Source organism: Vibrio sp. 1-1(7) (assembly GCF_013048485.1).
GTDB classification, from domain to species: domain Bacteria; phylum Pseudomonadota; class Gammaproteobacteria; order Enterobacterales; family Vibrionaceae; genus Vibrio; species Vibrio fujianensis.
The window spans coordinates 1-57671 of the sequence record NZ_VHSP01000002.1 but is presented as its reverse complement, the minus strand read 5'-3'; the positions used below and the strand labels follow the sequence as shown (position 1 = coordinate 57671).

Genomic DNA, 57671 nt, shown 5'->3' with positions numbered 1-57671 from the left:
TCAGATGGCGCTGTTGATACACCTTGGGTAAACAAAATGGACTTAAAATGAGCACGGCAATAAACCAGCGATAAAAACTCATTGCGCTGGGTTCTATGACGCTCGCGGCCATTTTATTGACAATGGAGTTGCCTCCCCAAATCAGCACCGTAAATAAAGGAAGTAAATAAATCATCGTTTTTATCGCCAGTTAAGTATTGGCGGTAGTGTGACAGGTCTATATAATTATATATATCTTTAAAAAGACACCTTGAGCGATAGGAAGACAAGTTTGATAAAGCCAGCAAGAAACCTTCACCCCTCATTATCAATCGAACACGCACCATCCGATGTATTTATGAACTTTGAAGCCTTTCTTTCTAATACCGAAACACGAGAGCACAGCCATCATTGGGGGCAAGTACAACTCATTTCGGGTGGCATCTTAGAAATGGAAGCGGAAGATACACGTTTTCTCGCACCGCCACATTTAGCAATTTGGGTTCCGGCTGGTATTCGTCATAAAAGTTATAACCGTCGACCATTGGAGTATTGCTCTCTCAATATTGCCACCGATATGACACATGCCTTTCCTAATAAAACCAGCTTAATTAAAGTTACACCGATTGTGTCAGCAATTATTGATGACTTTCGTCAGCGAGAAGTAAGTGTTGCCGATAATGTTAAGGATAAACGTTTGGTGCAAGTGTTATTAGATCAGTTGGCGACTCAAGAAACACAGCACCATTTTTTACCGACCAGTGATCATAAATATTTAGCCCCGATATTGCAGGCGATTGAAGAAAATCCAACCGATGAAACGAACTTATCAGAATGGGCACAGCGGATTCATACCACCGAGCGTACCCTTGCTCGTTATTGTCAAGCCGAATTGGGAATGAGTTTTACCGAGTGGCGATTACGTGTGCGTTACCTTTATTCGATGGAACTACTGCGCCACGGACAGTCAGTCAAAGAGGTGGCATTAACACTAGGCTATAACCAAGCCAGTCCATTTATTGCGATGTTTAAAAAATACTCCGGCCAGACACCGGAGCAATATAAAAATCGTGTATTATCGCTTTGTTGATAGGATTTTAAACGAGTTATTTAACCATCCACTGCACAGCTTCGCCGGCGCGGATTGGGGTGACAATCTCTTTCCCAAATGGCAAAGAGGCCGGCACATCCCACGCTTGTTTAGTGAGTGTGACAGTATCACTATTACGTGGTAACCCATAAAAATCAGGCCCGTTATGGCAAGCAAATGCGACTAAATTTTCCAGCTTTCCTGCCTGTTCAAAGACTTCTGCATAAAGTTCTAAAGCGGCATGTGCGGTGTAAGAGCCTGCGCAACCGCAAGCGGCTTCTTTATTGCCTTTTGCGTGAGGAGCTGAGTCGGTACCTAAGAAAAATTTCTTATTACCGGAGGTGGCGGCGGCAATCAACGCATCTTGGTGAGTGGCACGTTTGAGGATCGGTAAGCAATAAAAATGCGGGCGAATACCCCCAACTAACATGTGGTTACGGTTAAAGAGTAAGTGATGTGCGGTGATGGTCGCTGCGAGATTGTCACCCGCATGTTGGACAAAGTTAACGGCTTCGGCGGTGGTAATGTGTTCTAACACAATCTTTAATTGTGGAAAATCTTGCACGATCGGGGCTAACACGGTTTCTAAAAAGGTTTTTTCTCGGTCAAAGATATCGACATCGTGCGTGGTCACTTCTCCATGGATCAAGAGTAGTAGCCCTTCTTCTTGCATCGCTTGCAAAACCGGGTAAATATTTTTCGGGTCGGTAACACCGGAATCTGAATTGGTGGTTGCACCTGCTGGATAGAGTTTTGCGGCGACAATCGCTCCTGAGGCTTTGGCGTTACGGATTTCGTCAACAGAGGTGTTGTCTGTTAAATAAAGCGTCATTAAGGGTTCAAAATGCGCCTGAGGTTTTGCTGCCATAATCCGCTCACGATAAGCCAGCGCCATTTCTGTGGTGGTGACGGGTGGGACGGTATTAGGCATTATCAAGGCGCGCCCGTTATAACGGCTAATATCGCGTACTGTATCGATTAGAACCTCGCCATCACGTAGATGGACATGCCAATCGTCAGGGCGAGTGATCGTAAGTGTTGTCATAAATTGCTCCCACCATGGATAAGTTGAATGATTGGAGCCTAAACTCAACCGTTTGATATCACGCAAACGCTTCCGTTTAAGCGACCGGATGATAGAGCAAAAGCGGCACAATATCATCTTTTTCTTGAAAGAAAAGTCGGCTGAAAGGGGCTTTGTGAACATTTGAGGACGATTGAATCTTGCTTTATTTGTTTTAGTATAGCCAGTGTAGAGAATAATAATGAATAAGGAATCGTAATGTCGTCAACGCTGCTTGCACAAATTTTGCTCTATCCCGTAAAGTCGATTGGTGGATTGTCTCTTTCCAGTGCTTGGGTTGAAAAACAAGGTTTGATGTTTGATCGTCGCTTTATGTTGGCTTTCTCGGATGGCAGCATGGTGACAGCGAGACAGTACCCCGCCATGGTTAACATTCGCTCGGTATTGACACCGAATGGTCTGATATTTTCAGCTCCCAATAGGCCCTCATTAAAGGTGTGTTACCAGACATTTAAAATGCAACCAGCTCAAGCTCAAGTATGGAAAGACCGTTTTACTGCTTATACCACCACGGATGAAGCCAATGATTGGTTTAGTGATATATTGGGCCGACGCGTTGAGTTGTTGTTCACTGGAGAGCAATCTCATCGCATACGTGAAAAAGTGGGTAGTAATGTCAGTTTTGCTGATGGTTATCCTGTGCTGGTGATTAGCCAAGGCTCATTAGATGAACTGAATCGCCGGAGCGCAGAAACGCACAGTATGGAGCAGTTTCGAACCAATTTAGTCGTTTCTGGAACCGAACCTTTTGCTGAAGATGGTTGGAAGCGTATTCGAATTGGGGAAGTAGAATTTGAAGCGGTAAAACCTTGTGAACGCTGCATTCTAACAACGGTCGATGTGAAGAAAGGCGCGTTTCGGGCATCGAAAGAGCCTTTGCACACATTGGCTCAGTTTCGTGCCAATGAACAGGGTGGAGTGTTTTTCGGTCAAAACTTGATTGCCAAAAATGAAGGCATGATTCATGTTGGCGATGAAATAGAAGTGCTCGAATACAAAAAGAAAGAAATCTATATCGATCACCGATTGACTCGTTATCAAATGACCTGCGTAGAGCGTGAAACAATAGCCAATAATTTTGTTACCTTCTGGTTGGAATCGGATCAGGCCATGCCCGATTATTTACCCGGTCAGCATTTACCGATTGACATCATGTTGGATGGGGAAATGGTTTCTCGCTGTTATACGCTCTCTTCTAGCCCTTCTCGCCCCGGCCGTTTGGCCATTTCAGTTAAAGGTATTGAAGGTGGGCTAGTCTCCAACTGGTTATTGGATAATTTACACCTTGGAGACACACTAGAAACACAATCACCGAATGGGCATTTTTATTTACAGCCTCAGCCGTCGTATCAGCCTCTGTTATTACTTTCAGCTGGCAGCGGGGTGACTCCCATGTTGTCGATGATTCGTTATCTGGCCGATCAAGGCCAATTAAAAGATGTGGTGTTTTATCATCAATGTCGGACAGTGAACGATATTCCTGTACGGGAAGAGTTGGAGCAGTTAAAGCGAACTTACCCAGGCTTCAAAATGATGATTTGTTTAACCCAGCCACCGATAGATTGGTTTGGTTTAAAAGGGCGACTATCCTTATCTCATCTTAAACAAGTGCCTAATCTGATACAGCGTCAGGTTTTTGTCTGTGGCCCAGATGGTTTTATGCAAAAAGCGAAAAATTTATTGCTAAAACAGGGGTTACCAGAAAGTGCCTACCATCAGGAGGTCTTTGGTACCAAGCAGTCGGTGAGTAAATCGTATCAAGCCGTACAAGTTAGTGTTAATGGTCAAACTTTTCAAGGTAATAACCAAAGCAGTTTACTTGAACAGGCCGAAGCAGTAGGGGTTATCATGCCTTATGTTTGCCGAGCTGGGTTTTGTGGAGCATGCAAAGTGACAGTGACGTCTGGCAAGGTCTCTCAGCCAGACGTGTCAGCATTACAAGAAGAAGATCGGCATCAAGGACAAGCGTTGGCCTGTTGCTGCATACCAGAAACGGATATCGACGTGGTCAGCGATTAGGTAGTCAAATAACAGCCTCATTTTGAGGTCATGATCAGCTGAAGCGTCAACGTTCGTCGATGCTTCAGCGAATAGACGGTTACGCCTTATTTTTCACTGGGTTGGCATAGCTATCGAGTAAATAGCGATGCGCACCGTCAGGTAAATGTTGTAATTTATCCGCTAATTGTGCTTGATGTTGTGTTGTTATCCCTTCATGGTCTACTTGTGCGGCAAGATAGTTGATCGGATAAAGACGATAGTGATGGTGAATTTGTCGATCAATTTCAGCCGCTAATGATTCTGGTGTGTTGAAGGGCTCACTAATCACATCACCAAAAGCGACATGCACTCGCCCTTTATCGCCGACAATGCCTCGAATAATGCTCTCTATATCTTCAAACTCTCCCTTTTGATATTGACCGAGGGTCGCTTTTTCATATAACTCACGCGCTTTTGCTATATCACACGGGTCATTTTCATAAGAAATGGACACTGGTACAATTTTTAACGATTGAATATAGTCGGCAAACTCAATTTTTTGTTTACGTCCCTCAACGTGAAACATTTTTAAAATGGCAGGGTCTGTAAAGTCGTTACCATCTTTTGCGCGTCCCTCTTTTTGAGCAATCCAGATCGAGTTGCCCGTATCGAGAGAATATTTGATGTAAGCTGATAAGGTACTGAGTGCCTTCATCATTTCTCGTGGACCTTTCGCGGAACGTTTGACAATAAAACTTTTGTTCAGCCGCATTAATTCGGTCGCACAGGGTTTTTTGAGTAAATTATCGCCAATGGCAATGCGTACCGTTCGGTGACCATATTGATGCAGACCATAATTGACCAGTGCGGGATCCATCGCAATATCACGGTGGTTAGAGATAAACAAATACGAGGTGTTCTTGTCTAGCTTATCTAACCCACTGTAGGTGACTCCTTGAGTCGTGTGCGCTAATGTCTGATCAAGATACTTTTTCACTTCCAGTTGAATCGCTTCCACGGAGGTAAGCTTGGCCCACTTCAATTTAAGATAAATTTTTACGAGTGGCCCTATTAGAGGTTTGAGCCAGGCAGGTTGGCGCGCAAAGCGGTGTTGCAAAATCGCGGCAATAAACTCTTCGTCATTGATCAAACGGTCAATGGCGGCAGGAATTTCCTCGTCATTATAAGGACGAATATCGAAATATGGATCGTTGGTTGAAGTCATAGTTTTGTACATCAAATAATAAATCGGGCTTATTCTACGCATACTAGTAAACTGTCGCAGCTACTGTTCGCACAGAATTTATAAGGTCAGACCAGAATCGGGCTGGTAAGGTTCAGTTCAGTTGGCTTTTTTATCGAGAAGCGTTACTCTTAGCGCCCTCTAATGAGATGAGGCAAACCATGAACTACGCTATTCAGTCAGAAACTTGCACGTTCCCTTATTTGCAAGTGACGGCGCGAAAACGTGCGATTAAACATAGCTTGATACAGGTTAATCAAGGGTTAGTACTCTTTAAGCTGGGTAAGCAAGAATACGCGATTGAAGCCCATCAAGCACTTTGGATTCCTTTAGATTGCTTGTCGGCGCTGACGTTCTTCCCTAACACGCAAATCACTAAGGTTGATTTTTCTGTCCGGTTACCCGATAGCTTCCCTCGTCAAGCGGGAGTGATCAGACATAGTGACCTCAGCTTGGCGGTGATTCATCGCCTGCGAGAAAATTCAAGCACAGATGCAGTGTACCCTCATTTACATCAGGTCTTGAAATATGAAGTGCAGAACTTTGAACCCAAACTAAAAATGAGCGCTTTAAGCCAAGCGTTGAGTTTGTGGTGTCCGATGCAATCGGGTCACGTAAGTAAAGAGCAGCATGTGGTGTTATTGGTGCGAGAAGCGCTAAAGCGTCGTCTTTCTGGTGTGAAGGAAAAAGAGATTGTTGATCAGTTGTTCAGTGGCCAGTTGGATCAATATTATCAGTTATGTCAGCTTACTCTTGGTGGCCCTTTAGGGTAATTCTCTCATAGAAAAACTACCTCGCGACCACGCCGCCTAACGTTAAGTTGGTCGGCCATTGTTGGATTTGATTGCCACCTAAAAAAATATTGCCATTGACGGTCATCGTCTCTGGAAAACGAGTAATCTTAGACCCGCCAATATACAGATCACCCTGTACGATTAGCCCATTTGGTAATGCTTCTAACGGGGTTCGTACCACGCTTAAGTCTCCTTTGACGGTCAGCCTTGGCGGTAAACGTACTAATGGTGTATCGGTGAGGTTTAAGTAACCGCCAACGTTTACTCCTGCTGGCCACTGAGTGATTTGTGTACCGAGTAAATTAGCATATCCCCGAATAAAAGTGCCTTTAGGAATACGTGCCAGTTGGCTATTCGATGCCTCTAAACTACCTTGAATCGTCAACCCTGATGAGAGCGTTCGGATCGCGGTTTGAGCAATATTTAGATTGCCTTTCAGCGTTAAACCTTCTGGAAGTTGAGTATAGGGTTTATTACGTAAATTCAAATTGCCATAGTTATCTAAATGGTTCAGGATTTGGTATTGATCAAGAGGGGCCGCGACCAAAGAAAAAGAGCAGAGTAAGCTTAGTATGTACATTAACCAGCGTGGCATGATCTGTTCTCTCAGTATCCGTTGGGGCCGTGTATGCCCGTCATTGTATTACTCATTTAATGGGGCGTCTTAAGGGAAAAAGTGAGCGTGGGTGCGCTCACTTTCTGATACGGTTTAGCGTGCTAGAGAGCGAGATTTAAGTTCAAAGATCAGTTTTTCTGCGCTGACTTCAAATTTAAACCGAGCATGCAACTCTTTTGCGTCATCAGCCATAGGTAGCACTTGGTGCTCAACATGGCTGCACACTTCCTTAGCTAACTGAATATATTTATCTAATTCCTGTTGCAGAAGTGTTGGGTTATCTGCAATAACAGTGACTTCGGCAACTTCATCACCTTCTTTAATGATAAAGCCCATTTCTCCCGCTACACCACATGCTTCACAGACTTCATTTTCTACGTAGCATCGATCACTCATCTCTTTATCCTCTTTCAAAATATAAGGTTATTTTACCTCTCTTGAACCGAGGATGCCAACTCAATCACCTTACTAAGCCATGAGCTGAAATTAAGCCTAGCGTTAACGGCTAGCTATTTGGTGAGTGAAATAGAGAAGGGTTGTGACTCATATCTAAGAATTTTCACACAATGTGCCAGTATTTTGTCAGAATGACAGGTGTTTCATTGTCTTGCTCAAGGGATTATAAGATGATTCTTTTGATACCTAAAATTATTGCGAATGATGAGTTACCGCCGGTTGAAAGAGATACTAATACTGTTATAGAAGAGTCTAAATCATGCCAAAACGTAGTAAAGAAGACACAGAGATCACTATCCAGATAATTATGGACGCTGTCATCGATCAATTATTAAGATTGGGGTATGACAAAATGTCTTATACAACATTGAGCCAGCAAACCGGCGTCTCTAGGACGGGAATTAGTCATCATTTTCCTAAAAAAACGGATTTCGCATTAGCGCTTGATGGGCCTATTTTTAACTTATTGCTACAAGATTTAGAATTCGAACAAGGAAGCGAGGCTTTTACTCATAGTTGGTTACGCGCCTTACAAGAAAATGAGCGGTTTTTATCCATTCTTCGTTTGATTTTTCACCATGTGGTGGCGGCAGAGCGTGCTGAAACCTTTTCGCAATTAGCGATTGAACGTCTTTATAAGCTCGTGCAAGAGAAATTCGGGGCTGGAAGTGAGCAACAAGTTGAGTGGTTGCTGGGTAAATCGTTAGTGGTGATGAGTCAATAAACCACAGATAAATCAAGTCTGCTCGGATGCTTCGCTTTTGGGCTCGAATGGGGGCGATAGTGGTTTGCATCGCTCTTTTAGTGCACTAAATGTGCGATTGAAATCATTTTTAACAGTACAGCATTTATAAATATTAAGCAGTTAGGCATTATGAACTTTTCTTTTCAAGGATGAGTGATGATATGCCTAGCGATTTGAGTGCATCTAGAGTGACGATCGGTGTTGTGATGCCGATGCTTAGTGGCTTCTATATGGGAGAAATTAGTGCCACATTCCGTCAATTGGCGGAACAACAAGGCGTCAATCTTATTATTATTCGTTCTGGCGATAGCCGTGATTTTTCACTGCCCATTGCATTACATCAAATCGATGCGTTGGTGGTCGTATTGCATGCGGCAGCAAACACGTATGTGGAAGCCGCCACTCGGATGGGTATTCCGGTTATCTCCATGGGGGCAAGCTATGCTCCTTTGCCTGTTGAACAGTTTTCCAGTTTACAAAGTAGTGGCGTTGAGCAGCTATATCAGTGGCTGGTTTCATTAGGCCATCAACACATTGGTTTTTGTGGTGATCTTTCTGTTACGGATATCCGCTCTCGATTTAATGCTTTTAAACAGTGTGTGAAGCGTTATCACCATCGAACCTTTGATACCTCTCAATTATTTAGTGTTGAAAATTGTCAGTTAGCGGGAGGGCGACAAGCGGCGGAAGAGTGGTTAACGCTGTCGGTGAACCGTTGTTCGGCGGTTATTTGCGCTACTGATCAAAATGCGCTGGGCATGATTGAACAACTGAAACGGCATAATATTGATATCCCTGATGATCTTGCCATTGTTGGGATTGATAATATTTTCTCAGGTGGTCGAATTACGCCCTCGCTAACCACGGTTGATCAACAGTTAGAAGTGTTGACGCGTACCGTTTTCCAGCGAGCGTTAGATCGTATCGCTGGAGTCGATCTACGGCGAGAAGTGTTTCATATTGAGCAAAGCTTAGTGATTCGTCAGTCGTGTGGTTCGATATCGCTTGATCAACCGTTAGATCTTGATCCAACATCGATTCGATATGCTTTGCTGTATGAGGCGTTACATTCTCCTTCTGAGCTGTTTGATAACCTTTATTCTTTAGCTAAAGAGGGGTTTCAGTCTATTCTTGATGCCCAAACACTCTATCAGTGCCAATTAAAGAGAGCAGAGCTGCACCGTTACGAACAATATCGATTAATCTCCCAACGCAGTTTAATGAGTAGTCATGAGGTGATGTCTCAAAATGAGATCCTGCAAGATGTGCGAAACCTACCGCAATTAGAGACTTCAGAAGCCTGTGTCATTACTGTCCTTCCGGTTAATCGAGGAGAACAGGGAAATTGGGATGTTGTCACTGTGGTTGAAAAGCAAAATGGTGAGCCAAGCATTGCTCAATCCGCTATGTTTTATAACTATTTAGATATTTTATCACTGTTTATTGAACGTGATGCATTGATTGAAACCAGCCAACAACGGCATAAAAAGTCACAGCAATTATTGCAGCAGCTGAAAGTGGTCTCTAGTAGTTCAAATGATGGTATTTGGGAGTGGGATCTGCTTGAACAAAGGCTCTACTGGAATGGTCGCTTGAGTGTCATGTTGCGTTTTACTCAGTCTAATCAATCCGGTGTGATTGACCCTCAGTTATTTCTGAACCGTATTCATCCTGAAGATATGGTGGCATTTGAACAAATGATTCAAGAACACCTGACCACTATGACGCCATTCAAAATGACACTCCGCTTATCCCGTGATGATGGACACTATATTTGGGTACAGATGAATGGATCGGCGATTCGCAACCATCTTGGTCAGCCAGTTCGAATTGTCGGATCGATGATTGATATTACAGAGCAACAGGAATCAGCCGATAAAATTCATCAAATGGCTTATTACGATGGGCTGACAGGAATTGCTAATCGTCGTAAGGTCATGGAAGTCATCGAACAGCATATCAAACGGCATCCTGGGCAACCTCGAGCGGTGATGATGATGGATCTGAATCGTTTTAAAATGGTTAATGACACATTCGGTCATCAAGTCGGCGATGCGTTACTTTGCCATGTCGCTGAAGCGTTGACAAAATCATTACGCTCTCAGGATCTTATTGGTCGTTTTGGTGGTGATGAATTTGTCTTTTTCTGTGATGTTGTCAACACACATCAAGCCTCTGAGCTGGCGTTACGTTTATTGCGTGCGGTAGAAAAACCGATGTGCTACCAACATATTGAATTGGTCAGTCAAGCCAGTATTGGAGTTGCATTTTATCCAAGCCAAGGATTGAATGCTGATGAACTAATTAAAAATGCCGATATCGCCATGTATCGTGCGAAACAAATGGGTGGCGGCAAGGTGATGCATTATGAGAAAAAAATGCATCAATCTTTTGAAAGTCATTTACAAACCGAACATTTACTTAGTCAAGCGATTGAGCAAGGTGAAATACACGTTCATTACCAGCCGTTATATGATAATCGCAGTAAACAGATCTGTTCTGTCGAAGCTCTGGCAAGATGGTCGTCACCCACCTTAGGTGTGGTTCCGCCGAACCAATTTATCGCGGTCGCAGAGAACAGTTTCTTAATGATGAAACTGGGAGACTGTATTATGGATCGTGTGTGTCAAGATGTTGCTTCATCATCATGGTTACGCAGTTTAGACCATATTTCGGTCAATATTAGTGCGCGTCAGTTAGTGCATAGTCACTTTACCCGTCACTTATTAGAAAAAATTAAAGCTTATCGACTTTCCCCTGCGCTCTTTTGTTTAGAAATCACAGAAACGGCTGCAATTTCAGATAAAGAAAGGAGCTATCGAACATTAAGAGAACTACAAAGCGCCGGCTTTAGTTTATCATTGGATGATTTTGGGACGGGTTTTTCTTCGTTATCTCTCTTGAAAGGGCTACCGATTAAAGAGGTGAAAATTGATCGATCTTTCATTAATGATATCAGTGAAAAACCATCAAACTTAGCGTTTATACAAGGGCTGGTGAGTATGGTACAAAGCCTTGGTTTTCGTGTGGTTGCCGAAGGGGTGGAAACCTTGCCTCAAATGGAAGTATTAAGCCAATTGGATATTGATATTATTCAAGGTTTTTATTTTTCTCAACCGAAAAGTTTGGCGGAATTAGAAGTGGCCGCGAGAGAAGAGTGCGTTTCAGAACGGTAAGTGGAGAGAGCGCTGCACTTACCGTTGATCCGATTGATTTATCCCCTAAGGTTTGTTTATCTTTCGAACAAATTTAACCGCAAAAGATAAACAGACCCTAGTATATTAACGAGTTTTAAGCCATGTTTTAGACTCAACTGGCTGAGGTTTGACAAGGCTCATAATAATAAAACTCAGTAGGCCGAGCAGTAATGTGGGCACTATCGGATGAATGCCCGCAAGATCCGGTTTAAACCACATAAGGCTAAGGTAAGTGGTCAATCCAACAACCATAGAGCTTAATGCACCAATTGGTGAGGCTTTTTGCCAATAGAGCCCCAAAACTAATGGCCACAAGAAGACCGCTTGTAACCCGCCTAAGGCAATGAGGTTTAACCAGACGATCATTTCAGGTGGATTGGTCGCAGCAACAAAGACTAACAGGGCAAAAATCGTTGTGATCCATAACGATAAACGGTTAAATTTTCGTTCAGCATTAGGTTCATTCACTAACTGAGGGTTAATGTAATTGATGTATAAGTCTTTGAGTAAGGTGGCAGAGGACTGAATTAATTGGGAATCAATCGTTGACATAATCGCCGCCATCGGCCCCGCCAAAAAGATACCAGCCACAAAAGGAGGCAATACGGTCACCATCAGTGTTGGCATAATTTGATCTGGGCTTGCCAATTCAGGGATGAGGGCTCGTCCCAGTGCTCCGGTGATATGAGTCCCAAACATCAGCAGAGCAATCATAATGGTGCTAATTACCATTCCCTTATGTAAAGAAGCACTGTCTTTATAAGACATACAACGAACAGCGGCATGAGGAAGGCCAATAACGCCAAAACAGACCAACACCCAAAAGCTGAGCATAAACGGTTGGCTAAGAAAGTGGTCTGGGCCATAGGGCGTGACTAATGCTGGGTCAATACGATGCAGTTCGGTGACTAGGTCTCCCAAGCTCCCGCCAGCATGAATGACGCCAGCCAGCAAGATAATCGTGCCAATTAGCATCATGATGCCTTGGATGGTATCGGTTAATACCACGGCCCGAAAACCACCAATGGTGGTATACAGCCCTACAGTAGCAGCAAAAATGAATAATCCATGCTGATATGAGAGCCCCGTAACCGTTTGTAATAAGCGCGCCCCTCCAACGAATTGAACCACCATGGTGCCAAAGAAAGCTAGCAATAAGGCCAGTGAGGCAAGAATGACGACGGGTCGGCTTTTAAATCGCGCATATAGCATATCATTGAGTGTGACGGCATTATGTCGACGAGCTTCTATGGCAAACTTTTTTCCCAATACACCGAGTGTTAGCCATGTTGCGGGCAACTGAATCATTGCCAGTAATACCCAGCCTAACCCCATTTTATAAGCCGCACCGGGCCCACCAATAAAGCTGCTGGCACTTGCATAGGTAGCAGCTAATGTCATGGCTAAAACAAACCCGCCCATACTACGACTACCTAGAAAATATTCATTAAGAAAATTACCGTTAGCCTGATGACGGCGGGTAAAAAAAGCAATAGCAAATACCCCGATAAGGTAGACCACTAAAGGGATGATCAATACGTTATTCATGGGTATCACGCGCCATCGGGTCGAGTGGAATATCACGGTAAAAGATCTTGACCATGGCAGCACATAAAACCGTAAACAGAATCGGGCCGATAATACAAGAGAGTAAAAACCAAAGCGGTAGCCCCCAGTAAAGCGTTGGCATCGTTGTGTCTTGTTGAGGAGCAGAAAATCCATAAGCAGAGACATACCACCAGAGCAAGTAACAAAGTGCTAAGACAATGGCTGTGAGTGCCTCTCGATGAGCTTGTTGCGTGATACGAGCTTGTGGAGTCATCAATCTCTCCCTGTGTGTAGATATTTTCGGGGAGAGGTATGGTATACAAATGTGCTGCAGGGCACAAAATATTACGTCAATAAATCAGTAAAAGGGTCGTAATTTAAAGCGAATTGGTTGAAAAATGAGCGGATTTAGAGCGGAGGTTAGATGGGGAGCAAAAGCAAGCCAAATCGTGATAGACGCCTTTCAGTATGCTGAATAAAGGATAAACACACTAAAAGGCAGTAAACCATACGTGATTGAGTTACGCACCGTACTGCTTATCGAATTCTCGTTGCTCTAAAATATCTTCAATTCTTTTACGTGTCTGGTGCTGCGTTAAGGGTATTTTTTCACTACTGGTATTTTGTGCTGGTGGATTTTTTACTTTTTTCGGGATTTTAGCCATAAGTCATCATCAATTAAAATTAAACATCATTTATTAGTACACTAATACGATATAAATGCTAGTCAAATAGCGTGTTTATTAGCAGCATCCCACATAATGTGTAAAGCAAAATGTCGTATGACCTCCAATTAAGGCGGTTGAAAGTTTCGGTGTCACTGGATGGGAATTTGTTTGACGGATCAAAAAGAAGGATAGCGCGGAACCAATGAAGGGTTAAACAAGCAGAGACAAAGAAATAGCGCGATAAATTATCGCGCTATTCATGATTCTATTTACAGAACCACAACTTGTTCTGCTTGAGGGCCTTTTTTGCCCTGCTCTACGCTGAAGCTTACTTTTTGGCCTTCAGCAAGAGTTTTGAAACCGTCTGAAACGATAGAATTGAAGTGTACAAACACATCGCTTCCGCCGTTATCTGGAGTTAGAAAGCCGAAACCTTTAGTTTCGTTGAACCATTTTACTGAACCTGTCACTTTAGCTGACATAGTTACCTCTATATTTTAATGACACTAAACAATAAGTGGCCGATAGATAAGCTATTAAACGGTAGATGAAGGTAAACTTGCACAGGCACTAAACGAAAAGGTTCGATGGTTTTCTGAGAAAAAACTTACACTTAATATCGCATTAACAGCTCTTCTTAAGAGCCGAGATTCACTATACACGGAGTGGAACAAATAGCTACACTTATTTCTTGTAGAGACGGTTTTTAGCAACCAAGTTCTCATATTCGACAAGACTTTTCATCAAAAGGAAATCAGCATGGCTAACGAGTATGTACCCCCAAAAGTGTGGACGATAGACCAGGATAATGGTGGTCAATGGGCCAGTATTAATCGCCCAGATTCAGGCGCTCGATTTGAGCAAGTGTTACCTAGAGGAGAGCATCCCATTCAGCTCTATTCGATGGGAACACCAAATGGGCAAAAAGTAACGATCATGCTAGAGGAGTTACTTGCTTTAGACGTAGCTGATGCTGAATATGATGCTTTTTTGATCAAAATTGGAGAGGGTGATCAATTTGGTTCGGGGTTTGTGGAGATTAACCCCAATTCCAAAATTCCTGCGCTGGTCGATCAATCTACACCTGAGCCGATACGCGTGTTTGAATCAGGAAATATTTTACTTTATCTCGCTGAAAAATTTGGTTATTTTCTGCCAAAGGCTTGGGTCGCGAAAACGGAAGTGATGAATTGGCTATTTTGGTTACAAGGTAGTGCGCCTTACCTTGGGGGTGGGTTTGGTCATTTTTATGCGTATGCACCAGAAAAATTTGAGTATCCGATTAATCGTTTTGCAATGGAAGTAAAACGCCAGTTGGATGTATTGGATAAGCAATTGGCCAGACATCGTTACATTGCTGGTGACGAATATACCATTGCTGATATCGCCATTTGGCCTTGGTACGGCAACCTAGTGTTGGGCCACGCCTATGATGCCGCTGAGTTTCTCGACGTACAAAGCTATCAACACGTGCAACGTTGGGCGAATCAGATGGCAAAACGTCACGCAGTACAACGAGGTCGTATCGTAAACCGTGCTTGGGGTGAGCGTTGGGAGCAGCTACCAGAGCGCCATTGTGCGGCGGATATTGATAGGGTGTTGGCCCATCAAAAAACACTCGATGTTTAACAAAGTCATCAAGGCTCTCGGGTGTATTTGAGAGCTTTTTATCAGTTTAGGCAACAGGAGAAGGGGTTTTCTCCGCCTTTTTCCAAGGAAAAACGAGGAGAAGGAAAATGCCTAATGCATAGAGCATCGACCAGCCTAAACAGAGAAATACCGCGCTGCATAAAAATAAGGCAATCGTTGCTAGTAGTTTGGCAAATCCACTTAACAGTTTACAGGCGGCAAACATTGCCAGTAGGTAAACCAAAATAAAAATTCCGTTGGCCAATTTCAGGAAAAACTCAAGATCAATACCTGATAGCTCTCCTAAAATACACGAGATAAGCAAAATAAAGCCCACAACCCAAGTCGCATTGGCTGGAACGCCACGAATGGATAGCCGAGCAATTGCGCTTTTCGGACGGTATTCTCGGGCTTGTGCCCAGACCATACGCGATAAACTCTGGGTATAAAGGTTAATACTGGCAAAGCAAGCTAAGAATCCAATTAGGCTAATGACGGCAGCTAATTGGGAGCCAAATAGTTGATCGCTTAACCATGGAATGGAAGCACTGTCAAACTCAGGGCTCCCGTAGGCTCCAAATTTTAAAATAACGGCAGAACAAGCCCAATAGGTGGCTCCTGCAACAAAACAGCCGACCAAAATGGCAATTGGAAAATCACGCTGCGGGTTTTTAAATTCTTCGCCCATATGAGCAAAAGCTTCTATGCCCACAAAACACCAAAACATGACACCTAAAGCGGCCCCGATTGACCAAAGAGAATCGTGAGTTAATGCTGGCATGATTAAGTCTTGTGTCGTGACTTCGCCTACCCAGAAAAAACTGGCTACGAGAGCGAAAATACTTAATGCGATCCCCGTTTGCAGGCGTCCTGATGATTTTGTGCCGGCAAGATTAACCCCGATTAACAGTGCGATGGTCAGCGCTTGGCAAAAAACGGGGTTGGCTAACGGTGCGGGTAACAATGCTTGCAAAAATCCAGCGGCAAGGGCAACGGCAGCTGGAACGCCAACAGGAATAACACTGACAAATAGCCATGCAACGGCACGCTCTAAGCGAGCATTAAAGGCTTTACGCACAAAGTAGGCTGTGCCCCCTGCGTTAGGGTAGCGTTTGCCTAATGCAGCAAAAGTGAGAGCGATGGGGCAAATCGCGATAAATAAAATAAGCCACGCCCATAAAGAATATTTTCCCGCTATTCCTGCTGCAATCGCGGGGATCATAAATAACCCGGTTCCCATTAGCGTTGTGGAAAGTTGTCCGATACCAGACAATAAAGTGATATCCTTATTCAGTTGTTGCACCGTGTTGTTTCCTATCGTGAAATCATCACCTGTCCTTATAAAGGGCGGTCTTTTCGCTAAGCATACCCCTAAGCTCAGTAATGTGCATTAGGTAAAATACCGGTTGCAATTGGCCGAACATCTAACGTCACCATAAGTGATGGGAAATTTTTATCAGTAAAGGTTATCGAAATGACGTTAACAGTGTGGTTTTCTTTATTAAGTGTTTCTATTTTAGGAGCAATGTCTCCAGGGCCAAGTCTGGCTATGGTGGCAAAACATAGCTTAGCAGGTGGGCGTAAAAATGGGTTAGCAACAGCCTGGGCTCATGCGCTGGGGATTGGAGGATATGCGTTTATTACTCTTGTCGGCCTTGCTGTAGTGCTACAGCGCTCTCCACTACTTTTTAGTTTGATTAGCTACGCAGGTGGGGGATATTTAGCCTACTTAGGTATTAATGCATTACGTTCGAAAGGTGGGGTAGCGGCAAAACTCGAATCCGGTGAGTCGGTGAGCATAATTCAGTCGGCTAAAGAAGGGTTATTGATTTCTCTGCTTAACCCCAAAATTGCCTTATTTTTTATCGCACTTTTTAGTCAGTTTGTTTCGCAAAGCAGTGAGCTAGTCAGTAAAATCATTATCATCGTCACACCATTTATCATTGATGGGCTTTGGTACAGCCTGATTACGTTATTGCTTTCTAGTCCGAAATTGCTGGATAAATTACGAGCGAGGGCCGTAGTGATTGATCGCTTATCTGGATTGGTCCTCATCGCTTTGGCGATCAGAGTGTTGATCTCGGCGTGAGACTTCTTCGAACTCTCCTTCGATCACATCACTGTTTTCATTATTTTTTGCTTGATGGAATGGACGGCGTTTTAATTGTTTTTCTAAGCGTTTACCCGTGATAAGCGCAACGATCATTAGTGGAATCGCCAATAACAAACTGAAAATCAAAGCGAAAAGCCCACATACCAGTGTGAGTGTGGTGACTAAAAATCGATACATAATCCTTACTCCGATACGTTATGAGCCATCATCATAACGTATCGAAGAGGAATAAAAAATCAATACATATATTTAAACTCACTAGGGCTTGTTTACCTTTCAAGCTGATTTTTGCCGCAGTTTGTGGTTTCTTTAGACAAGGCAGAGGCCTTGACATTGTATCGATCTAAAAATCAGGATTAAGAGCATAATAAACACGGTTGCAGTGAATGAATCATTTCATCCTTAAATTGATCAAGCCACAGATATCTTTCTCGATACATTTTTCTTTTAGGGCGTTTGATTTCTTCCATTGCTTTTCTTTTAGATTCAATTGGTAACGCATAGAACCATTGGTCATGTTCAGTACCATCATGTTCTTGCCACAATTGATCGTAATTTAAATTTATTTTCTTGTTGTACCGTTTGGCATTATAGATATGGGCTGAATTTTTTATAGCATAAATATGTTCAATAGCTAGATGTTGAGCAATAATTTGCAATGCTTCTACCATAAATGATTTAGGTCTTAACCCGAACACCGCTTTGGTAAATAGTCGGCTAAAGCCGTTATCATTCGTTGTACCTTGTATACATCCAATCAATATTTTATTGTTTTGAAAAGTAAATCCTAGGGTGTAATATGCATCCCCACTGGCATTTTCAAGTGATAGTGCTAGTTCACCCTCTTTTCGTATTTTTCCATCAAAGCTGAGTGTTAATGGATACCTATCGTCTCCGATAGGTATTTCCGCTAAATATAATTTTTCTGTATGAATTTTCTCAATGGCTAGACGCTGAAATCGATGTTCTAACCAAGAATGGTGGTCATCGAGTAGTTGAATAATCTGATTCTTATTCATGCCAACATGTAAAAAAGGAATCATACATTTCATTAAATAATTAGGTTGGCGAATGAAAAGGTATTTTCTGTCGTGATTGATAAATAATTTCACCATTTGCTGGAAATGGGAAGCATAGATATAAGAGCGGAGTATAAACTTACTAAGCTCTTTTATACGGTGTCTTTTATTATGGCAAGATGCTGCCTTGGCTAATTGTAAACGCAAACTAAAAACCATGAATAATTACTATGATCTAGAATTACTGAATTATACACATATAGATAGAGAGATCTATTTGATTGTTTTTCAAGATTGCAATCTAGTTATTTCAATAAAGGAATAACCATTGTTGTATTCATGAGATTGTTTTTTATTGTGATATCATTTTCTAAGAAAATACATTCAGGCGAATTATATTTATCCTCAAACAACTCTAAGTTGTTTGAGGATAAATATAATGGTGTGACATAGAGATAACCAAACTTTATGAGCACCGATACAGCATACGATGAAGATAGACAACGAAGGCGGCGATAATTTTTGTCGGCTGATGAGGCGTTAATGAATCTTAAAAAAAGCCGCCAATATCAGCAATAATGGCGGCAAATTTGGAGGAATTCCCGTCAGATCTGAGTATAGCGTCACTCAGCCCATGCGGATTTATTTTTATTATGCTGTGCAGTTCATGGTTTCACTGCATCGGGTAAGTTGTATAGCGAACCCCCATCATTTGCTCCATACAATGAATCACTTGGCAGCTATAACCAAATTCGTTGTCATACCATACATAAACAACGCAGCGGTTACCTTGGGCAATGGTAGCGGCTCCATCGACAACTCCAGCATGGCGAGAACCTACCAAATCAGTTGAGACAATTTCGGTTGAATCACTGTAATCAACTTGCGCCGACAAAGGAGAATGAATCGCAATACCGCGTAGATATTCGTTTAATTCCTCTTTGTTGGTTTCTTTTCGCAGATTGAGGTTTGCGACCACCATTGAAACATTCGGTGTTGGAACGCGAATCGAATTTCCGGTTAATTTACCTGAGAGTTCTGGGAGTGCTTTTGCCACCGCTTTTGCCGCTCCCGTTGAAGTTAAGACCATATTGAGTGAAGCTGAACGACCGCGACGCTGCCCCTTGTGGAAGTTATCAATAAGATTTTGATCGTTCGTGTAGGAATGAACGGTCTCAATGTGGCCTGAAACGATACCATACTGGTCATTTATCGCTTTTAAAATCGGCGTAATAGCATTGGTTGTGCAACTGGCGGCTGAAATGATGTTATCACTGGGTTGGATAATCGTTTCATTAACCCCAAACACCACATTTTTAATATCGCCTTTGCCTGGGGCGGTGAGTAAGACTTTACTGGCTCCTGGGGAGGCAAGATGACGGCTTAACCCTTCGCGATCACGCCAAACGCCAGTATTATCAACGATAAGGGCATTTTGAATATCAAATTGGGTATAGTCGACCTCCTGAGGAGAGTTGGCGTAGATCACTTGAATGAAATTACCATTGGCAATTAGGGCATTTCGTTCATGATCAACGATAATGCTACCATTAAATTGACCGTGTACTGAGTCTCGTCTTAATAAACTTGCACGTTTATCAAGATCGCCATCTTTGCCTCCTCGAACCACAATGGCTCCCAAGCGAAGTGGATAGCCGGGACCACTCTTTTCAATCAGTAAGCGAGCCAGTAATCGGCCAATACGGCCAAAACCATATAAAACCACGGTTTTAGGCTGATGGATTGTTTCGCCATTTAATACTTCTCGAAGTGTGGTCTGTAAATAATCTTGTAACGCATGTTGATCATCATGCTGTTGCCAGTATTGATGGGCGAGTTGGCCAAGATCGATTCGGCAAGGCGAAACGGTCATTCTAGCAAGGGATTCTAAAAGTGGCATGCTTTGCTCAAGTGCTAAAGACGCCCCGATATAGCGTCGTGCGACTCGGTGAGTTTTAATAATATCAATGGTTGTCGCATTAACCAGCGTTTTACCAAAGAGTAGAATTTCAACGCCTTGCTGGCGATAGAGTTGGCCAATTAGAGGCGGCATAGATTCAGCAATTGTTTGGCTGACTTGCCAGTCTAAAAGATATTTTTCTGGACTTATTTTCACTTGGGGACCTTTCACGTTTTGTTGAGCACTATGTTCATTGCTATAACGTATGAACATGAGAAACATTTGTTCTCTCTTGCTTGAGTTGCCACGTTGCTGGAGAGATTGCTTTTCACTTGAACCTTGGTGATTTCATATTGAAAATAGCCGGTTTACACCGATCACAACATCAACTCATTTGAACAATTAAGAGAGACAATCTCTATTGTGTTTGATATCGAGTTATTTGTTATTTGTTATTTGTTATTTTTATGTGTCGGCATTGTAATCTCCTATCAGTTATTCTGCTAGGAAAATTAATAACCCTATTTTTCGCTTATTTTTATGTAATATATAGTGGATATGGGGGGAGAATGGCTAATATGACGGGATTGACAACGTTAATAAAAGAGACTTATTTCGTATTAATAACGTGTCATATCTTATGAATAAGTGAAATATGAATGCATTATTTCAACAAAAGTGTGATTTGAATTTGTTTTTAATCTGAAAAGGTAAACAAATAGATGAAAAAAAATACAAGTTTTGACTTGTTGAGAAAGTTACCAGAAATCAAGTTGAAGGAATGACTGAGACTCAAACGGAGGTAAAAAAGAAAGCGACGGAGTAGGAGAACTTCGATAAAATGACTGCACGAGATTAAAAGGTAACCACATTGAGCGTACAAACTCAATGTGGTGTTTAATAATCACATTAAACTTGAGAGGTGTGGATGTCACTAATCGGTTTAAGCTCTTTAATGGGCAACCAATTTACTTTAACCCCCGCTTGCAAAAACATATCTTGGCTGACCTTAATTTTATCTCCCCAACGAGAGAGAAAATCCTCAGATTGCTCCGGGCAATGAACCGCAGAAATACCTGTTTGGATAATTTTAGCGGCACAATTCGGGCATGGAAAATGGGTGACATAGATTTCACAGCCATCTAAATCACGCTTAGCAAATAAAATAGCATTTTCTTCTGCATGTAAGGTTTTTAAATACTTCATATCGCGATCATCGGTATTCGCACTGTCTGAAATGCCGTGTGGATAGCCATTAAAGCCAACAGACACGATACGATTATTTTTAGTTATGACGGCACCGACTTGAGTGGATGGGTCTTTACTCCAAGAGCCGACTAATTCTGCCATTTGGTAAAAGCGTTGTGCCCATTTTGAAATCATGGTGTGGTTTCCTTAACAAAGAGTCAATCGCAATGTGATCGGTAACTGAAGTGCTCATGATCCGTATTTTTATTCATAGAGTCTAGAGAAATTTAGTGTGGCTAATTCGAATACTCTTTTTATTATGATATCCCCTTCCTACCTGCAACTCCAAGTGGTTTGGGTATAGGTGAGGGCATAGAAATGAGATCTCCACCAAGGTTTCTTGTGGATCATAAAAATGACAAAAGGTTATTATAGGATTTATATTGTGCGAGATCTCTTACATATTGTGTAAGAAATTGGTGGTTGATAGCAATGGAAATGAACTGTTTGTTATTTAACTGATTGTTTTAAATGTTATTTTTTTTGGCTTATTTTAAGGTTTCGTCATTTTATTTTTTCGCTAACTTGCAGAAAAATTAGGATAACGTAACGTTTAATTGTCGGCAGGAAGCAGACACGGAACAGGAAAGGCCCAAGGATTGGTCATCTTCAGGAAGAAGATTCGATAATTCAGGATGAATTATCGGCATGGAAAGCGAACAACATTAGCTGGAAGCGACTAACGAGGATGGTTATTACGGAAGGTTAATGCAGATATGGAATAAGGAAAAATGCTGTCAGGACGACAGGAACAGGACACCGCTAGGAAGGCGATGAAAGGGATTGTGCTAAAGGATTTAGCTGACTATCAAGGAATAGATGCAGGGAGCACCTATCAGTAGCCGGATTGCTGCGAGCAAGAATAGAACCCCACTAGGCGTAAGCTTAGTGGGGTTTCTTTATTTTAGGCTTTACACCAGTGATTTCAATGCGGTTTTTGTTGTTGTCCTGAGGTAACCGCTCAATATTAAAAATAAACCCGCTATGAGCGGGTTTATGCAGTTAACGAGTGACATTGACGGTAATTTGCAATTTCAGCGGTAAATTTGATAAACGCTTTTCAAGCGTACGACGCGTGTGTTCAATATCTTCAACAAGAATAACACCGCAGTCCTCTTCTGGATAAAGATCAATATCGACCCATAGTTCGGGGCCTACTTTAGTCAGTCCAGCTAATTCAATATCCTGTTCTGATTCTTTGCCTGCAGCGATGACGCTTTGATCTACGGTTTTACAAAGCTCCTTGCTAGGAGCCATGAGAAAAATTTCTCGTAATGCTGATTTAACCATCCCATATGGTACTTTTAAGAAATAAAAGGACATAGCAAGCATCATTAAAGGATCGGCATAAACAGCATAGTGAGCGAAAGGAGAAATACTTACGCCTAACGCAACAATGAAACCAGCTGTAACCGCAACACTTAGTAGTGTATCCATTTGCCATTGTTTGACTTCTGCGGAGATTAAGCCAGAAGCGTACCGTTTGCTTAGCTTGGCCATATACCACCAAGCGAAGCCACAACCGATGACATTAATCGCACCAAATAAGGTCGCAATCGATGGATCAACTTCTCGTCCACCAGTGAGCAAGGAGCTGACCGCCGAATATAAGGAATAGGATACAAGCATTAAGATCACGATTCCCTTTATAGCTATCACCGCCGGTTCAAATAATGCTCGTCCAAATGGAAATTGATGGTCTGAGGGTTTTCGAATAGAGCGAGCTGCGATGAGCGACAATAATGTTAACAGTAAACTGATTAAAGAATAGACACCATCAAAAACAATAACTAATGAACCTACAAGTAAACCAACAATAAGGCCGCCACCTGCAAATATAGAGGCAATAAGGGCTGAGAAAGTCAATACACGATTTTCATTTAAACTTGTTCGGGCACACATAACACACTATTCCAATAAAAAACTATAGCTATTGTGGCCCAAACTAGGGTTAATACAATGGTTATTTACTACTCACTGAGGCTGAGAGAGGGAAGGTTTATCAAATATCATTATATAACAATAGATTAGATGAACTTTCTAGCGTCATTTATTTTGTCGCTGGCTGCTATTACCGATTTAAAAATCAAATAAATAATCGCTGAGCTTATCAGCAAGCCAAAGCATGGCTGGGTTCTCCGCTCCACCTGTGGTCGTAAACATGCAATAATCTTCTTGAGTTAGTCCATAAGTATGACGGATGACAGTTAATCGTTGTTCGCGTAAATGATGGCGAATCAGTGGTTCAGGTAATACACCCCAGGCACTTTCTGTCAAAATGGTGCCTAGCATATATTCAAAACTTGAAAAACCGATATAACGACGAGAAAACGGTTCTAAATTAGAGTTATCTTGCTCATTAAGATAGACCATCACGGCTTGCATTGATTTTCGTAAATCTTCATCAGTAACAGGCTTTAGTTTTGTCAATGGGTGGTGGACACTACACACTGACATCATCCGAATTTTTCCTAATGGTTGATAACGAATTCGGGGATCATCTAAACGTTCATAATCAACCCCACATGCGAAATCAACTTGCTGCGTCGCGACTAAGTTGGCTAAGTCACCGCTGGATGCAAGTACAATATTAAATGAGGTATTAGGAAATAATTTATTTAAAGAGTGAGCAAGATCTTGCCAAAGTATCTCCGGTAATGAGTCATCTCGAGCAATCCACATTTCTGCGGCAAATTCATCGGAAACCTGGGAGCAGGTATGTTTAATCCGAGTCGCGGTGATGAGTAAACTTTGGCAGTCCTTATAAATCGCTTTTCCGGCTTCCGATAAAGAAACTTGGTTTCCGCTGCGTATAAATAACTCAACCTTTAGTTCATTTTCCAGAGCCTTAATGGCCATGCTGAGTTTAGTTCGGTTGCATTCCAACTGACGAGCGGCTTCGGATACTGAACCTGTATCCGCGATAGTACAAAATGCTTCTATTTGTGACAGATTCATTGCATTCTCAATAAATGAAAAGTGACGATTAGGGTTAGGCCGAAGATTTTGACACTATCTTCGTTAAAATCCTATTTTCTTGATGAAAATTGTACTTAAACGCTATGAAATTTACGCTATTTTGGTTTAATCTTGGCACATTGCCCAACTACAAGAAGTAATACGGAGACCATGATGGTACACGACTGGGACAACTACGCAGCAAATTGGGAAAATGATCCAATCAACCTTGATTTTTCTTATCATGTTTTTCAGCAGCTACAAACAATAACCGTATTGGATGGTAAGCATATACTTGATTTCGGTTGTGGTACTGGGTTACTCAGCCAATATCTCTCCCCTTTGTGTAAAGATATTGTGGCGTTGGATAAATCTGAAGCCATGATCGAAGAGCTGGATAAAAAAGAACTCGTTAATGTTGAACCTGTGGTTGATCACTTAAGTCGTGGGCTGGTTGCCCAACATCCGGCTTTTCGTAAACAATTTGACCTGGTGCTTGCCGCTGCTGTTTGCGGCTACATCTCTAACTTTCAAGAAGCTGCCGATATCGCCTACACCCTGTTAGATGAAGGTGGCCAGTTTATAGTGTGGGATTGGTTATCTGATCATGGCAATTTAGCATATGGGCTCAGTGAAACAGAGATAGTTAATGTTTTAACTCAATCTGGTTTTGCTCGCATCGATGTGTCTCATGCTTTTGATATTCAGACACCTCAAGGCCTTAAAAGCGTGCTGATGGGGCTTGGCCAAAAATAACGGTATTTCTTACATCATACTCAGCAGGCTAAATTTTTCTGGCTGAGTACGGTGATCTGTTTTTCCTCTCTTTTTACGGATTCATAATGACGATACCTAAGCGACTTGCAGTGGTAGATAAGCGGTAAGTGAGTTTATTCCATGGACATAGATCGCCTATGTGATTGGGGTAAACGAACGTAGCCAATACCAATACCGCTACATCTTCAAGTCAGATCTTCAAGTAAGAAAGGGATATACAGGTCTCTGCTTGTTAGGGTCAACAGACTCTAGCAAAGCCTGATCTTTGTTACATCATAAATTTGTCATTTCTCATTCATATAATTGTCATTACATTTACACATCTAATCATTTCTCTTCTCTGATTTATTTTTTTTCATATTTTTTTGTTTAATAAAAACAGATTCTTACATGTTATCTTTCGGTTTTCGTGATCAATAAAGGGTTGAAATTATCCTTTCAGCTGTTAGTTTATAAAAGGAATTTGTTTAGAGTTCTAATTGAATATGTGGCAAACAATGATGACAGCATCACCTTGGGTTGCATACCCAGAAATTATGCAAAACACTCAGGACGAGTGGACGTTTCGTACTCCAAACCGAACAGATGGAAAGCGTGTGCATGATCTTATCGCGCAGTGTTCGCCGCTGGATGAGAACTCCGCTTACTGCAACTTTTTGCAATCGATACACTTTCACAATACGTGTGTGGTTGCTGAACGTAACGAAGAGATGGTGGGTTTTGTATCAGCCTATCGCAAGCCGGATAAGTCGAATGAACTCTTCATTTGGCAAGTCGCCGTGAGTCAAACCGCTCGTGGTATGGGTCTGGCTTTCCATATGCTGAACGAACTACTAACTCGTGATGATCTACGTGACATTACTGTGTTGGAAACCACCATTACCCGTGACAATCAAGGTTCTTGGAGCCTATTTAAGAAACTTGACCGAGCACATGGCGAACGCGGTGAAGTATCAACGTTTCTTGATGAAACCCGCCATTTTCATGGTGAGCATGATACTGAATATTTATATCGCATTCCGCTACATTCACGAACTAACCAACAAGGATAAATCCCATCGCTATGGATATCTTTAAAAAGAAAGAATCAAACGTTCAATCTTACGCCAATAATTTTCCAGTCGTATTTTCTACGGCAAAAGGAAGCTGGCTATATACCAAAGATGGTGATGCCTATTTAGATTTTCTAGCGGGAGCAGGCTCGCTGAACTATGGCCACAATAACGCCATCTTTAAACAGGCATTGCTTGATTATATTGATAAAGACGGTATTACGCATGGCTTAGATATGCACTCAGAGGCGAAAGCAGGCTTTTTACAAGCACTGCAAAACCTGATTTTCTCGCCACGAGGCTTGGACTATAAAGTTCAGTTTACTGGGCCAACCGGAACTAACGCGGTCGAAGCTGCCATGAAGCTGGCCCGTAAGGTCACTGGACGTACTAACATTGTTGCATTCACCAATGGCTTCCATGGTTGTACCTATGGTGCATTAGCGGCGACAGGCAATCAACATCACCGTGGTGGTGCCAGTTTGGGGTTATCAGGTGTGACGCGCTTACCTTATGATGGCTATGCCGATATTGATGGCTTAGCTTTGTTTGAAACAATGCTAAATGATCACTCTTCGGGATTAGATAAACCAGCCGCTGTGTTGCTAGAAACCGTACAAGGTGAAGGTGGACTGAATGCCGCCTCCAAGAGTTGGTTACAAAAATTAGCCAAAATATGTAAGACACATGGCATTTTAATGATTGTCGATGACATTCAGGCTGGGTGTGGCCGTACCGGAACCTTCTTTAGTTTTGAACCGGCAGGCATTAAGCCAGACATTGTCACTCTGTCAAAGTCAATCGGCGGATATGGCTTACCGATGGCAATTGTTCTATTTAAACCCGAGCTAGATGCGTGGAAACCGGGTGAGCATAACGGCACCTTCCGTGGCAATAATCATGCATTTGTGACAGCGACTAAAGCGCTGGAAACCTATTGGGCGAATGATGAGTTCGAGCACCATATCAAAGCGCGTGCTGAACAAGTGACAAATGTGATTCAACAATCGCTTCGTCGCTTCCCAAGCCTATTTACTCGTTTAAAAGGACGAGGCTTGATGCAAGGCATTGAGTGTCAAAATGGCGAGATTTCCAACAAAGTGGCTCGTGAGTGTTTTCGTCTTGGTATGGTGATTGAAACAGCAGGCCCTGATGATGAAGTGGTGAAATTTTTCTGCCCACTAACAATCAGTGAAGATGAGCTAGAACAAGGTCTAAATATTTTCCAACAAGCGGTTGAAAATGTGGCCCCAAATTTTATTCAAAAAGCGTCTTAAGGAAAAATCATGATTGTTAGAACATTAGAAGAGTGTCGTCAAAGTGAACGTCGTGTGGTGGCAAAAACGTGGGAAAGCGTTCGTATGTTACTCAAAGACGACAAGATGGGTTTTTCATTCCATATTACAAATATTTACCAAGGCACCGAGACACATATTCACTATAAAAATCACTTAGAATCCGTGTATTGCGTTTCTGGGGAAGGGGAAATTGAAGTGGTTGGCGGAGAAACGTATCCGATCAAACCAGGTACGTTATATATTCTTGATAAGCATGATGAACATTACTTACGTGCTTATAAAGGGGCGGATATGGTGATGGCGTGTGTCTTCAACCCACCGTTGACTGGTGCTGAAGTCCATGATGAAGATGGCGTCTATCCCATCGTCGAATAACATCAATCCGTATTTAATACAAGGAGACCTCATGTCTTACACCGTAGAAAAAATCGGTGGTACTTCGATGTCTGCATTTGATGCAGTCCTCGATAATATTTTACTGAAACCGAACAATCCTTATGGTCGAGTATTTGTGGTTTCAGCTTATTCAGGGATGACCGATGCCTTACTCGAATGTAAACGTACGGGTAAACCAGGCATTTATCAGATGATTGCTAAGCGTGATGAAGGCTGGCAAGAAACCATGTATGAGCTTGAACAGCGCATGCTGATGATCAATGAAAATTTATTTGCCGATCCAATGAGCCGGATGCGGGCCGATAAGTTTATCCGTTCACGTATCTCAGAAGCGGTCAATTGTGTAAATAATATTTTGCAAACTTGCCAGTATGGACAGTTTTCTCTACGCCATTATTTACCGCAGATTAGAGAATTCCTCTCTTCGATTGGGGAAGCGCACAGCGCCTATAATACGGCTCTAAAATTAAAAGCGCTGGGTATTAATGCCCGATTTGTGGATTTGTCAGGATGGAATGAAGAGACGCGAGGCAAGCTTGATGAAGTCATTGAGCGTGCTTTTGCCGATATTGATGTCACGACAGAGCTGCCTATTGTGACAGGTTATGCTTATTGTGACGAAGGGCTGATGAAAACCTATGATCGTGGTTACAGTGAAATGACCTTTAGCCGGATTGCGGTATTGACCGAGGCCGATCAAGCCATTATTCACAAAGAGTATCACTTAAGTTCTGCTGACCCTCGTGTCGTTGGGCCGGAAAAAGTAAGTCCGATGGGGCAGACTAACTTTGATGTCGCCGATCAACTGGCTAACTTAGGCATGGAAGCGATTCACCCCAATGCTGCTGCTGGATTGAGAAATAAAGGCATTGAACTTCGCGTCAAAAATACCTTTGAGCCAGAGCATGCAGGAACGTTGATTGCTAACCACTATCAACCAGAAGCAAATAAAGTTGAGATCATTGCTGGACGTAATAAAGTCTTTGCCTTACATATGTTTGACCAAAGCATGGTTGGCAGTGTCGATAATGCCAGTTACGAATTGATGGAAATCATTGCTGAGGCGAAAGTTCATTTGGTGGGTAAGGAAATGAATGCAAACTCAATGACTTACTACCTCAGTGGCACGAGCGATAACCTTAACCATGTGCTGTATAAAGCGGAAAAACGTTATCCTAATGCTACCATTTCTGGAAAAATGGTAGCGTTAATCTCTGCGATTGGCGCATCAATCAATACCAATTTTGCATTAGGCAAAGGGATGCAAGCTTTAATCGAAGCTGGTGTAAATCCTATGGCAGCTCACTCTTCAATGCGAAACGTCAACGTTCAGTTTGTCGTTGAAGACAGTGATTATAACAGCGCTATTTGTTCGTTACACCAAGCGTTGATCGTTGATCAAAACGGCGGTAAACGAAACAATAAAAAAGTAAAAGCGGCCTAGTTGAATAGCAACCCCCCATGGATTTTGATCTGTGGGGGTTTTGTTTTTTCTTTCAGTCCGTGTGGCTTGAATGAGTATTAATGGATGGTTGGCGCTAACCATTGTGCTAATTTTCTTAAGTCCACTTGGATGACCCAGCGCACGGGTTGGGTCACTGCCAGGGGAGACTGAGGCAAGGAAAAAATCACATCTTGACAGCGCTGTGGAAAAGCCATAGCTGCTGGCCATTGAGTACTCTTGTTGTTGGTGGCTGATTCAGTAATTTGTAAATGCATTGTCGGGTATTGATTCATCTTCACCTCTCCTGATTGAGGAGAACTCGGGATCTTCTCTATCTATCATCAAAGCAAAGCTGGTGTATCCTATCTATTTTTCACCGCTTGCGCTTATCATTATAAATAAGGGGCTAAGAATAGAAGTTCAAGGTGAAAGTGGCTGAAATCATGAAAAAACGCGGGCGATGCTATTGCTAGAACTATCGTCATCGTTTTTATCGTTTATTCCTTCAGTGAAGTTGTGATTGGTCCAGTGATCGCTGAAACGCTGCCTTGTCCGTCTAACTGAGTACGAAACATCATACTGTTAGCGATGCAAGCTGTTAATGGTGCTACTATCACCAGTGATAAGCTTCCTATCAATGTTCTTGCGACTTCACTGGCGATTAACTTCATATTGAAAATCTGCATTAAGCTGGTTTCTCGGCTAATAAACAACATTAATAATGTCAAAAAACCACCCGAGTATGCCAGTAATAGGGTGGTTGTCATAGTACCAATTACTGCATTTCCAACTCTAAAGCCTGAGCGAAGGAGCTGTTTTTTATTCATGTCTGGATTGGTGAGTTTGAGCTCTTCCATCGTTGCGGCCATTTCCATCGCTACATCCATGGCCGCGCCGCTAGCACCGATTAAAACGGCCGCATAAAGCACATCAAGCATATTGAGATGCATACCCGTTTCGAATAGTAAAAGTTGTGCCATGGGTTGTGCCATTCCATCAAGTCTGAGTAATTGCCCGCATACTAGGCAAAGTAATGCGGTGATCATCAAACCAATAAGGGTTCCTGCAAATGCTGCTTTTCCTTTATTGGTCCAACCTGCGATAGAAAAGATAATCAGTGCACTCAACGCGATAAGTGTTGCGGTCGTGATAAGTATTGGAGGATAACCCGCAACCAATCCCGGAATTAATAGTTGCCAAATAATCAAGACTGACCCCACAAAAGAAAGCAGTGCTCGTAACCCAATATGACGGGCATAAGCGAGCAGCGCAATTGCAAAAAATGCAAATAACATCATCAAATAAGGTAGCCGATAATGAGAGAGCGCTTTGATATGGTGAACTTGCCCATTTTGATTGTGCTGTATGGCGACTAAAATCGTATCTCCCGACTGATAAAATTCATCGTATTCCAATGTCCCCGTAAGTAAATTGAAGGCAGAATAAGATTTTCCAGGATACTTTTTCAGCTCCACGGTTAAGATTTGTGTTCCAATACGGTTACTGCCAATGACCGAGAGTTGGCTATTATCACAGGCAAGCACGGTGGCAACGTGTTCGGGTTGTGTGTTTTTATTAGCGTAGCTACCCTCGTAGACTACAAAGCAGAGCAAGACCGTAACGGCCAGATAGATGCCTCGCATGAATTTCTCCTTATAAGAAAACGGAAGCGCTGTTGGCTTCCGCATTCAATCGGGTGTTGCTCATTAGCCTTGATAGCCAATATTGACTTGCATGATCTCTGCGATGGTTTGTGCCACTTGGGTATTGTCTTTAAAGCCTCCTAGTTTATCTGCCTGAACCCCGATAGCAGAGAGAGGCAGTTGTGTTGCGGTATGGGCATAAGATGTCCAATAAACCCCAGCACGTTTGGAAGTAATATGAGCCACCGCAATAGCCACGGGATCATAACCGCCATAAAGATTTTTGAGGTTAGGCGCTTTTTTATCAACGGCGTTCATTGCGGTTTCAATCAATGACTTTTCTTCATCGCTGAGTGTGCTTAAGTCAAATTGCGCGGCAATATGTTGGTAGAAAGCGGAGCGATTACCCTGATAGACGCCTTGTAGTTTGTCTTCGATAGACTCTTTCGCGTGGGTAACATTATCGAGAGTCATGAAATAATTTTTGCCGAACCCCATACCCATACCACCCGTTTCGTGATCGCCGGTCACAATCACTAACGTGTCATCTGGATTTTTGTGATAAAAATCGAGCGCTTTTTGTACTGCTTGATCAAAGGCAAGGGTATCGAAAATCGTGCCGGCAATATCATTGGCGTGTGAAGCATGGTCAATACGCCCTCCCTCGATCATAAGGAAAAAACCGTCTTTATTCTTTGCGAGGAGATCAATCCCTTTCTCTGTCATCTCCGCGAGTGATGGGAGGTGATTCGTTTTAATTCGATCAATTTCATAAGGCACATGTGAGGCGCTAAACGCGGCAAATACTTTATCGCCCGTTTTGGGGTGATAGCCGCGGAAACTCGCGACCGATTCACTACCGACAAAAGTTCGGTAATCATTTTTCTTCATCGTCGCAACCAGATCTTTACCATCTGTACGTTTAGAATTTTTACCTGCTACAAAGTGTCGATAACCGCCGCCAGCGAAATAAGTAATGCCGGAATTGGTATAGTCTTGCGCAATCTCATTTTCATTATCTCGACTGATATTTTTGGCAATAAACGCGGCAGGAGTGGCATGCGTAAGACGAGTGGTGGTAATTAGACCTGTGGCCATGCCTTTTTTTTGCGCGCCTTCGAGCAGGGAGGTAACTTTGGTGCCATTGGGTAACATGCCAATCATACCATTATCGGTTTTCATACCCGTGGCTAAAGCCGTTGCCGATGCCGCTGAGTCTGTGACTAGGGAATCGGCTGAGTGGGTTGTGTTTATTCCGGTAATCGGCAGGCTATTCATGGCTAACCGCGCATGTTTATTGCTTGTTTTCTCTTGCAGATAATACTCTGCGACTTGGCGTTGGGCTGTTGCCATGCCATCTCCAATCAGATAAATGACATGTTTGGGTGCATCGGCTAATACAGAGTTACTTAATAAGGTTAGTGCCGTGAGAGTGGCATAGTTAAACTTTGACATTGCGTTTATTTCCATGTTGTTAGTGTGGTTTCTGAAATAATACGCTAAGCGATAAAGATGACTGATTTCTTACAAAATAGTGTCATGGAAAATAGTCATGCCTAATGATTGATTAAGATCAATATCCAATCACTTCAACAGGTTTAGATGGCAACATTTAGTGAATAAGATCACGGGTAAAGTCAATTATGCTCAATTAAAAGAAAAGCGCTTCTTGAGAAGTTTGTAACATTACAGAGGTAGGTATGCGTGAATAAAACAGGTTATTGCTCAATTTAATCAAATACATATGTATCACCTATGTGTGTTAGGTGACATTTGACGGTCTTAAAACGAGAAAAGCCCTTGAAAAATCAAGGGCTTGAATGTGGCGGAGAGATAGGGATTTGAACCCTAGGATAGCTATTAACCATCGCCGGTTTTCAAGACCGGTGCTTTCAACCACTCAGCCATCCCTCCATTAGGTTTGCATCATATTGATTAGTATAAAGTTTGTAAAGTATTAATTGCAGTAGAGCGTTGTTTTGCTTGAAATTTGCACATTTCATTCGAGAATAGGTTGGTGTGGATTGTATTCAAATTTGTGATTTTATATAAATCTTGGTAGTCATTACTCTAAAGCGCGAGTGTCTAATAAAATAATGTTTTATTTATAACAATTTGATTTTTAAATTAAATTCTTGTTTTAGGATACACTTGTAAGCCATAAAGTGTTTGCGAATTATTGTGAAGTGTTTCAAAATTAGTCCATTAGCAGTGCTTCTTTGTTAAGAATGAGGTTTTGATGAAAGTTACCGATCTTTTAAAGCATCGAGCTGAGAATTTGGTTAAAAACACGGAATTTAAGCAATGGATGTCGCCAACGGTACGTGAGTATTGGGATGGTTTTTTAGATAGGGCTAACAGTCGTCAGCTTTTTTCATGGGTGAAAGAATTTCATCAACCCGCAAATGAAGAAGTTAATTTAGTTCCTGAAATTGAATTAAAACCAGAAGCACAAGCGCTTTACGATCAATTAACGAGTAAACTTGGTGAGGTGATTCACACGGGTGATTGGCTTATGGTTGATCAGCAGCGTATTAACCAATTTGGTGAGGTGACCGAGGATTTACAGTGGATTCATACTGATCCAGAGCGTGCTGCAGTAGAGTCTCCGTTTAAAACGACTATTGCTCATGGCTTTTTAACTCTAGCTCTATTACCCAAATTAACAGACAGCGTTGATGCAGATAAACCCTTATTTCCTACTGCTAAAATGGTGGTTAATATCGGGTTAAATTCAGTACGTTTTCCTTATCCGGTTAAGGCAGGTAATCGCCTACGTGCAGTGAGTACCCTGTCAAAAGTAACACCAGTCAGAAAAGGCTTAGAAATTGAGCGTGAAATAAAAGTGGAGATTGAAGGGGTTAGGCGGCCAGCTTGTATTGTGGTTTCTGTGATCCAACTACATTTTTAATCTGAATTGGGTAATTAGAAGGGGAGCTTTAGCTCCCCTTTATCGTATCAATTAGACAATCGCATACGGATCATAGACTCTTTTGTTTATTCGGGTAATACTCAGTGAAACGTAACGGCATCAGAGGAAATTATGGCGGTCATTAATCTACTACAACGTCAGATAGAAAAAAGGGCGGAATGGCTATGCCAAAGTCGGAATCAAAGCTTGCCAGTGGACTTAGGTAAATCGAGTTACGAACCTGTTGATAATGGTGTGCAGTTTATTTGGCATCATTATAAGCTTGATTCAAACCAATGTGATTACACAAGTGTTGTTGCCAGAGTGATTTGGGAAGAAGAACATAGTTTGTGGGCTTTGTATGTGCCGGCTGAACCGATTGGATCTGAGTACCAATGGATCCCTTACCCCTATTTATCAAAAAGTATTGATTTAACCGCACTGATCAGAGAAATTGAAAAAGATCCGAAATCGTATTTTTGGTCTTAAAGATTTCTATTTATTTCAAGTGTTGTGAATGGTATTGATGAACATAAAAACGGGTACCTTACTGTGCCCGTTTTTATGTTGGGAAACGTCGTTTTTTAATTAAGCTGCTGGAAAGGCGGCATCTCCTTCTTGTACAGATGGTGTATCAGCAAATACTTGAGTGGGTTTGGCTACAATACTGCGGGTGTCTTGATTGACTTCAGTCAGAACGACTTCTAGTGTGTCGCCTAAGCGGTAAATTAAGGCATTATCAATCATTACTGTTCCGTCTTCTCCATTGCAGACAATTCGCTGTTTATTATCAAGAATAAGCGCACCAGGAATAAAAGCCATCGCCCCATTTTCTAATAAACGAACACGCATACCTGAGCGATTAATATCAAAGATCTCGGCGAGAAAGCTGGTTTTTTTATTGGGTTCATCAGCCAATGTTCGGGCGTATAACCAGTCGGCTACATTTCTTTCAGCGATTTTGTGATGTTTACGATGGATTGCCAACTCTTCTCCCAAATTTTCATCAGGAAGTTGCTCTGGTGATTTTGCCAAAATGTGGGCTTTTAACATACGATGATTAACCATGTCACCATATTTACGGATCGGAGAGGTCCAAGTTGCATAAATTTCTAATCCCATCGCAAAGTGAGGTAATGGTTGATTGCCGATTTCACTATAGCTTTGGAATTTTCGCATTCGGTTATCAAGGTATGATGTCGGTTGTTTTGCTAACCAGCGACGTAAAGCCGCAAAACCTTCGAGAGTCGTTAGTGACGCTTCGTCAAAATCTGCGCCATGATTCTGAACTAAGGTGACCACATCAGCTATTTTATCGGTTTTAAAACCAGCGTGAGTATTAAATACGCCACAGCCAAATGTTGACTGCAATACTTGGCCTGCACAGATATTCGCGGTGATCATTGCTTCTTCTACGAGGCGATTAGCACTACGTCTTAGATCGGCATGAATAGCAATCACGTCGTTATCTTCGCTTAATTCAAAGCGGTAGTCTGGGCGGTCTGGGAAAACAACAGCTTGGGTTTCACGCCAAGCGGATCGTCGCTGAGAAAACTCATAAAGATCCCGCACAACTTGCGCGATTGTTTCATCGGGTTGCCAACAGGAATGGCCCGTCTCTAACCAATCAGACACTTGGTCGTAAATCAGGCGAGCCCGTGAACGAATATTTGCGGCAAAAAAGCGTATATCATCCTTGATGGTTCCGTCTTTATTGACAGTTAAAGTACAACAAAGTGCTGGGCGAATTTCATTTTCGATCAGAGAGCATAGGTTATCGGCTAACTCGCGGGGGAGCATCGGGATATTTCTTCCCGGTAAATAAATGGTGAAACCGCGCTCACGAGCAATTTTATCCATCGGATCATCTGCAGTAATATACGCAGTAGGATCGGCAATTGCGATGGTAACTTCAAACCCTCCGTCCTCGCATTTTTTGGCATACAAGGCATCATCCATATCTTTGGTTGACTCACCATCAATGGTGACAAATGGCAGAGATATCAGATCTATTCGTTGTAAATCACAATCGTCATTGAGTTGCCACTGTCTATTTCCAGTGGGCGCTGAATTTGGTAAATTATTTTCAGCTAACGTGACCCACCAAGGGGCAATTTTATCTTCAGCATCAGTGATTTTTTCGGTGATTTCGACAAAGAAACCATTATCACCTTTCAGTGGGTGGTGAATAAGGGTACCGACAACCCAGTCGCCTTCACCGATCTCTTCAGGATTGAGCCCTTTTTTTGTTTTCGCTTTTAAGGTGTGTTTTTTCAATTGTGGTTGATCTGGCGTAACATGGAGCTTCCCTTTTTGTCGCTTGGTTCGTCCAATAAATCGAGCAATAGCAGGTTCTAACAATTCTTGGGGCTCTGCGACTTCACGCTCATTTTCAGTGCGAATAATCGCAACCACTTTATCGCCATGTAGGCACTTTTTCATATAAGGTGGCGGTATGAAAAAGCTAGTTTTACTATCAACTTCGAGAAAACCATAACCTTTATCAGTCGCTTTAATCTGCCCTTCTTTTTTAGGGAGATTTTCTTGAATTTGTTGTTTAAGTTGAGCAAGCAGTGGATTGTCTTGAAACATATTTGATTGTAACCCTTATGATTCATAAAGTTGGATTAGGTTGTCTGGTACTTCCTAAACGCGATTCTGATCATGTTGAATAGGTGGCCTAGATTGGGGACGTTTTTGTGAAGCTATCATAGAATACATGGTACTTGGCAATGGGCGAAAAGTATAGCGCGCGTGACACTTCCCATGGTCGTGATGTCAGTTGGAGGCAGATAAGAGTCTAATAGACTGATGTTGTGATTCTTATCGTATGACGACGAACATTTCCTGCAATAGAGAAGAGGCATGAACTTTATTGATTTATCGGTAATTTGAACGGAATGTTCGATCGCTAGATTGCTTTTAAAGACGTGAACAACGATAGAAGTATGATTTCGTCATCAAGAGCGCAGTTTGTTATGTAGAAGGTATCTTTTGCCGACTTTAGGAAAAAATATGTGATGAAATTCAATTTTTTCTGGCTTTTTTTGTGCATTTAAGGAATAATCCGCGTCCCTTAGATGTCCCTAGTGGCTTGATGCTTTTTAATACTCATCCGCATCTGAACGGAATCAGCTCTTCTTTAGGATTGGTTGGAAAATGGTATAGCACGTGGGACCTTAGTTATTTTTTATTTTAGTGGGAACCCCATGCAAGAAACTGTCATTCAATTTAGTGACTTAGCACTAAACAGTGCCATCCTTTCCGCCCTAAACGAAATGGGCTTTGTTTCACCAACTCCAATCCAAGCTGCTGCCATTCCTTTTCTACTTGAAGGCCGAGATGCGTTAGGTAAAGCTCAAACCGGTACTGGTAAAACCGCCGCTTTCTCTTTGCCAGTATTAAACAAATTGGATCTTAATCAGTATAAACCTCAGGCTATTGTTATGGCTCCAACTCGTGAGTTGGCCATTCAAGTTGCTGCTGAAGTTAAAACACTGGGTCAAAATATCAAAGGCCTAAAGGTATTAGAAATTTACGGTGGCGCTTCCATCGTTGATCAAATGCGCGCTTTAAAAACCGGAGCTCATATCGTTGTGGGTACTCCTGGCCGAGTGAAAGACCTGATTACCCGTGAGCGTTTGCATCTTGATGAATGCCATACTTTCGTCTTGGATGAAGCCGATGAAATGCTCAAAATGGGTTTTGTCGACGACGTTACTTGGATCATGGAGCAATCGCCAGATACCGCTCAACGAGTACTTTTCTCGGCTACAATGCCACCAATGGTGAAAGACATTGTTGACCGCTTTTTGCGCAATCCAGCACGCGTTGACGTTGCAGGTTCAAACCAGACTGTTGCGAAAGTTGAGCAACAGTACTGGGTAGTAAAAGGTGTTGAAAAAGATGAAGCGATGGCGCGTCTACTGGAAACGGAAGAAACAGATGCATCTATCGTTTTTGTTCGTACGCGTCAAGATACTGAACGTCTAGCCGATTGGTTAAGTGCTCGAGGATTTAAAGCCGCTGCGTTACACGGTGATATTCCTCAATCTTTACGTGAGCGCACGGTTGATCATATCAAGCAAGGCGTGATTGATATTTTAGTCGCAACTGATGTTGTTGCACGTGGTCTTGATGTACCACGTATTACTCACGTGTTTAACTACGATATCCCATTTGATGTAGAATCTTATATCCACCGAATTGGTCGTACAGGACGTGCTGGACGTAAAGGTAAAGCGATTTTGTTAGTGCGTACTAACCAGATCCGTATGCTACGTACGATTGAACGTGTGACTCGCTCTTCAATGGAAGAAATTCAGCTTCCTCATCGTGATAAAGTCGCCGAATCTCGTTTAACAAAACTTGCGGTGGAACTTGAAGCTGATAAAGGTCAGGTTGCACTAGAAAAATTTGCAGAACTAGTCGAAAAACTGCAGAGCTCTTTAGAGATCGATGCGACAACGCTCGCTGCTATCTTACTGAAACGTCAACAAGGTAAGCGCCCGCTGTTCTATACCGGTGAAGACCCAATGATAGAAGCAATTGAGCGTGATAAATTACGTCGTCGTGAACGCCGTGATGGTGACCGTCGTGATGGTGCTGGTCGTCGTGAATTTGGTGGGCGTGACGGTGCTCGTAACGTTGATTGGGATACTTATCAATTACAAGTGGGGCGTGATCAAGGCGTTCAAGTAAAAGATATTGTTGGTGCATTGGCCAATGAATTGGGCTTAACCAAAGGTTCAATTGGTGCAATAAAATTGGCGCAAGGTCATACTTTTGTCCAGTTACCAAAAAGCATGTCAGCGGATGTGACTGGTAAACTTCGTAAATTACGTATTCGTCAAAAAGAAGTGGGTGCGGTTGTCTGTGATTTTGATGACTTCCGTGAATCTCGTGGTCGTCGCCCTGAAGGCAACCGAGATGGTGGTTACCGTGGCGGTCGTGGACGAGGTGATTCTTCTCGCCCTGCTCGTGATGGTGAACGTCGCTTTGACCGTAACCGTGGTGGTGACAATCGTGGAAACTTCCGTGGTGAACGTACAGGCGAACGTAGCCACAGCTCTCGTCGTCGTAGTGAAGCTTAACCGATAACGATCCAACAAAGCCCGTAGTTAAAACTACGGGCTTTGTTGTTTGAATAAGATTCTTTCTTTACATTACTCATGTGACCTAGGTACAATTCACGCCTGTTGATGATCCGGTATTCGTATTACCGAGTGAGCATCAATGGTTATTTTCCACATACTGAACACGTGTTGCTTGGTATGCAACACCACTGTAAGGATTTATCATGCCTATTATTACTCTTCCTGATGGTAGTCAACGTCAGTTTGATCACTCCATTTCTACTATGGATGTCGCTCTATCGATCGGCCCGGGTCTTGCAAAAGCAACTATTGCTGGTCGTGTTGATGGCGTTCGTGTTGATGCATGCGATTTAATTGAACATGACGCAAGCCTTGAAATCATCACCACAAAAGATGACATTGATGGATTAGAAATTGTTCGTCACTCTTGTGCCCATTTGCTAGGTCATGCTCTTAAGCAATTGTATCCAGAAGCAAAAATGGCAATTGGCCCAACGATTGATAACGGTTTTTACTACGACATTGATCTTGAACACTCTCTGTCACAAGATGATCTAGATATCATTGAAGCGCGGATGAAAGAGCTGGCGAAAACAAAATATCAAGTCGTTAAAAAGAAAGTCAGTTGGCAGGAAGCACGAGATACCTTTGAATCTCGAGGTGAACCTTATAAGATGGAAATCTTGGACGAAAATGTAGCCCGTGATGATCGTCCAGGGCTTTACCACCATGAAGAATATATTGATATGTGTCGTGGCCCTCACGTTCCAAATATGGGCTTTTGTCAGCACTTTAAATTGCTCAATGTCGCCGGTGCTTATTGGCGTGGCAACAGCGATAACAAAATGCTACAGCGTGTTTATGGCACCGCTTTTCACGACAAAAAAGCATTGCAAGCACACCTTACTCGATTAGAAGAAGCCGCTAAGCGCGATCATCGCAAAATTGGTAAACAACTTGATTTGTTTCATATGCAACAAGAAGCGCCCGGTATGGTGTTTTGGCATCATAATGGCTGGTCAATTTTCCGTGATCTAGAAGTTTTTATTCGTCATAAATTGAATGAATATGGCTACCAAGAAGTAAAAGGTCCTTTGATGATGGATCGCGTTTTATGGGAGCGTTCTGGACATTGGGATAAATATGCAGATGCCATGTTTACCACATCATCTGAAAATCGGGAATACGCGATTAAGCCGATGAACTGCCCCGGTCACGTACAAATTTTTAATCAGGGTTTGAAATCCTACCGTGATTTACCCTTACGCATGGCTGAATTTGGTTCGTGTCATCGTAACGAACCTTCTGGTTCATTACACGGTATTATGCGTGTACGTGGTTTCACTCAAGATGATGCACATATTTTTTGTACTGAAGATCAAATACAGCAAGAAGTCACTTCGTGTATCAAAATGGTGTATGATACCTATAATACTTTTGGTTTTGAGAATATCGCGGTGAAATTATCTACTCGACCTGAAAAACGGGTCGGTAGTGATGAAATTTGGGATAAATCAGAAGAAGCATTGAAACAATCACTCGAAGCCATGGGCATTGCTTATGAAATTCAAGGCGGTGAGGGGGCATTCTATGGCCCTAAAATTGAATTTACCTTATATGATTGCTTAGATCGTGCATGGCAATGTGGTACAGTTCAACTCGACTTTAACTTACCTTCTCGTCTTGGTGCTACTTACGTCGGCGAAAATAATGAACGTTTAGTGCCAGTTATGATTCACCGTGCTATTTTAGGCTCTCTTGAACGGTTTATCGGTATCCTCATTGAAGAATATGCAGGCTTTTTCCCAACATGGTTGGCTCCTGAGCAAGCTGTAGTTGTGAATATTACTGATAAACAAGCAGGATACGCTCAAGAAGTCGTACAAAAGCTACAAAAATGTGGTATTCGTGCGAAAGCGGACTTGAGAAATGAGAAGATAGGCTTTAAAATCCGCGAACACACTTTAAAACGTGTACCGTACATGCTGGTTTGTGGTGACCAAGAAATGGAAGCCGGTGAAATCGCAGTACGTACTCGAAAGGGCAAGGACTTAGGTAAATTTAAATTGGATGACTTTATTACACACATCCAAGCCGAAGTTTCTAGCCGTAAGCTTAATCTGGAGGAATAAACTATTAAAGGCGGAAGACGTGGCCAACAGCCGGCCAAACAAAACCAGCACCGTTTAAACGGTGAAATTCGTGGCGTTCGTGAAGTGCGTTTAACTGGCGCAGATGGTGAGTCCGTTGGTGTTGTATCGATCAGCGAAGCACTAGAAGCGGCCGTAGAAGCTGGTATGGATCTTGTAGAGATCAGCCCTAACGCCGAGCCACCAGTTTGTCGTGTGATGGACTATGGCAAGTTCCTCTTTGAAAAGAGTAAAGCTGCTAAAGAGCAGAAAAAGAAGCAAAAACAGATTCAGATTAAGGAAGTTAAATTCCGACCTGGAACTGATATTGGAGACTATCAGGTAAAACTACGCAACCTGACCCGTTTCCTAGAAGAAGGCAACAAAGTGAAAGTAACAATTCGCTTCCGTGGCCGAGAAATGGCACACCAAGATATCGGTGTCGATGTTCTTAATCGCTTGAAAGAAGACACAGCAGAACTTGCTGTTGTAGAATCTTTCCCTACGCGAATTGAAGGTCGTCAAATGATCATGGTGTTAGCCCCTAAGAAGAAGTAATTAGAGGCCTAGCAAGTGATAAACCTAGCTTTATATTGTAACAGCTAGGTTTTCCGCCTTAATTACATTGTTTATTAAACTACTACAATGCGGAGTTATTCATCATGCCTAAGATGAAAACCAACAGAGGTGCTGCTAAGCGTTTTAAGAAAACAGCTGGTGGTCTAAAGTTCAAGCACGCTACTAAACGTCACATTCTGACTAAGCGTACTACTAAGAACAAGCGTCAACTACGCCCTAACTCAATCCTTCCGAAATGTGAAGTGGCTGGTGTTATGCGCATGTTGCCATACGCTTAATTCTTTTTAGTTTAATTATCGTTTAGTTTAGGAGAGACATAATGCCTCGCGTAAAACGTGGTGTACAAGCTCGTGCACGTCATAAAAAAGTTCTAAAACAAGCTAAAGGTTACTATGGTGCACGTTCACGTGTTTACCGCGTAGCTTTCCAAGCTGTTACCAAAGCAGGTCAATACGCTTATCGTGACCGTCGCACTAAAAAGCGTCAGTTCCGTCAGCTGTGGATTGCGCGTATTAACGCTGCATCTCGTCAAAATGGTCTATCTTACAGCCGTTTCATTAACGGTCTTAAGAAAGCATCTATCGAGATCGATCGTAAGATCCTAGCCGACATCGCCGTATTTGACAAAGCAGCGTTTGCTGTGCTTGTTGAAAAAGCAAAAGCTGCTCTATAAATCCGAGCTGCTTAGTTTGAAGAAGGAGAGCTGATGCTCTCCTTTTTTATAGCCGTGATAAAGGGCTTAATACGCCGTTAGCACCTCGATCAATGACATGGGTATATATTTGTGTCGTGGTTACATCAGAATGACCGAGTTGCTCTTGAACTGTTCTGATATCTGCTCCTGACTCCAGAAGGTGAGTTGCAAATGAATGCCTGAGTGTATGACAAGATATTGTTTTTCCAATCTCAGCCGCTCGCACTGCTTTTTTTACTGCTCTTTGTAATGAAGATACATTGATATGCTGCCTTCTTAATAAGTTGCTTTCTCCATCTATCGATTGGCTATGTGATGGAAATAGGTAGTGCCAATGAAACTCAAATGGTGCAGTGGGGTATTTTTCTGCGAGCGAATGTGGCAACCAAACGCCGCCATAGCCTTTGGTTTGCATATCTTTATCATAATATCTTTTTGCTAATGCGATTTGTTCATGAAGTAAAGGGTAGAGTTCTTTTGCTAAAGTGACAGTTCTATTTTTACCGCCTTTACCATGCCAAACTCTTAATGCGCCATAGTCGAAATCGATATCTTGAATACGTAAGCGAATACATTCCATTAATCTGAGTCCAGATCCATACAGCAATTTGATCGGAAGTTGATATTTAGGATCGACGTGGTTGAAGAAACGTTTCACTTCATCTTTCGTCATAACAACAGGAAGCTTCCGGTCTAATTGAGATTTTTGAAATTTCATATCAATGGTTAATGGTTCTTTAATAATCTCGCGGTACAAGAAACTAAGTGCATTTAAAGCAAGGGCTTGGGTTTTAGTTGCTACTTTTTTATCTACGGCCAAATGGCTGAGGAAAAGCTCAACTTCACTTGACCCCATTTGGTTAGGATGGATTTTATTATGAAAAATAATGTACTTTGTGATCCAATGCAGATAAGCCTCAATGGTTTTATTGGCGTAATGTCTAGTTTGCATATATTCCTTTATGCTTAAAAGAAATTGTGATTTCATTCAAAATTCCATTTAACTGTTTTTATATACAGTAGTATTGGTTTGTTGTATCGTCAATAACTAAATGGCACTTTGCTATTTAATGAGAACTACCCCTCAGTTATTTTTTATAACTTTATGAATTTGTTGTGTATAGTGCTATTTTTATCACTGGCTTTTTGTAAAAAGATGGCGGTAGCGTGGAATAAATTAGGGCAATTTGCTGTATAAAAAGCGTTAGCCGACTTCTACCACCTTACTCATCAGTAAGTGTATACTTAGCCAAGTTTTACTTACATTGAAGAAGATCACCATGACAGCATTGACAGATAACATGTGGAATATGAAACCAAATATACCGTTGGCTAAACAACTTGCCAAAAGAGATGTACCAGCTTTGGTTTATGACGCTGTTAACCTCGAGGGTGTTGCAATGACTTTACCTGAGGTGCAAACCATTCTTGATGGGATCACCGTAGGTGGTCATCGAATTAGTGATCAAAATATGGCAATGAACCAAGCTCGAGCATGGGAGTTTATTTTTGGCTTAGTTGATCAAGGTGAGTTCCAATTTAATAAAGAAACCGCCTTAAAAATCCACAATATCGCAGGCAAAGAAGAAGCGTTGGAGTGGGGTAAATTTCGCTCTGGTTACGTTTCTATTACGGGTTCAGAGTATGAGCCTCCGGCTCCAGATGAGTTGGATGAAAAATGGCTTGAAGTTGAGAGTCAGGTGAATAGCGAATCTGATGTTTACGATCAAGCAATTACTGCATTTTTACAAATGGCACGCGCTCAATTTTTTTGGGATGTTAACAAACGTACGGGGCGGTTCATGATGAACGGTATTTTGTTAGCTAATGGTTTCCCTATCATTAATGTGCAAGCCAAGCGTCAACAAGAGTTTAATACGCTCATGCTTGACTTCTATTCTTCTAATGACATGAGAGCAATGAATAAGTTTTTACGCAGCTGTTTGGATGAAAAAATCATTCGTAATTTCAAGCTAGATCTGAAAATCGGCTAACAAACGCTTCAAGAGGGACTTCCAACGCGTGGCATTTTTATTATGCGTTGACTTTGGTGGTTTCAGTGTTATGCGGAAACTTGGTAGTAGCGTTGTCAGCCCCTTAAGCGGGCGTTATGTGCTTTTTTGTTAAACACACCTTCTCTTCTTATTTATCCCAAGAAATTCAGGTTGTTACATTCTCTCTGTCATGAATTTTATCGAATGTCGTTTGGCATAATATGCCCCCAAGACGCTGACTCTTAATCTAGACAGACCTGCATTTCTCGTAAGCAAAATCGTTGGGCTATTCAGTCTATCACCCTTACTTAAAGGGTTTGAGGATCCCGAAACTCTTACTGATGACCATTGTAAGAAACTCCGAATTAGGAACGTAAAGCGGTGTCAGCTCTCAATCGTAAGTTTCTAGAATTGAAAATATACCATAAAAGGTATTATTGTCAGGCACATAACAAACGCTTCAAGCGGGACTGTCAACGCGTAGCGTTTCCAGTCCCATTGAACCGAAGTGGTTACGGCTGTTGGTTTAAGCTGTGCGGTAGCGTTGCCAGCCCCTTAAGCGGGCGTTATATTAATGAAGGAGTATGTGAGACTTGAAAATCTTAGATTATGTCGACAGTTGGTTCGTCCATATGACTATTGCCGTTGTTTTTTCCTATGTCGCTTTGGCTTCTTCTGCTGATCCACTCATTAACCTAATTGACTCAGACTTCTATATCTATGCATTCTCAGATTTGTTGCCTGTAAACTCCGTAATCTTCAATATATCAATCGGCATATTGATTAGTTACATCTTCTACTTTTTAGTTGTGTTCCTTCCAAGCTTTAGGGCTAAGAGATTAGTAATGCCAGTACTAGTTAAAAGAATTAGCAAGATAGATGGCGCAGTTAGTAGAATGCTTAGTGATATTGGTAATTCAAGTGGAGTCATTCTTTCACCAGACTCTCTAAATTTTAATGACTTGGACTCTGCACTTTCGTCTGTTAACTCATATACAGTCCACTCAAGTTTTAAATACTATGTCCCAAAAGTTGTTAATGAACAATATTTATTTGGAGCAGATGGTAAAGTGGTTTTTACAGAATGCTGTGATACATTGGGTCATAGATTGGCACACGAGTGGTCAATCATAAAGTCTAGCAAAAATGAATTAATAAGCTTATACGGAGTGCTTCCAATTAAGTCTATAGCTGTTCTTGACTTAATTGATGATATAGGGTTCGATTTTGTTTTTCAAAATCACCATACGTTACACTCCTATAGTTCACAAAATATTTTTCAGCTTTATGAGTTTGTATCTAGGCTTAAACAGTCAATCACGAAATATTAATATAACAAAGCGTTCAAGAAGGACAGCCAACGCGTGGCATTTTCATTATGCGATGGTTTTTGTGCTTACAGTGTTGTGCGTTAAGTTGGTAGCTGCGTTGGCTGCCCCTTAACGCGGCGTTATGCTTAATCCATAAAAATCAGTAGTTTGTGGTTGTCGATTCCTTTGGCATTTCGTTCATGTTTTGTCGGCAATTCAATATTGTTTTTCGCTGCCTAATGAAGTGGCAATGTATCTGGCGCTGAAAAATCGCAGTGATTGCCTCATTGTGTTGTTGAGTCTGCGTGAGGTTAGTATTGTTGGCTCAAGTCGCTTTGAGCAGTTTGGTGCCTTTACTTACAGGCTTAAAGTCTGTCGGCAATTGAATATTGTTTTGCGCTGCCTAATGAAACGGCAATGTGTCTGTCGCTGTAAATTTCAGTGTTATTGCCTCATTGAGTTGTCGTGCCAATGCGTGGTGAGTGAGTTTGTCGGAGAGGGTTTCCACATTGGCCTAGTTGCTAAATGAAAGCCTGCATTGGTCAGTTCATAGGTAAAAAATGAGCCAGTTCTAATTCAAGATAATTCGAATTTTGGTCAATGATTTCAGTGAGTTATTCTTGGTTTGGTTAAAATGTAAAGTGTTGAAGCTTAAGCATAACAAACGCCTCAAGAGGGACTGTCAACGCGTGGCGTTTCCAGTCCCAATGAGCCGCGGTGGTTGCAGTTGTTGTGTTTGAGTTTAGTGGTAATGCGTTGTCAGCCCCTTAGGCGGGCGTTATGCTTAATCACCAAAAATCAGTGGTTTATGATTGTTCTTTGTTCCCTTGGCTTGTGAGTTTCGTGCTCGTCGGCAAATTGGCTTCAGCGGGCGCTGTTTTCTGGACATCCATTCTTGGTCGCTAAAAATGCTGAGAGTTGCCTCAGTCAATTTTCGGGCAAGCACGAGATTAGGCCAGTTGGCTCTATCAGCAACTTGATCTTAGGTTTTTTTCGTTTTAGCTGCCAAAGTTCAAAGTTTGATTTTCAAAATCATGAGTAATTTCAGTTTTTGGGTTTTGTTTGTGCAACAAAGCTGAGTTAATCTTGGTTCAGGTAAAGCGTAAGTCATTGAAGTTTAAGCATAACAAACGGTTCAAGAGGGACAGCCAACGCGTGGCATTTTTATCATGCGTTGGTTTTTGTGGTTACGGTGTTATGCGGAAGCTTGGTAATGGCGTTGGCTGCCCCTTAACCGGGCGTTATACGTTCCGATTAATTCAGAGAAAAATATGCATATTGAAATACCGACAACAAAATCTTTATATATTGAAATGTATTTCGGAGAAACTAAGTTGAGCTCTGGTACTGCGACATTAATATCTAAAGATAGAAGCTCTCACCTGACTCTTGTGACTAATCGTCACAATGTAACTGGTCGGCATCAAGAAACAGGCGATTGTTTGAGCAAATATGCTGCTGTTCCAGATGCAATCGTTATTCATTTTCACAAAAATGTTGATAATGAAGAAATTGGTCACAACTGGCTTAAGGTTCGACTGCCACTATATCGTGATGATGGCTCTCCATTTTGGATTGAACACCCTAGGTTAGGAGAAAAGGCTGATATTGTTGCACTGAATTTGAATTGGGGAAATGATGTTCACAAGTACCCATATTATCTTGAAACAGAATTGGATAGTGCCAACATGGTTTTGTCCCCGGCAGAGACAGTTAGCGTTATTGGCTTTCCTTTCGGGTTAACTTCATATGGTAAACTGCCCATATGGGCAACAGGATTTCTAGCGCAAGAACTCAGTCTAATTGATAAAGATAACCCTGTATTCCTAATTGACTGTAGAACACGTCAAGGACAATCTGGTTCACCTGTTATTGCATTTAGAACTTCAACTTATCGTACGAAAAATAGTGAAGGTCAAGAGGTTGCAAAGTTGTCAGGTACAAAAGCGTGGGAGTTTCTTGGAATCTACTCTGGTCGTGTTAACCCACAATCAGACCTAGGTATAGTTTGGCATGTATCAGCACTTCATGAATTGCTACAAGCCGCTGAAGATGATTATGTATCAAGGAAAAAAGCAGCAAATAGTTCGGAGAAAGAGAACGTATAACAAACAATTTAAGAGGGATTCCCAACGCTTGGCATTTTTGGTTCTACTTCAAATTAAGTGTTTATGGCACAATGCTTTAGGTTTGGGTGGTAGCGTTGCTCACCCCTTAATTGGGCGTTATGTGAATAGGAGATTCCAATGGACAAGGTAGTCAAAGATCGGTTTGATGAGTATCCGGAAAATGCTCGTGTTAGGTTAGAAGAGCTGCGAAATTTAGTCTTTCAAGTCGCATCTGAGTTGGAACTGGGTGAAGTCGATGAAACTCTAAAATGGGGTGAGCCAAGCTACAGTGTAAAAACGGGCAGTCCGTTAAGAATGGACTGGAAGCTTAAGTCTCCTAATAATTATTACCTATTCTTTAATTGCCAAACTAAGCTAGTCGATACATTTCGGGAGTTGTATGGTGACGAGTTGGTGTTTCAGGGAAATAGAGCAATAGTCCTGACCTTATCTAAACCGCTACCAGAAACGGTCATCAAGTCCTGTCTAGAGTTAGCTTTAACCTATCATCAGCGTAAAAACCTGCCTCTTTTGGGCGTGTGAAAAATTCACATAACAAACGCTTCAAGAGGGACAGCCAACGCGTGGCATTTTTACTATGCATTGGTTTTTGTGGTTACGGTGTTATGCAGAAGTTGGTAGTAGCGTTGTCTGCCCCTTAAGCGGGCGTTATGCCTCAGTTATACATAGGAAAGAAATATGGCAAATGAAGAGATACTCCGTAATGTACACGGAGAGGATGAAAAGCGTAAGAATAGAGAATATTACTTGGCATATGAAGAGTTAAATGAAAGGCAACATATGCTTCAGCAGCAAATTGCTCAGCAACAGGCTCTATTGCATGCACAAGAAAAAGAATTAAACGACAATCGGCAACGTTTGAAGCAAGAGCAAATGAGACACGAGAAGGAGCTCATGATTGAAGCTCGTGAGCGGGAAAGCATTTATGAGGAACGTGAAAGGGAGTTACTTTTACGGAGACAGAATTTAGAGGCTCAATTACGAGACCAGAAAAATGAATTAAATGCATTCATGGAGCATAAAGAAAAAGAAATTGCTGAAAAAGAGAATCGTCTAGAAATAGCGTATATTGAACTACAGCAGGAAAAAGAAAAATATACAGAAGAAAATAGAAAACAAATTGAGATTAAATCTCAAGATTATGTAATTACTGCTTTAACTGGTTTGGAATCAAAAGAAAATAGTTTTCACTGGCTAGCTAAGATGTGGTCTTTTATTGGTGCTATATCTATTGTATGTGGTGTCCTATTTATGGTTGTTTCGACATTTTATGGGCTGGAAAACTTTCATAATGTACAGATATTTAGTTGGACATACTTCCTTTATATTTTATTTAGAGGGTTAGTTGTCATTACAATGTTTATTGCACTTGCTCGCTATGCCTTTATTTTTAGCAATTCTTATATGCATGAATCGTTGAAAAATTCTGAGCGTAGGCATGCTATTAACTTTGGGAAGTTTTATTTAGAGGCATATGGTGCAAATGCTAGTTGGGATCAAGTAAAAGAAGCGTTTCAACATTGGAATATTAGTACAGATAGCGCATTTACAAAAAAGAACACTTCAGATTTCGATCCTAAAATGATGGAAAATATTATGGAATTAAGTAAAGCGTTATCAAAGAATGTGAATGGTAAAAAAGTCGATTTTGAGGCTGGGTCTAAGGCATAACAAACGCTTCAAGAGGGACTGCCAACGCGCGGCATTTTTACTATGCGTTGGTTTTGGTGATTACGGTGTTATGCGGTAAGTTGGTAGTAGCGTTGTCTGCCCCTTAAGCGGGCGTTATGCTTAATCACCAAAAATCAGTGGTTTATGATTGTTCTTTGTTCCCTTGGCTTGTGAGTTTTGTGTTTCTCGGCAAGTTGGCTTCAGTGGACGCGGTTTTCCGGACAATTATTCTTTGGCGCTGGAAATTCAGCGAATTGCCTCATTCAATTTTCGGGCAAGCACGAGGTTAGGGCGGTTGGCGCAATCAGTATTTTGAACACAGGTTGTGGGGCTTGAATTGCCGAAATTCAAAGTCAGTTTTTCAAATCTATGAGTCGTTTCAGTTTTTTAGGTCTTGGCTTTTGGTTGTGAATCAAAGCTGAGTTAATCTTGGTTTTGGTAAAACGTAAGTCATTGAAGCTTAAGCATAACAAACGCTTCAAGAGGGACAGCCAACGCGTGGCATTTTTATCATGCGTTGGTTTTTGTGATTACGATGTTATGCGGCAAGTTGGTAATGGCGTTGGCTGCCCCTTAAGCGGGCGTTATGTAACCGTAGAGAAAAGGCCGCAATGTATTGAAAATTAAAGTATTTTTATGATTTCTTCATTTTGAGTTTAGCTTCTGCTTTGCATGTTTTATTCTTTTAACTGATTGTTTTAATGAGTTATTTTTAAAGTTGTAAATCCAGTTTTATTCATATTAACTTAGTTTCCGTCTTCTTGTTCTTCGAGTTTTCAGTCTTTTCTCAATGGTTAAGTGAGTTTGCGATAAGTTTGGTGGCAGTCATTTTTTTTCTTTGAACTAGGGCTCGCAGTTTCGCCGTTGCCACGCAAATTCTACTGGGTTACAGCTAAATTTTCATGTGAATTAAATGGTATTTGGCAATGCTGTTCTTTGTAATGCTTTGAAATGGTTAGTAAAGTTACATAACAAAGCATTCAAGAGGGACAGTCAACGCTTGGCAGTTTTGGTTTGGTTTAGCATTTGAGGTTACGGCTGGCTAGTTTGAGTTTAGTTGTTTGCGTTGCCTGCCCCTTAATGCGGCGTTATGTGCTAGGGAAACAAATCAGGTTTGGTGATGAAAAGAATTAATGTAATAGGTACAAGTGGTAGTGGTAAAAGTACTTTCAGTCGTCAACTTGCTAATAAGCTCAAATACCCATACTTGGAAATGGATGCGATATTTTGGAAGCCAAATTGGCAAGAGTCTACAGATGACGAGTTCTTCGCAAATCTAACTGAGAGTCTAGGTGGCGAACAATGGGTGCTTGATGGCAACTATAACCGGACAGCCGAAATCAAATGGGCTAGGGCTGACACCATCATTTGGGTGGACTATTCCTTTTCTAGGACGCTATTCCAAGCTGTGAAACGAGCGTTAACTCGTATTGTGACTAAACAGGAACTTTGGGGTAAAGCAGGTAATGTCGAGTCATTCAAAAAGTCGTTTCTTAGCAAAGATTCGATTATTCTCTGGACGTTGAAAACGTATAAAACAAATCGTATTCGTTACAAAGAGTTACTGAATGACCCGAGGTACAGCCACATAAAATTCGTTAGGGTAACTAGCCCGAAAAAGGCTAGGGCGTTCATCGATGGGCTGCGCACATAACAAACGCTTCAAGAGGGACAGCCAACGCGTGGCATTTTTACTATGCGTTGGTTTTGGTGATTACAGTATTATGCGGAAAGTTGGTGGTGGCGTTGTCTGCCCCTTAAGCGGGCGTTATGTAACCGTAAAGAAAAAAGACCACAATGCATTGAAAAGTAAATATTTTTTATGATTGATCTAATTTCAATGTTGACTTTGTCTGAGCGAGTTTCATGCATGTTGATTTAACTTTCGGCTTCTTGTTCTTCGAGTTTTTTACTCTGGCTTCAATGGTAAAGCGAGTTTGCGATAAGCTTGGTGGCAGTCACTTTTTTCTTTGAACTAGGGCTCGCAGTTTCGTCGTTGCCACGCAAATTCTACTGGGTTACTGCTAACTTTTCATGTAAGTTAAACGATATTTGGCAATGTTGTTCTTTGTAATGCTTTGAAATGGTTAGCAAAGTTACATAACAAAGCATTCAAGAGGGACAGTCAACGCTTGGCAGTTTTGGTTTGGTTGAGCATTTAAGGTTACGGTTGGTTAATTTGAGCGCAGTTGTTTGCGTTGGCTGCCCCTTAATGCGGCGTTAGGTGAACAAATCGTTATCATCAGTATTTTTCGTTTAAAAGGAAATCAATTTTGTTTCTTAACTGATTATTTTCAGCTTCCAAGTTCTCTAGTTTTAATGTCGCTTTTGCTAACTCATTTTCCAGTGGTTTGAACGAGTTTCTAGTGTATATATTCGCGATTATTAACAGCCCAAAAACTACCCAGCCGTTGGAATAATACCAAATCAGCCCAAGCGCAGAAATCATCAGAATAGCGTCTATAATAGTTTGGAAATTTTCTTTTTTCATATGTCACCTGTTTGTAGTGCATTGATTATATGGGTAAATTAATACATTTGTGTGATAATGGTCACGCGTTGATGTTTCACCTAACAAAGTATTTAAGAAGGATTCGCAACGCTTGGCGAATTTCGTTTAAATTTAGCTTTAGTGTTTAAGGTAGTTTGTCGAAGCTGTGATGTATGGCGTCGCTCACCTCTTAATACGGCGTTATGTGATTGGAGGAAATATTATGAAAAATGCAGAAGAATTAGGATTTGAAACAGCGATTACATATTCAGTAATAAGTAATCATACTCCAGGGAAACCGATCGAGTATTCCGGTATCAATACAGGCGACTCTGTAACTCTTCAATATGATTCTGAGAGAATTACAGTAACATCTGTTAAAGAGATAGCTGCGAAAACATACCAAGGTAAAATTAGTGGGTTTGACCCAAGTATTAGCGTCGCGTTCAAGAGCTTGAAGCTGGGTGATGAAATTGAGTTTAATGAGCATCACGTGTTCAGTTGTACAAGAGTGTAGCGATAACTGTCAGTAATCACATAACAATCTGTTTAAGAATGATTCGCAACGCGTGGCATTTTTACTATGCGTTGCGTTTAGTGTTTAAGGTGGTATGCGGTGGCTTTTGGTATTGCGTTGCTCACACCTTAACAGGGCGTTAAGCGCTTTGGTGAAAATGAATAATAAGGTGGAAAATTGAAGTTAAAATTAACAAAACAGTGGCATCAAAAAAAAGAGTTGGCTAACTTGTTTTTTTTCGCTCAAAGATTAGACGAACTATTTTTTGATTATACACTCGATACGTATAAGCCACCGGCATTAAATTCCATCTTTTTATGTCGAGAAGCTATCAAGTTAATCAGTGACATCGAAGATGACCTAATTGATGAAGCAAATTTAACTCATGTGCTTGAAGAGTTAGCTTGGTCTATGGCGCAAGACCCTGTAGTAAAAGTGATGCTAACTGCTCCAGCCGAAAGTTTCATACTTCATGGAGATAGTGTGAAATTGTCGGACACTAAAGTAAGACTTGAGGTTTTAGAGCGTACATTAAACCCAGTTTATTACTTAGATATTTGTGAACTATTGCTTAAAGAGTCGATTGAAGAAGGTTCAAAGAAAAAAATAGATCGTGTAGCAAGATGCTATGCATCAACACTTATAAATATGGGTGTATCAAAACAACACTTATATGAGCAAACACAGAAGTTCTTCTTTTTCGGGGATGAAATAGAAGAATTAATAGAGATAGAAAATTTTTTCTATTCGGTATCTGTAACTTCCCATCACTACGAAATCTACTTCATTGTCTCTGATCTTATTAAACAAGTGGAAGAATCAATTCCTGTTTTTGGTCTTCAGGTGCTAGATGAGCTCCCTGATGATGTTGTAGAAGTTGCAAAAAATAATGGATTGCATCCTAGTGATAATGAAGTCTGGGTCGAAGTAAAAGGAATAGAAACTTATGATAGACATGCTGCCAGAATAAAAGCTGAAAAAAGCCTAGATATGGTCAGAGACCTGTTCTTACTTTTCTCGCATAAAAATAGAATTGTCTGGAGAGATGAAAGTATCATAACGCAATGTTGTGACGAAACCCCTATGTTGATCCGAAAGCCCAAAAATTCAATGGAAAAATGCTTTGACCTACGTGCTAAAGATGCCTCAGCCCGAATGAATGCAATGATTAAAAATATGGGGTTAGAAGGAAATTCTTTTATTAAATTCCATGGAGTTGTGGACCTACATGCAATTGGAACGACAAATGACTTACCTGAAAATCAACTATTGAATGTATGGATAGCACTTGAGACCCTCGTTCCATCGCAAGTGCACGGTGGAGGTAAAATTGTTAAAGTCAGTAATGGGATTATGCCTATACTTTTGAGGAACTATATTCCTAGGTTAGTTGAAAGACTTGCAGCAGACTTGCTTCGTTGGGATAGAAAGAAAACGAGTAGAATCCTTAGAAATATTAATAGCCCTGAAGACAAGGGGCTCTATCAGAAAGTACTTGAACTCATAGCATTTCCTGAAAACAATAGTGTTCTAACATCACTCTATGCTGAGTTAGGAGATTTTCACTTGCTACGTAACCGAACGTTCGAGTTAGCAGATATGTTTAAAAAACCAGAAAATTTAGTTAAGCGAATTTCTTTACACGAAAAGAAAGTTGCGTGGCAATTACGAAGAATCTACCGAACAAGAAACTTAATTGTTCATTCTGGTAGTTCCATATCATACATTGAAACACTAATTGAAAATGCTCACGATTACTTAGACCAAACAATGAGTTCAATTCTCGATTATACGTGTGGAATGCTTGATGCAAGTACTTTGGAGCAAGCCTTTGACATGGCAAAAATTGATTACGAAGTTTATCTTAAGGAACTAAAATCTTCGGATAAATTTAGCGCTGATAATATATGGCTTGGGTTGTCTTAAGACGCGCTTAACAAAGCATTTAAGATTGATTCCCAACGCTTGGCATTTTTCATTCCATCGTTGGGTTTTGTGTTTACGGTGGTAAGGTGAAGTTTTGTGGTAGCGTTGCTCACACCTTAATGCGGCGTTATGTTTACTTGTATTTCAGTGGCTTAAAGTTTCTTCTATCTCTGTTCTTTGTCCCTTTGGCAGTTCGTCCGAGTTACTTCAGCAAATCGGCATTGTCGGCCCAAGTTCATGAATTACTCAGCCCGTAAAACATGCCAATATTCGTGGGTTGCTTCATTTTCAGGTCGTGGTGGCTGTGTTTTGTGTCACTGGCTCTAAGTCGCTTTGAGTGTATTTGCTAATTGGCATATCGGCTTGGCAGTTGCCTCGGCAATTTGCCATTGTTTTGCGCTGTGGTTGGAAAGAGAGGGCGCTTGTTGAGGCGAAGTCGGGTTGCCTCATTGGGCAGGGAAGTGGACTTACGCGTTTTATGTTCCGTTCATCTGGCGGCCAAGTGAGTTTTGTCGTGTGATTAGGCCCAGAAAATCCGGTTAAGAATGCAGTTCTTTGCCAAATAAATCAGTCATTTGTGGTAAAACATAACAAACAATTCAAGCTGATTCGCAACGCTCGGCGCTTTCGGTTTCAATTTGTTTAGTGATTACGGTGAAGTGTTTGAGTAAGGTGGCAGCGTTGCTCACAACTTAATTGGGCGTTATGTAACCGTAGAGAAAAAGACGCAATGTATTGAAATTTAAAGTGTATTTATTTTTAAGTGTGTTTTTAATTTGCATGTTGTATTGCTTTAACTGGTTGTTTTAATTGGTTATTTTTTGTAGTTTATAAATCCAGTTTTATTCATATTGGTTTAGTTTTCGTCTTCTTGTTCTTCGAGTTTTTACTCTGGCTTCAATGGTAAAGCGAGTTTGCGATAAGTTTGGTGGCAGTCATTTTTTTCTTTGAACTAGGGCTCGCAGTTTCGTCGTTGCCACGCAAATTCTACTGGGTTACTGCTAATTTTTCATGTAAGTTAAACGGTATTTGGTAATATTGTTCTTTGTAATGCTTTGAAATAGTTAGCAAAGTTACATAACAAAGCATTCAAGAGGGACAGTCAACGCTTGGCAGTTTTGGTTTGGTTGGCATTTGAGGTTACGGCTGGCTAGTTTGAGTTTAGTTGTTTACGTTGCCTGCCCCTTAATGCGGCGTTATGTAACCGTAAAGAAAAAAGACCACAATGCATTGAAAAGTAGATGTTTTTTATGATTTATCTAATTTCAATGTCGATTTTCTCTGAGTGGGTTTTGTGCATGTTGATTTAGCTTTTGGCTTCTTTGTTCTTCGAGTTTTCCGTTTTTTCTTAATGGTAAAGTGGGTTTGCGATAAGTTTAGTGGTAGTCATTTTTTCTTTGAACTAGGGCTCGCAGTTTCGTCGTTGTCACGCAAATTCTACTGGGTTACTGCTAACTTTTCATGTAAGTTAAACGATATTTGGCAATGTTTTTCTTTGTAATGCTTTGAAATTGTTAGTAAAGTTACATAACAAAGCATTCAAGAGGGACAGTCAACGCTTGGCAGTTTTGGTTTGGTTGAACATTTGAGGTTACGGCTGGCTAGTTTGAGCGCCGTTGTTTGCGTTGCCTGCCCCTTAATGCGGCGTTATAACCTTAGAGGGCGAAATGGAACTTAGAGCATTTGAAAAAGAAGACCATGACTTGCTTATCGGGTGGATTGACTCGGATAAATTGAATTATCAATGGGGTGGCCCAAACTTTGAGTTCCCATTGGATTCAGTGCAAATTTCTAAACATTGCTCTCAAGCGCAAGTGTTTCCCTTTATCTTCGTTGTTGCAGGTCAGAGTGCTGGTTATGTTGAACTATTCAAAGTTTCAGCTTCACACTTTAGAATTTGCCGCGTATTTGTTTCGGAAAGCTTTCGTGGAAAGGGCATTTCAAAGCTCATGCTTGGTCAGTTAGTCGAGCTAGCAAAAGGAAAATACAGCGCTAGCTTACTATCATTAGCCGTATTTGAACGAAACATAGTTGCGATAAATTGCTATGAGTCTCTTGGTTTTACCGTGACGTCGCATGAAAATGGCTCTCGTTCTTTCGACGGTGAGGTTTGGGGTCTTTTACGCATGGAAAAACGGTTATAACAAAGCGTTTAAGGCAGATTCGCAACGCGTGGCATTTTTGGTTTTTTTCAGCTTAAGTGTTTATGGCACAATAGTTTAGGTTTCGTGGTGGCGTTGCTCACTACTTAACGCGGCGTTAGGCTACTCAGGAGATTTGAACTTGAAAACGGTTTTTGTTTGTCTAACCATGCTGTTTGTTTCTTTGTTTGTATATGCAGCAAATGTTCCTAGTTTGCAAGGACATTATGAGCGATATTATAATGGTCAATTAGATACTAACGCTGCCTTTATTGATTTAACTAGGGTGGATTCGAGCGAATACAAACTCTCAGGGACATCGGTTTGGGTTGGTGATTCTTCCTCTGGCTTTATAAATATTGGAGAAATCGATGGTGTCGTAACCTTTAATGGAAATCAAATAAATTATGATGTCGACGGTTGTACTCTTAAAATTTTATTAAACCAGAATATACTCGTAGTCAGCAACGATAATGGATGTGGTGGGTTAAATGTTTCCTTCAATGGTACATACGTGAAAGAACAGTAGAATCAATAGCCTAACAAAGCATTCAAGAGGGACAGTCAACGCTTGGCAGTTTTGGTTTGGTTGAGCATTTAAGGTTACGGTTGGTTAATTTGAGCGCAGTTGTTTGCGTTGCCTGCCCCTTAATGCGGCGTTATGTAACCGTAGAGAAAAAGACCGCAATGTATTGAAAAATAAATGTTTTTTATGATTGATCTAATTTCAATTTCGACTTTCTTTAAGTTAGTTTCGTGCATGTTGATTTAACTTTCGGCTTCTTGTTCTTCGAGTTTTTACTCTGGCTTCAATGGTAAAGCGAGTTTGCGATAAGCTTGGTGGAAGTCACTTTTTTCTTTGAACTAGGGCTCGCAGTTTCGTTGTTGCCACGTAAATTCTACTGGGTTACTGCTAACTTTTCATGTAAGTTAAACGATATTTGGCAATGTTGTTCTTTGTAATGTTTTGAAATGGTTAGGAAAGTTACATAACAAAGCATTCAAGAGGGACAGTCAACGCTTGGCAGTTTTGGTTTGTTTGGCATTTGAGGTTACGGTTGGTTAGTTTGAGCGCAGTTGTTTGCGTTGCCTGCCCCTTAATGCGGCGTTATGATGACTTTAAATTTACCTTATGAGGTTTTTAAATGGGCTGCTTTCGGCATTTTCAAGAACCAGCGATCTGTATATGTAAAAATTGCGGTGTAT

Annotated in this window: 52 protein-coding genes and 1 tRNA gene (1 of these 53 running past the window's edge); 30 read left to right on the top strand and 23 right to left on the bottom strand. The window is 41.5% G+C overall.

Translation table 11 applies throughout. The features are described 5' to 3' along the window. Nucleotides 1–175, bottom strand: the start of a protein-coding gene (locus tag FKN05_RS08350; RefSeq protein ID WP_161428240.1) for a DMT family transporter. It extends 728 nt beyond the left edge of the window; 175 of the gene's 903 nt are visible here — the first part of the coding sequence; its start codon is at nt 173–175; its stop codon lies beyond the left edge, outside the window. Between the two features lie 96 nt (nt 176–271). On the opposite strand from FKN05_RS08350, the gene FKN05_RS08345 reads away from it, so the two are divergent. Continuing rightward, the gene (locus tag FKN05_RS08345; RefSeq protein ID WP_170887279.1) at nt 272–1069 is read left to right on the top strand and encodes an AraC family transcriptional regulator; all 798 of its coding nucleotides are present in this window, start codon (nt 272–274) and stop codon (nt 1067–1069) included. 16 nt (nt 1070–1085) lie between these two features. On the opposite strand, the gene pyrC is transcribed toward FKN05_RS08345, so the two are convergent. Then, nucleotides 1086–2114: a dihydroorotase gene (gene pyrC / locus FKN05_RS08340; protein ID WP_099610885.1), complete on the bottom strand. Its 1029-nt coding sequence runs from the start codon at nt 2112–2114 to the stop codon at nt 1086–1088. A 237-nt stretch (nt 2115–2351) separates the two neighbouring features. On the opposite strand from pyrC, the gene FKN05_RS08335 reads away from it, so the two are divergent. After that, nucleotides 2352–4172, top strand: coding sequence for a hybrid-cluster NAD(P)-dependent oxidoreductase (locus FKN05_RS08335; protein ID WP_170887278.1), 1821 nt, complete (start codon nt 2352–2354; stop codon nt 4170–4172). A gap of 79 nt (nt 4173–4251) precedes the next feature. Here the strand turns inward: FKN05_RS08335 and FKN05_RS08330 are convergent, their stop codons facing one another. Beyond that, nucleotides 4252–5358: a 1-acyl-sn-glycerol-3-phosphate acyltransferase gene (locus FKN05_RS08330; RefSeq protein WP_170887277.1), complete on the bottom strand. Its 1107-nt coding sequence runs from the start codon at nt 5356–5358 to the stop codon at nt 4252–4254. A gap of 179 nt (nt 5359–5537) precedes the next feature. Here FKN05_RS08330 and FKN05_RS08325 point away from each other — a divergent pair, with 179 nt between their 5' ends. Next, nucleotides 5538–6149, top strand: a complete 612-nt coding sequence (locus FKN05_RS08325; protein WP_099610882.1) for an AraC family transcriptional regulator — start codon at nt 5538–5540, stop codon at nt 6147–6149. A 16-nt stretch (nt 6150–6165) separates the two neighbouring features. Here FKN05_RS08325 and FKN05_RS08320 read toward each other — a convergent pair whose 3' ends face one another. Continuing rightward, the gene (locus FKN05_RS08320) at nt 6166–6765 is read right to left on the bottom strand and encodes a hypothetical protein (protein ID WP_099610881.1); all 600 of its coding nucleotides are present in this window, start codon (nt 6763–6765) and stop codon (nt 6166–6168) included. A gap of 114 nt (nt 6766–6879) precedes the next feature. After that, nucleotides 6880–7182, bottom strand: a complete 303-nt coding sequence (locus tag FKN05_RS08315; RefSeq protein ID WP_099610880.1) for a YfcZ/YiiS family protein — start codon at nt 7180–7182, stop codon at nt 6880–6882. Between the two features lie 319 nt (nt 7183–7501). Here FKN05_RS08315 and FKN05_RS08310 point away from each other — a divergent pair, with 319 nt between their 5' ends. Together FKN05_RS08310 and FKN05_RS08305 are read left to right on the top strand one after the other, a co-directional pair. Continuing rightward, nucleotides 7502–7966: a TetR family transcriptional regulator gene (locus tag FKN05_RS08310; RefSeq protein ID WP_170887276.1), complete on the top strand. Its 465-nt coding sequence runs from the start codon at nt 7502–7504 to the stop codon at nt 7964–7966. Between the two features lie 182 nt (nt 7967–8148). After that, nucleotides 8149–11163, top strand: coding sequence for an EAL domain-containing protein (locus tag FKN05_RS08305; RefSeq protein WP_272870136.1), 3015 nt, complete (start codon nt 8149–8151; stop codon nt 11161–11163). 105 nt (nt 11164–11268) lie between these two features. Here FKN05_RS08305 and panF read toward each other — a convergent pair whose 3' ends face one another. The 4 genes from panF to cspE form a co-directional block, all read right to left on the bottom strand. After that, nucleotides 11269–12732 carry a sodium/pantothenate symporter gene (gene panF, locus FKN05_RS08300; RefSeq protein ID WP_170887275.1) on the bottom strand — a complete coding sequence of 488 codons (1464 nt, stop codon included), beginning with the start codon at nt 12730–12732 and terminating at the stop codon, nt 11269–11271. Next, complete coding sequence (locus FKN05_RS08295) at nt 12725–13006, bottom strand: YhdT family protein (protein ID WP_099610878.1); 282 nt, start codon at nt 13004–13006, stop codon at nt 12725–12727. The genes panF and FKN05_RS08295 overlap by 8 nt, the downstream gene beginning before the upstream one ends. Nucleotides 13007–13253: 247 nt before the next feature. After that, a complete protein-coding gene (locus FKN05_RS08290; protein ID WP_170887274.1) occupies nt 13254–13397 on the bottom strand; it encodes a hypothetical protein in 144 nt (47 codons plus the stop codon). Nucleotides 13398–13669: 272 nt separating this feature from the next. Next, nucleotides 13670–13882: a transcription antiterminator/RNA stability regulator CspE gene (gene cspE / locus FKN05_RS08285; RefSeq protein WP_078925922.1), complete on the bottom strand. Its 213-nt coding sequence runs from the start codon at nt 13880–13882 to the stop codon at nt 13670–13672. 277 nt (nt 13883–14159) lie between these two features. Here cspE and yghU point away from each other — a divergent pair, with 277 nt between their 5' ends. Further along, nucleotides 14160–15029: a glutathione-dependent disulfide-bond oxidoreductase gene (gene yghU, locus FKN05_RS08280; RefSeq protein WP_099610877.1), complete on the top strand. Its 870-nt coding sequence runs from the start codon at nt 14160–14162 to the stop codon at nt 15027–15029. Between the two features lie 46 nt (nt 15030–15075). On the opposite strand, the gene yjeH is transcribed toward yghU, so the two are convergent. Next, nucleotides 15076–16332, bottom strand: coding sequence for an L-methionine/branched-chain amino acid transporter (yjeH, locus tag FKN05_RS08275; RefSeq protein ID WP_099610876.1), 1257 nt, complete (start codon nt 16330–16332; stop codon nt 15076–15078). A gap of 171 nt (nt 16333–16503) precedes the next feature. On the opposite strand from yjeH, the gene FKN05_RS08270 reads away from it, so the two are divergent. Then, the gene (locus FKN05_RS08270) at nt 16504–17118 is read left to right on the top strand and encodes a LysE family translocator (protein WP_170887273.1); all 615 of its coding nucleotides are present in this window, start codon (nt 16504–16506) and stop codon (nt 17116–17118) included. On the opposite strand, the gene FKN05_RS08265 is transcribed toward FKN05_RS08270, so the two are convergent. The 6 genes from FKN05_RS08265 to FKN05_RS08240 all read right to left on the bottom strand — a co-directional run bounded on the left by FKN05_RS08265 (nt 17065) and on the right by FKN05_RS08240 (nt 24267). Continuing rightward, nucleotides 17065–17319, bottom strand: coding sequence for a hypothetical protein (locus tag FKN05_RS08265; RefSeq protein WP_099610874.1), 255 nt, complete (start codon nt 17317–17319; stop codon nt 17065–17067). The genes FKN05_RS08270 and FKN05_RS08265 overlap by 54 nt on opposite strands. A 179-nt stretch (nt 17320–17498) precedes the next feature. Continuing rightward, entirely contained in the window at nt 17499–18368 is an 870-nt protein-coding gene (locus FKN05_RS08260; protein WP_099611080.1) for a VirK/YbjX family protein, read from the bottom strand. Nucleotides 18369–18834: 466 nt separating this feature from the next. Further along, nucleotides 18835–20271, bottom strand: coding sequence for a glyceraldehyde-3-phosphate dehydrogenase (locus FKN05_RS08255; RefSeq protein ID WP_170887541.1), 1437 nt, complete (start codon nt 20269–20271; stop codon nt 18835–18837). 699 nt (nt 20272–20970) lie between these two features. Then, nucleotides 20971–21444: a dCMP deaminase family protein gene (locus FKN05_RS08250; protein ID WP_099610873.1), complete on the bottom strand. Its 474-nt coding sequence runs from the start codon at nt 21442–21444 to the stop codon at nt 20971–20973. Nucleotides 21445–22311: 867 nt separating this feature from the next. Continuing rightward, nucleotides 22312–23211: a cation diffusion facilitator family transporter gene (locus FKN05_RS08245; RefSeq protein WP_099610872.1), complete on the bottom strand. Its 900-nt coding sequence runs from the start codon at nt 23209–23211 to the stop codon at nt 22312–22314. 177 nt (nt 23212–23388) lie between these two features. Further along, nucleotides 23389–24267 carry a LysR family transcriptional regulator gene (locus FKN05_RS08240; protein WP_099610871.1) on the bottom strand — a complete coding sequence of 293 codons (879 nt, stop codon included), beginning with the start codon at nt 24265–24267 and terminating at the stop codon, nt 23389–23391. 174 nt (nt 24268–24441) lie between these two features. Here FKN05_RS08240 and FKN05_RS08235 point away from each other — a divergent pair, with 174 nt between their 5' ends. From FKN05_RS08235 to FKN05_RS08215, 5 genes are all read left to right on the top strand, one after another. Further along, nucleotides 24442–25023: a class I SAM-dependent DNA methyltransferase gene (locus FKN05_RS08235; RefSeq protein WP_170887540.1), complete on the top strand. Its 582-nt coding sequence runs from the start codon at nt 24442–24444 to the stop codon at nt 25021–25023. Between the two features lie 518 nt (nt 25024–25541). Then, nucleotides 25542–26096 carry a diaminobutyrate acetyltransferase gene (gene ectA / locus FKN05_RS08230; protein WP_170887272.1) on the top strand — a complete coding sequence of 185 codons (555 nt, stop codon included), beginning with the start codon at nt 25542–25544 and terminating at the stop codon, nt 26094–26096. Between the two features lie 11 nt (nt 26097–26107). Further along, complete coding sequence (gene ectB / locus FKN05_RS08225; protein WP_161427377.1) at nt 26108–27373, top strand: diaminobutyrate--2-oxoglutarate transaminase; 1266 nt, start codon at nt 26108–26110, stop codon at nt 27371–27373. Nucleotides 27374–27382: 9 nt separating this feature from the next. Next, nucleotides 27383–27769 (top strand): ectoine synthase, encoded by a 387-nt coding sequence (locus tag FKN05_RS08220; protein ID WP_161430420.1) that lies wholly within the window; start codon nt 27383–27385, stop codon nt 27767–27769. Nucleotides 27770–27800: 31 nt separating this feature from the next. Further along, nucleotides 27801–29234 carry an aspartate kinase gene (locus FKN05_RS08215; RefSeq protein ID WP_099610866.1) on the top strand — a complete coding sequence of 478 codons (1434 nt, stop codon included), beginning with the start codon at nt 27801–27803 and terminating at the stop codon, nt 29232–29234. 77 nt (nt 29235–29311) lie between these two features. On the opposite strand, the gene FKN05_RS08210 is transcribed toward FKN05_RS08215, so the two are convergent. From FKN05_RS08210 to FKN05_RS08195, 4 genes are all read right to left on the bottom strand, one after another. Further along, nucleotides 29312–29527, bottom strand: a complete 216-nt coding sequence (locus FKN05_RS08210; RefSeq protein ID WP_170887271.1) for a hypothetical protein — start codon at nt 29525–29527, stop codon at nt 29312–29314. A gap of 204 nt (nt 29528–29731) precedes the next feature. After that, complete coding sequence (locus FKN05_RS08205; RefSeq protein ID WP_170887270.1) at nt 29732–30877, bottom strand: YibE/F family protein; 1146 nt, start codon at nt 30875–30877, stop codon at nt 29732–29734. A 63-nt stretch (nt 30878–30940) separates the two neighbouring features. Further along, entirely contained in the window at nt 30941–32332 is a 1392-nt protein-coding gene (locus FKN05_RS08200) for an alkaline phosphatase (RefSeq protein ID WP_170887269.1), read from the bottom strand. A 368-nt stretch (nt 32333–32700) separates the two neighbouring features. Further along, a tRNA-Ser gene (locus FKN05_RS08195) sits at nt 32701–32791 on the bottom strand. A 325-nt stretch (nt 32792–33116) separates the two neighbouring features. Here FKN05_RS08195 and FKN05_RS08190 point away from each other — a divergent pair. Further along, on the top strand, nt 33117–33788 hold the full coding sequence (locus FKN05_RS08190; protein WP_099610050.1) for a MaoC family dehydratase: 672 nt from the start codon (nt 33117–33119) through the stop codon (nt 33786–33788). Nucleotides 33789–33920: 132 nt separating this feature from the next. Next, complete coding sequence (locus tag FKN05_RS08185) at nt 33921–34277, top strand: DUF3024 domain-containing protein (protein ID WP_099610049.1); 357 nt, start codon at nt 33921–33923, stop codon at nt 34275–34277. Between the two features lie 99 nt (nt 34278–34376). On the opposite strand, the gene rnb is transcribed toward FKN05_RS08185, so the two are convergent. Next, nucleotides 34377–36380 carry an exoribonuclease II gene (gene rnb, locus FKN05_RS08180; protein WP_170887268.1) on the bottom strand — a complete coding sequence of 668 codons (2004 nt, stop codon included), beginning with the start codon at nt 36378–36380 and terminating at the stop codon, nt 34377–34379. 617 nt (nt 36381–36997) lie between these two features. Between rnb and FKN05_RS08175 the strand changes: the two genes are divergently transcribed. The 5 genes from FKN05_RS08175 to rplT all read left to right on the top strand — a co-directional run bounded on the left by FKN05_RS08175 (nt 36998) and on the right by rplT (nt 42265). Further along, complete coding sequence (locus FKN05_RS08175; RefSeq protein ID WP_099610047.1) at nt 36998–38881, top strand: DEAD/DEAH box helicase; 1884 nt, start codon at nt 36998–37000, stop codon at nt 38879–38881. 206 nt (nt 38882–39087) lie between these two features. Then, on the top strand, nt 39088–41016 hold the full coding sequence (gene thrS / locus FKN05_RS08170) for a threonine--tRNA ligase (RefSeq protein ID WP_170887267.1): 1929 nt from the start codon (nt 39088–39090) through the stop codon (nt 41014–41016). Between the two features lie 3 nt (nt 41017–41019). Beyond that, the gene (infC, locus tag FKN05_RS08165; protein ID WP_099610045.1) at nt 41020–41571 is read left to right on the top strand and encodes a translation initiation factor IF-3; all 552 of its coding nucleotides are present in this window, start codon (nt 41020–41022) and stop codon (nt 41569–41571) included. Between the two features lie 104 nt (nt 41572–41675). Then, nucleotides 41676–41870: a 50S ribosomal protein L35 gene (rpmI, locus tag FKN05_RS08160; protein ID WP_099610044.1), complete on the top strand. Its 195-nt coding sequence runs from the start codon at nt 41676–41678 to the stop codon at nt 41868–41870. A 41-nt stretch (nt 41871–41911) separates the two neighbouring features. Next, nucleotides 41912–42265 carry a 50S ribosomal protein L20 gene (gene rplT, locus FKN05_RS08155; RefSeq protein WP_040992521.1) on the top strand — a complete coding sequence of 118 codons (354 nt, stop codon included), beginning with the start codon at nt 41912–41914 and terminating at the stop codon, nt 42263–42265. 46 nt (nt 42266–42311) lie between these two features. On the opposite strand, the gene FKN05_RS08150 is transcribed toward rplT, so the two are convergent. Then, nucleotides 42312–43274: an integron integrase gene (locus FKN05_RS08150; RefSeq protein WP_099610043.1), complete on the bottom strand. Its 963-nt coding sequence runs from the start codon at nt 43272–43274 to the stop codon at nt 42312–42314. Nucleotides 43275–43566: 292 nt separating this feature from the next. Between FKN05_RS08150 and FKN05_RS08145 the strand changes: the two genes are divergently transcribed. The 7 genes from FKN05_RS08145 (at nt 43567) to FKN05_RS08095 (ending at nt 51044) form a co-directional block, all read left to right on the top strand. Continuing rightward, the gene (locus FKN05_RS08145) at nt 43567–44280 is read left to right on the top strand and encodes a Fic family protein (RefSeq protein ID WP_170887266.1); all 714 of its coding nucleotides are present in this window, start codon (nt 43567–43569) and stop codon (nt 44278–44280) included. A gap of 845 nt (nt 44281–45125) precedes the next feature. Beyond that, nucleotides 45126–45611: a hypothetical protein gene (locus tag FKN05_RS08135; protein WP_170887265.1), complete on the top strand. Its 486-nt coding sequence runs from the start codon at nt 45126–45128 to the stop codon at nt 45609–45611. A 229-nt stretch (nt 45612–45840) separates the two neighbouring features. Further along, on the top strand, nt 45841–46119 hold the full coding sequence (locus tag FKN05_RS08130; protein WP_170887539.1) for a DUF3709 domain-containing protein: 279 nt from the start codon (nt 45841–45843) through the stop codon (nt 46117–46119). A gap of 742 nt (nt 46120–46861) precedes the next feature. Next, nucleotides 46862–47698 (top strand): trypsin-like serine peptidase, encoded by an 837-nt coding sequence (locus FKN05_RS08120; RefSeq protein WP_103197569.1) that lies wholly within the window; start codon nt 46862–46864, stop codon nt 47696–47698. A gap of 138 nt (nt 47699–47836) precedes the next feature. Beyond that, nucleotides 47837–48241, top strand: a complete 405-nt coding sequence (locus tag FKN05_RS08115) for a DUF1801 domain-containing protein (protein WP_088733275.1) — start codon at nt 47837–47839, stop codon at nt 48239–48241. Between the two features lie 156 nt (nt 48242–48397). After that, nucleotides 48398–49390, top strand: a complete 993-nt coding sequence (locus FKN05_RS08105) for an AAA family ATPase (RefSeq protein WP_170887264.1) — start codon at nt 48398–48400, stop codon at nt 49388–49390. Nucleotides 49391–50510: 1120 nt separating this feature from the next. Beyond that, nucleotides 50511–51044, top strand: a complete 534-nt coding sequence (locus FKN05_RS08095) for a shikimate kinase (protein ID WP_170887263.1) — start codon at nt 50511–50513, stop codon at nt 51042–51044. Nucleotides 51045–51632: 588 nt separating this feature from the next. Here FKN05_RS08095 and FKN05_RS08085 read toward each other — a convergent pair. Then, nucleotides 51633–51881, bottom strand: coding sequence for a hypothetical protein (locus tag FKN05_RS08085; protein ID WP_170887262.1), 249 nt, complete (start codon nt 51879–51881; stop codon nt 51633–51635). A 223-nt stretch (nt 51882–52104) separates the two neighbouring features. Between FKN05_RS08085 and FKN05_RS08080 the strand changes: the two genes are divergently transcribed. The 4 genes from FKN05_RS08080 to FKN05_RS08060 all read left to right on the top strand — a co-directional run bounded on the left by FKN05_RS08080 (nt 52105) and on the right by FKN05_RS08060 (nt 56994). Continuing rightward, nucleotides 52105–52398, top strand: a complete 294-nt coding sequence (locus tag FKN05_RS08080) for a hypothetical protein (RefSeq protein WP_113621959.1) — start codon at nt 52105–52107, stop codon at nt 52396–52398. A 177-nt stretch (nt 52399–52575) separates the two neighbouring features. Next, on the top strand, nt 52576–54324 hold the full coding sequence (locus FKN05_RS08070) for a hypothetical protein (protein WP_170887261.1): 1749 nt from the start codon (nt 52576–52578) through the stop codon (nt 54322–54324). 1667 nt (nt 54325–55991) lie between these two features. After that, on the top strand, nt 55992–56468 hold the full coding sequence (locus tag FKN05_RS08065; protein WP_170887260.1) for a GNAT family N-acetyltransferase: 477 nt from the start codon (nt 55992–55994) through the stop codon (nt 56466–56468). A gap of 139 nt (nt 56469–56607) precedes the next feature. Next, a complete protein-coding gene (locus FKN05_RS08060) occupies nt 56608–56994 on the top strand; it encodes a hypothetical protein (RefSeq protein WP_099609979.1) in 387 nt (128 codons plus the stop codon). The last annotated feature ends 677 nt before the right edge of the window (nt 56995–57671 follow it).

Bases quoted from the DNA above. Each gene is read 5' to 3' on its own strand.
- FKN05_RS08335 (WP_170887278.1), top strand. From the start codon at position 2,352: ATGTCGTCAACGCTGCTTGCACAAATTTTGCTCTATCCCGTAAAGTCG.
- FKN05_RS08310 (WP_170887276.1), top strand. From the start codon at position 7,502: ATGCCAAAACGTAGTAAAGAAGACACAGAGATCACTATCCAGATAATT.
- FKN05_RS08215 (WP_099610866.1), top strand. From the start codon at position 27,801: ATGTCTTACACCGTAGAAAAAATCGGTGGTACTTCGATGTCTGCATTT.
- FKN05_RS08265 (WP_099610874.1), bottom strand. From the start codon at position 17,319: ATGTATCGATTTTTAGTCACCACACTCACACTGGTATGTGGGCTTTTC.
- ectB (WP_161427377.1), top strand. From the start codon at position 26,108: ATGGATATCTTTAAAAAGAAAGAATCAAACGTTCAATCTTACGCCAAT.
- FKN05_RS08190 (WP_099610050.1), top strand. From the start codon at position 33,117: ATGAAAGTTACCGATCTTTTAAAGCATCGAGCTGAGAATTTGGTTAAA.
- FKN05_RS08330 (WP_170887277.1), bottom strand. From the start codon at position 5,358: ATGACTTCAACCAACGATCCATATTTCGATATTCGTCCTTATAATGAC.
- rnb (WP_170887268.1), bottom strand. From the start codon at position 36,380: ATGTTTCAAGACAATCCACTGCTTGCTCAACTTAAACAACAAATTCAA.
- FKN05_RS08080 (WP_113621959.1), top strand. From the start codon at position 52,105: ATGAAAAATGCAGAAGAATTAGGATTTGAAACAGCGATTACATATTCA.
- FKN05_RS08320 (WP_099610881.1), bottom strand. From the start codon at position 6,765: ATGCCACGCTGGTTAATGTACATACTAAGCTTACTCTGCTCTTTTTCT.
- FKN05_RS08145 (WP_170887266.1), top strand. From the start codon at position 43,567: ATGACAGCATTGACAGATAACATGTGGAATATGAAACCAAATATACCG.
- FKN05_RS08305 (WP_272870136.1), top strand. From the start codon at position 8,149: ATGCCTAGCGATTTGAGTGCATCTAGAGTGACGATCGGTGTTGTGATG.
- FKN05_RS08240 (WP_099610871.1), bottom strand. From the start codon at position 24,267: ATGAATCTGTCACAAATAGAAGCATTTTGTACTATCGCGGATACAGGT.
- ectA (WP_170887272.1), top strand. From the start codon at position 25,542: ATGATGACAGCATCACCTTGGGTTGCATACCCAGAAATTATGCAAAAC.
- FKN05_RS08205 (WP_170887270.1), bottom strand. From the start codon at position 30,877: ATGCGAGGCATCTATCTGGCCGTTACGGTCTTGCTCTGCTTTGTAGTC.
- FKN05_RS08270 (WP_170887273.1), top strand. From the start codon at position 16,504: ATGACGTTAACAGTGTGGTTTTCTTTATTAAGTGTTTCTATTTTAGGA.
- FKN05_RS08095 (WP_170887263.1), top strand. From the start codon at position 50,511: ATGAAAAGAATTAATGTAATAGGTACAAGTGGTAGTGGTAAAAGTACT.
- FKN05_RS08200 (WP_170887269.1), bottom strand. From the start codon at position 32,332: ATGTCAAAGTTTAACTATGCCACTCTCACGGCACTAACCTTATTAAGT.
- FKN05_RS08085 (WP_170887262.1), bottom strand. From the start codon at position 51,881: ATGAAAAAAGAAAATTTCCAAACTATTATAGACGCTATTCTGATGATT.
- FKN05_RS08135 (WP_170887265.1), top strand. From the start codon at position 45,126: ATGCCAGTACTAGTTAAAAGAATTAGCAAGATAGATGGCGCAGTTAGT.
- FKN05_RS08130 (WP_170887539.1), top strand. From the start codon at position 45,841: ATGTATCTGGCGCTGAAAAATCGCAGTGATTGCCTCATTGTGTTGTTG.
- FKN05_RS08220 (WP_161430420.1), top strand. From the start codon at position 27,383: ATGATTGTTAGAACATTAGAAGAGTGTCGTCAAAGTGAACGTCGTGTG.
- FKN05_RS08325 (WP_099610882.1), top strand. From the start codon at position 5,538: ATGAACTACGCTATTCAGTCAGAAACTTGCACGTTCCCTTATTTGCAA.
- FKN05_RS08065 (WP_170887260.1), top strand. From the start codon at position 55,992: ATGGAACTTAGAGCATTTGAAAAAGAAGACCATGACTTGCTTATCGGG.
- FKN05_RS08235 (WP_170887540.1), top strand. From the start codon at position 24,442: ATGGTACACGACTGGGACAACTACGCAGCAAATTGGGAAAATGATCCA.
- thrS (WP_170887267.1), top strand. From the start codon at position 39,088: ATGCCTATTATTACTCTTCCTGATGGTAGTCAACGTCAGTTTGATCAC.
- rplT (WP_040992521.1), top strand. From the start codon at position 41,912: ATGCCTCGCGTAAAACGTGGTGTACAAGCTCGTGCACGTCATAAAAAA.
- FKN05_RS08150 (WP_099610043.1), bottom strand. From the start codon at position 43,274: ATGAAATCACAATTTCTTTTAAGCATAAAGGAATATATGCAAACTAGA.
- FKN05_RS08315 (WP_099610880.1), bottom strand. From the start codon at position 7,182: ATGAGTGATCGATGCTACGTAGAAAATGAAGTCTGTGAAGCATGTGGT.
- FKN05_RS08295 (WP_099610878.1), bottom strand. From the start codon at position 13,006: ATGACTCCACAAGCTCGTATCACGCAACAAGCTCATCGAGAGGCACTC.
- FKN05_RS08120 (WP_103197569.1), top strand. From the start codon at position 46,862: ATGCATATTGAAATACCGACAACAAAATCTTTATATATTGAAATGTAT.
- yghU (WP_099610877.1), top strand. From the start codon at position 14,160: ATGGCTAACGAGTATGTACCCCCAAAAGTGTGGACGATAGACCAGGAT.
- FKN05_RS08250 (WP_099610873.1), bottom strand. From the start codon at position 21,444: ATGATTTCAAAATGGGCACAACGCTTTTACCAAATGGCAGAATTAGTC.
- FKN05_RS08115 (WP_088733275.1), top strand. From the start codon at position 47,837: ATGGACAAGGTAGTCAAAGATCGGTTTGATGAGTATCCGGAAAATGCT.
- FKN05_RS08175 (WP_099610047.1), top strand. From the start codon at position 36,998: ATGCAAGAAACTGTCATTCAATTTAGTGACTTAGCACTAAACAGTGCC.
- FKN05_RS08185 (WP_099610049.1), top strand. From the start codon at position 33,921: ATGGCGGTCATTAATCTACTACAACGTCAGATAGAAAAAAGGGCGGAA.
- cspE (WP_078925922.1), bottom strand. From the start codon at position 13,882: ATGTCAGCTAAAGTGACAGGTTCAGTAAAATGGTTCAACGAAACTAAA.
- FKN05_RS08245 (WP_099610872.1), bottom strand. From the start codon at position 23,211: ATGTGTGCCCGAACAAGTTTAAATGAAAATCGTGTATTGACTTTCTCA.
- FKN05_RS08105 (WP_170887264.1), top strand. From the start codon at position 48,398: ATGGCAAATGAAGAGATACTCCGTAATGTACACGGAGAGGATGAAAAG.
- FKN05_RS08210 (WP_170887271.1), bottom strand. From the start codon at position 29,527: ATGAATCAATACCCGACAATGCATTTACAAATTACTGAATCAGCCACC.
- pyrC (WP_099610885.1), bottom strand. From the start codon at position 2,114: ATGACAACACTTACGATCACTCGCCCTGACGATTGGCATGTCCATCTA.
- rpmI (WP_099610044.1), top strand. From the start codon at position 41,676: ATGCCTAAGATGAAAACCAACAGAGGTGCTGCTAAGCGTTTTAAGAAA.
- panF (WP_170887275.1), bottom strand. From the start codon at position 12,732: ATGAATAACGTATTGATCATCCCTTTAGTGGTCTACCTTATCGGGGTA.
- FKN05_RS08290 (WP_170887274.1), bottom strand. From the start codon at position 13,397: ATGGCTAAAATCCCGAAAAAAGTAAAAAATCCACCAGCACAAAATACC.